This window comes from Wolbachia endosymbiont (group A) of Epistrophe grossularia, from assembly GCF_947251435.1.
Lineage (GTDB): Bacteria > Pseudomonadota > Alphaproteobacteria > Rickettsiales > Anaplasmataceae > Wolbachia > Wolbachia pipientis.
On sequence record NZ_OX366363.1, the window covers coordinates 1 to 57,671 of the forward strand.

Here is a 57,671-nt window from a genome sequence, read left to right on the forward strand (position 1 = left end):
ATCGGAAGTAGTATCAGAAATGGGTTACGATGTTGAAGAAATTGACCAAGAAATAGCAGAAGATCAAAGGCGTGCAAGCGAACTGGGCTTAAGTTTTGATTCTGAGGTTACTGCAAATCAAGAGGTGATATGAAACAACAATGGCTAAACAGATGTGTAATGGTAGAACCAAGGAGTTTTGAGTTACTGTCACTACAAACAGGAAAGCAGCCTATCTTTAAAAATATAAAACATGCAGTAAGAAATAGTGAAAGAGGAATAATACCGATACATGGCATTTTAACTAAAAAACCTGGTGCATTTGATGAAATGCACGGAATGACATCATATGAGCAAATAGAAGAACAAATTACACAAGCATTAGCAGATAGTAGCATAGAGACAATTATACTGGAAATAGATAGCCCCGGAGGAGAGGTAAACGGTATATTTGACCTAGCTGACTTTATTTATGAATCAAGAGCAAAAAAGAGGATAATAGCGATAGCAAATGATGATGCATATTCTGCTGCGTACGCTATAGCCTCTAGCGCTGAAAAGGTATTTGTGAGCAGAACCTCAGGAGTAGGAAGCATAGGGGTAATTGCAAGTCATATAGATCAAAGTGGATTTAATGAAAAATGTGGAATAAAATATACCACAGTATTTGCAGGAAGTAGAAAAAATGATTTAAATCCACATGAGCCAATGACGTCTGAAAGTCTGGAAAGCTTACAAAAAGAAGTAGACCGACTATATGAAATGTTTGTGCAGCTAATAGCGAGGAACAGAGGTCTTTCAATTGAAAAGATTCGATCAACGGAGGCAGGGCTATATTTTGGCGAGAGAGCAATAGAAATAGGTCTTGCAGATGGAATTACAATTCTTTCATCTATTAATAAAAACAGGAGTATTACTATGAATGAACAAACTACAACTGACCTAGAAACTGATAATTTAACCAAGTATCGTACTGAAGTTCTTGAATTAATACGTTTATGTAATTTATCGAAGATGCCAGAAAAGATAGGAGAATTTATTGAGCAAAGCGTAAGTGTTGAGCAAGCCAGGGAAGTTTTAATGGAACTGCTAGCAGAGCGAACGAAGAAGACAGAAATACTGAGTGCAATACCACAGAATTCAGGAGAAGATTTAATGATACAGGTAGCAAGAAGTCGTAGGAGTTAAAGTATTTTTATAACCGCCGTATATAGCATTGATAAAAGCGGCGGTAAGTAGTTAAGGAGAGAAATTTATGAGTAGTATAATCGAACAAAATAATCTAGGTGACTTATTAAAGTATGAGGCATCAAGTCTATATTCAAGAGACCAAATAACGGTAGCTAAAGGTCAAAATATCAAACTTGGTGCAGTAGTTGCCAAAAAGACGGACGATGGTTTTATTAGGGTACTTAATCCAGCTGGAACAGATGGCACACAAATAGCGATAGGTGTGATAACAAGCGATGTAAATAACAAAGATGGAGATACTAAAGCAATAATAATTACTCGTATTGCCCTTCTTGCGGATCATGCAGTTGTATGGCCAGCAAATATCACTGAAGAACAGAAAGCTGAAGCAATAAAGCAACTTGAAGGACGAGGAATCATTATCCGTAAAGCGGCCTAAAGCTATATTAAACAATAAAAAACACAAAGGGGGAAAAGAAAAAATGCAAAATCCATTTACAAATCCAGCATTTAGCATGACGGCACTAACAAATGCGATAAATATATTGCCGATAAATTATGGACGTGTTGAAAATTTAAATTTATTTCCAAGTAGGTCAGTAAGATTTAGACATATTACCATAGAAGAACACAACGGAGTTTTAAGTCTATTGCCAACACAAGTTCCAGGAGCACCAGCAACAGTAGGAAAAAGAGGAAAAAGAAAGGTAAGAACATTTACAATTCCACATATTCCACATGATTATGTAGTGTTACCAGAGGAAGTACAGGGAATAAGGGCATTTGGGTCAGAAAGCGAACTTACAGCACTGGCGAGTGTAGTAACAGATCATCTGGAATTGATGAGAAACAAGCACGCAATAACGTTAGAACATTTGCGAATGGGAGCATTGAAAGGGATTATTCTGGACGCAGATGGCAGTGAGTTATTAAATCTGTACAACGAATTTGAAATTACACCGAAAGTAGTAAATTTTGCGCTAGGAACTGCAACAACAGATGTAAAACGCAAGTGTCTGGAAGTATTGCGGCACATAGAAGATAATCTAAGTGGTGAATATATGACCGGGATTCATGCCTTGGTAAGTCCTGAGTTTTTTGATGCACTCACTTCTCATGCTAAAGTAAAAGAAGCATATGAAAGATGGCAAGAAGGAGCAGCGCTAAGGAATGATATGAGATCAGGATTTACGTTTTGTGGAATCACGTTTGAGGAATATAGAGGGCAAGCAACTGATCCTGAAGGAACCGTAAGAAGGTTTATAGAAAGAGATACAGGGCACTGTTTTCCAGTAGGAACAGCGAGCACATTTACAACATATTTTGCACCAGCAGATTTTAATGAAACGGTAAACACACTAGGACAACCGCTTTATGCAAAACAAGAGCCAAGAAGATTTGATAGAGGGACCGATTTACATACGCAGTCAAATCCTCTGCCAATGTGCCATCGTCCGGCCGTTTTAGCGAAAATAGTAACAACATAGTAGGGTCCCCACATAGAAAACTCTATTTATGACCTTAAAAATATACCATAAAAATATAAGATATGCAATATGTTTAAAATAATATGTAAAGACTTTTAGAAAAAATGGTATGCAGAAAAATATAAAGAGATTATTTAAAGATTGTTTTGCCCATTTAGGAGAGTTAGCTTTGTATGAGTCGAAAAATAAGGCGTACATGGTACAAGTATTAAAGCAAGAGCCAGATAAATTATACGAGATTGGTGAAGGGCAATTTGTAGGAGAAACTTTAGTGTTGGAAGTAAGTGCGTTTGATGTACTGCAGCCAATGGTGGGAGATATTTTTGTTATTGATGATCGTAAATATAAAGTACATTCTCCACCGCTGCAAGACAATTCAGGAATGGTATGGAAAATTCAAGCGTCGGGGGTGTGAATGCGTATCAACGTTGAGGTTAGCGGTAGCATTGAGAAGGTTATGCAAAGTATAGATGCTGAAAGGAAAAAAGTGGAAAAAGCGACGGAGAGGGCATTAAACAAAACAGCACTATGGTTAAAAGCAAAAGCAGCTAAGGAAATTAGTAAGGAAAAGAAGATAAAATTAAGTTTGATAAGAAAGAGATTAAGAATTTTTAAGGCGAAAACTAGCAGATTAGACGTGTTAATTAGAGCAAATCTCTATGACATTAGAGCATCGACAATTGGCAAAATACAAAAAACAAGAAGAGGATCGAAAGTAGGAAAGCACCAATTTATAGGAGGATTTGCGGCAGTTATGCCAAAAGGAAATAGCGGTATTTTTAAGCGTGAAGGAAGAAAAGCTTTGCCAATACAAGAGGTAAAATTAGGACTGGAGCCAAAAGCATCAAAAATAATAAAGGGGCTAGTTAATTATGAAACAGAAGGGATATTTGAGAAATATTTTGAGCGTGAATTAGAACTAAAAGTATGATTTTAACTGAGTTGCAGAAAGCAATTTGCAGGATATTGAAGAAAGAAATATCAGCAATTCAAACTTGCGAAGTATACCCGACGATAAGAAAAGAACAGTTAGCACCAGCGGTATTTGTGGAACTTAGTGGCTTTGAAAAAGGACACGATCCAGGAACAGAAGAATTAGCGCTAAGAGCAAGATTTGAAGCAAGAATTGTAGTTGATGGAACAGTCGAGGATTCCTCGGTAGTTGTGAGAGAATTAGCAGCAGAAGTAGCAAGAGTAGTAAATAAAAATACTTGGAACGTGGAAAATATTTCTCCGGCTGAATTTCTCTCTGCGGAAATTGAAGGATTTAGGCCAGAATTAGATGCATATCTCGTGTGGATGGTTGAATGGGTGCATGAGGTACATTTAGGAAAATCAATATGGTCAGGAACTGGTATCATACCACATACAATAAGTGTTGGCGAAAATGTTAGACCATAGTTTCGCGATTTCAGAATTACAGAGGAAATTGGCCAACATTGTTCGTATAGGAGTTGTAAAAGAAATAGATTATGAAAAAGCAAAAGTAAGAGTGAAAATAGGAGAATTTTTAACAGATTGGTTGCCGTGGATAACGAGTAAAGCAGGAAAAGATAGAGATTGGTCTCCACCAGATATCGATGAACAAGTTATGGTATTTTCTCCTCTTGGTGAACTATCATTAGGAGTGGTATTAGGAGGAATTTATCAGGAAAGATACCCTGCACCAGAGAATAAAAAAGAAATAAATAGTATAAAAATTCAAGATGGGACAAGATTACTATATGATAAAGAGAAGCATCATTTAGAGATTGAAGTAGTAGACAAAATAACACTGAAGGCTGGGAAATCGAGCATAGAAATGACAAAAAAGGGAATAAAACTCAAAGGAAAAAGAATCGACTTAAACTGATATATGGGTAAAGCTGTTGTTTGTGGAGGAGATTATTGCAGTGGAATACCGGTTCATATTTGTATGAGCGGGAGCGAAGATGTGTTTGTAAATAGTAGATCTGTGTGTCGTAGGGGTGATATCTTGACTATAGGGGAGACACTAACGCAAGGGTCAAACAGCGTATTTGTGAATGGTATTGGTGTAGCGAGAACAGGTGATGTGGCATCTTGTAGTTTTCAAATAGTAAGTAAAAATCAAAGTGTGTTTTCAAAATAAAAAAATTAAAATAGTCGAAAAATGAGAGGAATGGATGCTAAAACAGGAAAAACGTTAGAAGGAATAGAGCACTTAAAGCAATCGATAATTGATATACTGACCACACCGATAGGATCGCGAATTATGATGAGGGATTATGGGTCTAGGCTATTTGAATTAGTAGATAAGCCAATCAGTAGGGATTTAACACTAGAAATTTACGCAGCGACAGCAGAGGCACTGGAAAAATGGGAAAAGAGGTTTAAATTGGAAAAAGTAAAGATTGCTGAAGTTAAAGAAGGAAAAATGACTCTTGTACTCGAAGGTCTTTATCTTCCAGAAGGCAAATTCATAGGTATTAGTGGAGTAGTTGTTTAAAAATGCAGCAGCCTGAACCACTGAACTTCGAAGAGATTTTTGCTCGGATGAAAGAAGAATTAATAAGTCGAGATAAAAGTTTTACAGCACTAATTGAAAGTGACCCAGCGATGAAGGTATTAGAAGTAGCAGCATGGAGGGAATTGTTACTAAGACAAAGAATAAATGAATCAGTAAAGAGCAATTTACTAAAATTTGCAATGGGAGAAGATCTTGATAATTTAGCTGAGTTTTATGGAGCAGAGAGGCAAGATGGAGAAGAAGATGAACGCTTCAGAAAAAGAATCAAGGCAAGAATAGTTGGCTCAAGCACAGGAGGGAGTAAAGAGCATTATCGGTTTCAAGCACTCTCAGCAGATAGTAGAGTAAAGGATGCGCTGGTTGAATCAAAAGTGCCAGGAAGTGTAGAGATCTCGATTTTATCCACGGAGTTATCCACAAATGGCATAGCGTCTGAAGAACTACTTGATATTGTAAGAAAGCGAGTCACCAGGGATGATATAAGGGTGTTAACAGATACGATAACAGTAATTGGTTGCAATATTACGGAAATAGATATTCACAGCAGAATGAGCATAAGTTCTGTAATATCAAAGGAGGAAATTAAGGAACAGTTCATTAAGAAGTTTGAAGCAAGTAGAAGGCTGGGATGGAATGTTACAAGATCTTGGATAATAGCAAATTTGTTTGTAGAGGGTGTAGAAAACGTAGAATTAATCGAGCCAAGAGAGGATGTTGTGGTTCTGGGGAATGAGTGTGCAGTGCTTAGCTACGTCAAGTTAGATAGGATTTAAAACGTATTTTTTTGTTTTGTGGAATCGTACTAGTGAGGGGATTGCGTGCAATAAGTGGTTTAAGGTTTACTGGATAAAAATGACCAATGTTAGGGAGAGGAAAGTATTGATTTTCTTCCAGAAGTTGTAATTTGTTTTTTAAAGTATGGATAATATGGTCAAATATTATGGAAAGTGTTTTCGATATTAAGAACATCTTTATTTTTGATCAGTTCTGAAATGATCTCTTGCTTACTCATAAGCTACCTAAATAAAGGAAATTAAAGCAACTTGAAAGAAAAGACAAATGAAAAGTTTATTACCGCCAAACGCAACAAAGCAAGAGCAAGCACTGGTTAATGCAATAGATTATAAGGTTGATCCAAGCTGTATCAGAGGGTTTAAGTTCAGCCTGAAAGAAGAAACATTACCATGGATAATAGAAGAATATGGTTTAGAAGAGATATTGCGCTGGGTAAAAGATAAAAGAAGGGCGATAGTAGAAGGAGTAAAATTTCAAAGACTGCGAGAAACACCTGAATCACTTAAAATGGCACTAAAGTGGGCAAATATAGAAGATATTACAATCATTGAGGAGCCACCTGGAAAACATTTTTTTGAACTGCAGATAGGGATAAGGGATGTTCCAAATAACTTTTTTGTGGATGCAGTAGTAGAACTTGCAAAACTATCGTTACCAGCAAGATCGCGGCTAATGAGGATTTTTAACGATCACTACAATATTGGCAGGTTCATATTGGATGAGAGTTTTTTTGGCAGTTTGTTATCGGATTATTCAGGGGTAAAAATAGAAAAAGATGGACCAGTGTTATCGTTTGGAAGAGTAAATTTTTTCAGGTCTCATGGTCCAGTTATTAGGATTGTAGAAAACTATCTACGCGATCATTATGAACGAGCTTTAAGCAATGATATATATCGCCTAGATGTAGCAATCCTTGGAGAAACAGAGACTCACACAAGGGATTATAAAGGCATTTATGAAAGAAATCATCAGTGGTACAATTTAAAAGCACTATATCCACTACCACAGAGTTTATTACCATCGATTAAATTTGCAAAAGCGCAGATAGTATTATCAGATAGTTGGGATTTAGGAGGCATAAATACGTGCTTTCCAGTTAGTAGCGTAGAAGAAAGAGGAAATAAATTTGTATTGGGAAGCGATAAACTTTCAGGGCAATATTGGAATTTAAAACACAAGCCAATTTTAGAAAGATTTAGCGTTACTCACAACTATAAAGTAGAAAATTATACAGATCAGAAGGTCAGAAAATATGTTTTAGCAGAACACAACGTTTACTATAAAAATGACTCAGATTCAGAGCAAAAAGACTCAATACACGAGTTAGAAAAGCACATTTTAGTATTTTACCCGGGAGTACTGAAGTGGCACGAACATCGACATTTGCACAGAAGTTGGAAAAATAGTCAAGCAATATGTGTAATAAGTTAAATACTTATATTTAGATCCTCATATATTATATTAATAATAGGTTAAAATATATGAAATAAAAAGAAAAGGACTTGCTTTCTTATGCTAAAAAGGACATGACTTGAATAGCAGCAGGTAAACATAAGAAATTTATCTGGCGCTAGAAAAGCTAATTTTGTGAGGTATGAAATGAGTTTTAGCAAGAGTAAGTTTTTTAAAGAAGTATCAAGTAACAGGTTTAAAAACATTAATAAAAGAAATGAAGAAGGAGAGACGATCTTGCATCAAGCAGCAGAAATCTCCGATTGCAAAACAGTGAAGTTATTAATAACAAAAGGAGCGGACATCAATGCAAGAGATAAAAAGGGTTATACACCACTGTACTGCGCAGTATTTGCGAGAAGTTTAGAAAATGTAAAAGTGCTGATAAGGGGAGGAGGAGAAATAAATGCCACTAAATATATCAACGGATGTACGCCACTGCACTCTGCATGTAGGCTAGGGGCAGGTATTGCAATAATAAAAGAGCTAGTAAAAGCGGGAGCTGCAGTTAATCAACTGGATAAATATGGTGCAACACCAATGTATTATATATGGGAGAGTGAAAGGTATGGCCTATGGGATAATGGAGAGAATGAAAAGGCGAGGAAATTTCTGGGAAAGCAAGGTGGAATAACAAAAAGTAGAAAACTGACGTGCTATGGAATAGAGGGTCTAGTGGGAGAAATAGCAGATATGTTGGATAGGAGCTATTTACCTGAGTTAAAAATAATAGAGATAGAAGAAATAAGAAAGAGAGATAAGGGGCTAATAAGGGAAGAGTGTAAAAATTTAGCGAGCAAGATAATGAGCCAAGTGAATGAAATGATAGATGAGGTGGTGAGAAGGAAGGCTTAAAATTTAAAGAAAAGGTGAGGTAAATTATGAGTAAAAAAGAGAAAGAGAAGTCAGCAAAAGAATTATTAGAGAACTCATATAAAAATATTTATGCAAGAGACGAGAATGGAAGAACAGTTCTACATTATGCAGTAGACGCAAAAACAGTGAGGTTATTAGTTGAAAAAGGAGTAGATGTGAATGCAGCAGATGTAGGAGGACATACAGCACTGCACCTAGCAGTAACGGAGAAACGCCTAGAAACCATGAGAGAATTGATAAAATCAGGAGCGAATGTAAATGCGGAAGAATATGGAAATAAATGCACGCCGCTGCACCTTGCATGTATGGTAGGTAAAAAAGAAATAGTGGAGGAGTTAGTAAAAGCAGGGGCTGAAATAGAGCAAGAAGATAAATTTGGAATGACAGCGATGGATTATAGCAAAGAGATAACCAAGATATTGAAGAAAGAAACAGACAGAATTGAAAAGCTATTTATGAGAGGCTAAAGATATGGAGAAAGAAATAGAAAAGAAAGTGATGAATTTAGAGAGAAAACCTTTGGATGAGCTGAGAAAAATATGGAAGAAGGTATATGGAGAAGAGGCACCTAAACATTCAAAGAAATATCTGATACCGAGATTAGCTTATAGAATGCAGGAGGAAGCTTATGGAGAAATGTCAAGAAAGGGGACAAAAAGACTAGAGTATCTGGCAGATCGGCTAGAGAAGGGAAAAAGAATAAGTAGCGATAAATTACCAGTAGAAGGGACAGAATTAATACTAGAGAGAGGGGAAGAGACTCATGCAGTGATGGTAACAGATAAGGGTTTAATCTACAAAGAAGAGTTTTATACATCATTGTCAGCAGTGGCAGGAAAAATAATGGGAATGAGTTACAACGGACCTTTATTATTCGGGATGCGTGATAAAAGTGGAAATTGAGGAGAGAGAATGCTAAAAGAGGTGAGATGTGCAATATATACGAGAAAATCAAATGAAGACGGTCTAGAGCAAAAGTTTAATAGCCTTGATGCGCAACGAGTAGCATGTGAAAAATACATAAAGAGCAGAGAGGGCTGGGTAACACTGGCCAAAAGGTACGATGATGGTGGATATTCAGGAAAAAATTTAGAAAGACCAGCGATAAAGGAATTATTTGAAGATGTAAAGACAGGAGAAGTGGACTGTGTGGTAGTATATACGCTAGACAGGTTATCAAGGGAAACAAAAGACAGCATCGAAGTAACGTCATTTTTTAGAAGGCATAGAGTAAATTTTATAGCAGTAACGCAGATATTTGACAATAATACGCCAATGGGGAAGTTTGTACAAACAGTGTTATCAGGAGCAGCACAACTAGAAAGAGAAATGATAGTAGAAAGGGTAAAAAATAAAATAGCAACATCAAAAGAACAAGGTCTATGGATGGGTGGAACTTTGCCACTTGGGTATGATGTAAAAGATAAGGAATTAATAATCAATGAGAAAGAAGCAAAGACAGTGAAGCACATATTTCAAAGATATTTGGAGCTGAAGTCAATGGTAGAGTTGGCAAGAGAACTAAATAGTCAAGGTTACAGAACAAAATCAGATATCTTTAAAAAAGCGACGGTGAGAAGAATAATAACAAATCCAATATATATGGGGAAAATTAGGCATTATGAGAAAGAGTATGAAGGAAAGCATGAAGCAATAATAGAGGAAGAAAAATGGCAAAAAGCACAAGAATTAATAAGGAATCAGCCATATAGAAAAGCAAAATATGAGGAAGCGTTGCTAAAGGGAATAATTAAGTGCAAGAGCTGCGGTGTAAATATGACACTGACATATGCAAAAAAGGAGAATAAGAGATATCGATACTATGTATGTAACAATCATCTAGGAGGGAAAAATTGTGAATCGGTAAATCGAACTATAGTAGCAGGAGAAATAGAAAAAGAAGTAATGAAAAAAGCAGAGCAGCTATATGAAAAATGGGAAGAAAAAGCGGAAGAGTGGAGTTTTGGAAAGCAGAAAGAAATAGTGAAAAAGTTAATAAAGGGAGTGATGGTAATAGGAGAGGGGATAGAGGTGAATTTGGAGGATAAGGTGGAATTTATACCAATAAAAAAGAAAGGAAAGAAATGCACAGTAATAGAGCCAGAAGCAAAAACAAACAATGCGTTACTGAAAGCAGTGGTAAGAGCTCATCTGTGGAAACGGCAACTAGAAGAGGGAAAATATGGAAGTGTGAAGGAGTTAAGTGCCAAAATTAATATAGGTACAAGACGAATACAACAAATTTTAAGGCTGAATTATTTAGCACCAAAGATTAAAGAAGATATAGTAAATGGAGGGCAGCCAAGGGGTTTGAAGCTAGCTGACTTGAGGGAGATACCGATGCTGTGGAGTGAGCAATTTGAAAGATTTTATAAATTAGCGCCTTAAAAATTGTACAATTAATACTTTCCTAACATAACTGATTTATAAAGACAACAGTAGGAGTATAATAGTATGAGAATAATAAAAAACGCTAATAGAGCAGATATAACTTATGAGTTGACAAATAATGATGACAAGTTAACAAATCAAGATAAAGAAAAGCTTTTTAAGCTATTAAAAAAGATAGAAGAGGGTAAAAGTATTAGTGAAAAATTGAAGAAATCTGATTACAACACAAAAAAGATTCTGCTGACAAGAGTAGTTTACAAATATGAAGGTAGAAAAGACGTATTTACACTACTACATTATGCTAAATTTTGTAAGAACAACCAAGCTGTAAAGAATCTTTTAGAAGAAGCCAAAGAAAATAGTCTTTTTGAGGAAGTTAATGATAAGAAAATAATCTCAGAATATCTAGGGAGTAATGGAGAACCAATACGTACCCATAGTGCTGTTGAAGATGGTGTAGTAAGAGTAAAAGATCTTTATGATAAAAATAATAAGAAAGTGCTGAATCAAAATATAACAATTCAAGTTGGTGCTAATGCAGAGATATCAACCGATACCAGATCATGTGGAAGTAACGAAGAAGGCAAAAATGCTTCAACAGACAATACTATGGAAGAATCGATGGCTTGTAGTGTATCAAGGAAGGTTAAAGAAGTGATGGATAAGTGTTTTGATATAGAAGGGCAAGAGGAGATAATAAATTTTTATAAAGCTAAAGAAACTGACACTGAGTCATATAAGGATATTAATAAAGATAAAGAAGATTTTCAACTGACATTTGAAAATAATGAGAGAGCTGAAACCGAGGTTCCTCTTCCTAAAGAAAAAATGGTGTCAACACAAAGACTAATACTATTAGATCTGGTATTATTAGACGACGAACGTATAGGTAATTTTAATCCAACAACGATAGAGCGTGCTAAAGAAAAAGCGATGTCAGCAAAAAGGTTGATACCATTAGATCCAGTATTATTAGACAATGAAGATAACGAAAATTTTCACCTGACATTTGAAAACAGCAAAAAAGTCCAAAACTTCTCAATAGAAAATGCTGTGCAAGAGCGCAATATTTCTGATATCTTTCCTTTTCGAAAATGTTTTAATAGTGATGCTGCAGGCAAAGAAGAAAATCCATCAACAAAAACAATACAGCAAAAACGAGTAATCCTGGCTAGTAGTGCTGGGATAGTGTTATTGGTGGGTAGTGTTCTATCCTATATTATGAAAATACATGTAATAGCCGTAATTGGAGGGATTGTTGGATTAGCGTGTATAGGTTTCGCACTGTATAATTCGTTCAAGCTAAATACCAAACTGGAGAAAGTGGAAGATCTAGCACAGCCTGTCATTGTTCATTCTTATTTGAATACAACATAAAAATGTTATGCTTAAAAACAAATAAGCATCAGGTAAACCTTTAAATAAGATGATTTATTGAGAAAATTACTCAAAATGTTAACTTAATATTACCATGACTTTCCATTGTAAAATTATGTAACTGACCATCTTACCTTTTGTATACTTTCTTGTATAGGAGAAGATAAAGATACATCACCTAATGAGGAGTTGACGCTAAGCGTTTCAGAAGGTTGACTAAGCTTTACAGATCTGAAAAAATATCCTTGTTCTATTGCCTTATTGACTGATAACCCCCCTAGCAAGCAATTCCTTCCTAGTTCTTCTTTACAGTTCTTTAAACTTTCCAGCAGACCTTGATCTTTTATTTCTACCTTTATTTGTTCTTTATTTTGCTCATCAGGGTATAACCTAACTTCTAACTCCCCTTGGCTAGTGTAAAAAGTTAATGCTATGTCACTATCTTCTGCAAGATCTGTATAATTTCTTATTCTTCCTTGAGTTATAATTTCTACCTCACTTTTACCGATCTTGATTATATCTCTTCCCCATTCTATTTCTCCTTGAGTGAGTCCTAAATCCCTTGCTCCATCTGTAATCTTTGCAACATATATTGTGCTATCTTCCGAATATTCTAAGTAAAAAGTGGAATTATCTATCCTTGCATCATTCAATTCACCATTAGTAGCATTTTCCGCGATTGTAAAAAATTCTTTAGCATAATTAATATAATTGTTGTATGCTCTGATCATATTCGCTTTATGACCCTTAAAGCCTGACTCTATTTTATTAATGACTTCAAAACTGCTCAAATTCTTTAACTTTCCTCCTTTCGAAATTAATGCACATATTATATCACTAGCAACTTCAGGGCTTTTTTCTAGCTGTCTAATTCTTTTTATTACATGATCTGTGGAATAATTCTTTTGATCTTTAGCAAAATTCAGTCTTATTCCAGATATGATAGCTTCATTCACAACTTTTTGTAATTTAGCTAGGCTTTCAGCTTTTGATACTTGCATCAAAAACCAATCTATCTTGGCTATTTGATCAGTTGGAACAATGTCTGATAAAAGGCTATCCCATCTTTCTACTAAATTCTTCCTTATCCCTTCAAAATTATCTTGCTCACCTTTCGTTAAACTAGGTACTCCTGCACCTAAAAGCAATTTTTTTACTTTATCAAATGTATAATTTTGAATAAGTGCCGAAATACCAGAATTAACTTTAACCTTTAAAACTGTCTTGAAATCTTCGTCATCTTTATTATCCCGCAAAAAATTACTTAGATTTTGAAGTTGTTCGGGATTAGGTGAGTCCCAATCTGAATCAAGCGATTCAATATTAACCAGCTTTAATAGCTTGTTATACAACTTTTTTTGATTGTCAGTTAATAGACACTCTATAATATTATTGTTATCACTTGCGATTTGCAGGGGGGTTTTGCCATCATTATCCTTTATACTCAGATCAGCCCCATTTTTTACAAGTAAATCCATGATTTCCCTACTTTTACTAGTACAATAAGCAGCATAGTAGTGCAGTGGTGTTTTACCTTCTCTATCCTGTATATTAGGATTAGCGTGTAGACCCAATAGACAATCGACATCTTCATATCGACAATCATACAGGGCAGTATCATGCAAAGGTGTTTTACCTTTGTTATCCTTTATGTTTGGGTCAGCTCCTGCTTCCAGAAGATCATGCATATTCTCTTGTCCTACAAAGATATGTAGTAGTGTTGTTCCTAACCTGCTTCTTTTAAGGTTCAAAACAGTCTTTAGGTCTTCACTATTCTTGTTGTCTACCAAATACTGCTTAAGATTTGAAAAGTGATCATAGTCGTACTGAATTAAATCTTTTATAATACTATCTAGTAACTCTTTGTTTAACTTTTTTTGACTAGCTATTAACTCTAAGTTGGGTGTATCAATAAACCATTCGTATACTAGAGACTCTAAGTATTTTCTATCGTCTACCAAGGTATTTAAATAAGTTAAGCCTAGCTTGATGAAATTATAGTAATCATCTTGACTGTCCTGTAGTAGTAAATCAGTTGTTTTCGAAGCATGATGCTCAGAGCTTAATTCAAGTTCTGAGTTTTTCTCAACAAATTGATTAGAAACCATACTGTACCTCCTAGTCTAAATTAATACACTATGTTGAATATTTAGTATAAAGTCAAGCTAACTTAAGAATAATTCTTTCACTAAGATACTCTACATATTACATGGAGAATGTATATTTTCTTTTCTTCTACACCCCCTCCTCTTAACTTAAGCTTATGGGTCACACCTTTGAACTTGCTAAAAGCTGAACGGGTACAAATTTAAGACTCTAAACACTATTTTGAGAAACTATACATTCAGGATCTTTTAAGACTTGATCAACTTCAACATTTTTAAGTGCTGTATTTGCTTTATATGAATAGTAACATCCTGTTGCAAGGGAAATAAATGCAGCTACGGCAAGTGGTATACATATTGCTAAGTAAGGTATTGTTAAACCCGCACCAACAGCACATATTCCAGACAATATAAAAAAAGTAAATTTATAATTTAAATTTCCACGTTCTGCAAGGTGAGCCTTTTTGCTTTTGGTTGCCTGAGTTCTTTTATTTAATTCTTTCTTTGTACTAATGGGGTTCTGTTCTAACTGAGAAGTTTCGTGAATCGCATTATCGAGTTTTTTAGTGCTTAAAGGGGATTTTTCTTCTTGTTCTAACTTGTCTAATGTGCTTGTATTGTTTATTTCAACAGTGCTGCTTTCTTCTGTATTACCAAAGTCTACTAAAGTATCTGTTGAACCCTCTTCACTACCGCTATGTTGATTATGAAAGCAAATAACCTGTTGATTGTGAGATAACTTGGTATTATCCTCACTCAAATAACTTTGATCTTTAGCAGTAACAAAACTTTCCTCACCTATAGAAGAGTATTCTTCAGTATTTGGTGAAACTGAACTTCCTCTTGAAATTTTCTGAACAAAACTACCAATTTTTTCGTGTTCTTGAACACATATACCACTAGTTAATTCATTATTTAAACGATCATCATTTTCTTCTTCCCGAATAGTATTATCAAAATTACCAAAATTGTTATTATCCAATATTATTGAACTATTACGACCGACTTCAGGAGATGTAACACTATTAGTAGGAGAAATGTCCACAGTAATATTAGCCTCAGGTGTACTGGCTGAAATATTAAAATCCTTAATACTATTAGGTGTATTACTAGAATTGTGACTACTAGACGTATGATTCAACATCGTAGAGCTATTTTTACTGCTGTCCCTCTTACCTTTACCGTTTGATAAATTGGAAGGTCTTTTTTCCTGTTTTGTTTCATATAAACCACTCAGATACAAATTTTCCTTGTTGTAAACTGTAACTTGGTGTAATGTTTTCATCAATTAAAATGAACGAAGTAACTTATATAAGTAACATTATCTATTTCTCTTTGCAAGAAAAAACGACAGTAAAATCCTTGTTTGGTAGATAATCAAGTAAACCTTCGTTCTACAAGGACATCTGTATACCCTACACGAGTAAAAGATAAAAAGTACTACGACCGTCTGCAGGATAGTAGTGATGATGAAGGCCAGGGAGAAAAATCGTTAGTAAAAGCAACGCAACAAAGACAAGCAACATACTGTAATTGCGATTGAATGATGGAGAGACATACTCCATTATTTTAGCACGAAGTAACAAATTCAATGAATTGGTTCTTCAAAAATAATTTAAACTTTTACAGTAGGAGTAGTCTCATGAAATATTATAGCGGGTTAGATATCTCACTCAAAGAAACTTTTATTAGTATCATTGATGAGAAAGGAAAATTGTTAAAGAAGAAGTTGTTGCAAGTGAGAGCAGTGCAATAGCTGAGTTTCTGCTTAGTCAAAGCAGAGAATACGAATCCATAGGAATAGAAAGTGGGCAATTGTCAATATCGATGTGCAAAGAGTTAAGGAGCTTTGGATTACCAGTAATTTGTGTAGATGCGAGGCATATGGCAGCAGCATTGTCTGCGAGAATCAATAAAAACGATAAAAATGATGCAAGGGGTATAGCACAAATGATGAGAGCTGGGCTGTATAAAGAGGTATTAGTAAAATCAGATGAGTCTTGTCAAGTTAAGGTAGCGCTCGGAAGTAGAAGGCAGTTAATGTATTGCAGAGAGCAAATTATGGGAACAATAAGAGGGCTATTGAAGATATACGGAATAAAGCTTGGCAAGAAGTCAAAGATTGTAATCTTTTCTTTAAAAGTGCAAGAAGCAATAAAAGATCTAGATAAAGTCAGTAAGGATTCAATTGAAGCATTAGTTTGTAGTTTGGAAATAATAGAAGAATCAATAAAAAAGCTTGATAAAATATTATCAGAGAAAGGCAAGAAAGACAAAGATTGCAAATTATTAACTACTGTTCCAGGAGTTGGTATTATAGTAGCAATGACGTATAAGGCTACAATTGATAATCCACATAGGTTTGAAACATCTGATACAGTCGGAGCCTATATGGGATTGACGCCAAGACAGTACGCTTCTGGAGAAGTTAATCGTCATGGTAGCATATCAAAGATGGGACCGGTAGAATGTAGAAATATGTTGTATGAAGCTGCGCATACAATACTGACAGTTAGCAAGAAAAAATTCAAATTAAAAAGCTGGGGTTGCAAAAAAGAAGGGTGTAAAGAAAGCAGTAGTTGCATTAGCAAGAAAACTAGCTGTAATTATGCATAGAATGTTGGTTGATAAAACAGAATTTTATTATCAATAAACACTAAAGGAGTATAGGACAATAATTTTATTGAAAGTAAAGATAGTAATGCCGATGGAAGGGATAAGCAAGAGCTATGGTTGAAGCGTAGACTTCGTAAACAACATGTTGCCATACACTTCCGCCCTAACAAGTATAGTGCGGCTTGGCTAAAATTAAACTAGCCATATCAGACCGAGGAGAGAACCATGGAAGCATGCTATTTTTAATTTATATCAAGGATTATGGAGGAAATATGCTATTTTGATCTATGTGAAAATTATTGTTGACTTGTACGCAATTAGAGAACCCTAGCTAGTAGTGCTCAGTGATGTATATTATAAGCGACGTTGCATCATACATCATGAAAATGCATATCATAGTAGTACTTAGTGAAGTTATTGGATTAGCGTATATAGTGCTTGCACTCTACAATCTTCGCTAAGTAAGGAATTTGAGTAAGCAGAAGACATAGAACATTCCATAATTGCTTATCTTCCTTTAAATCAAAAACAATAGATATACTTTAAAAGTCATCAACTCTAATAAAGAGAATTTATTCAGCAAAGGCTTTAAATAGTTAACCTATGTTTTATCTACCTGAACCCTACTAACTTTCTCCTTGATTTAAACTTATGGTTAATAAGATGCTATTTTTCTCATTCATAGTTAGCTTTAATATGATACTGACTTATTTCCTATATAGACATTTATACGTTATTATTTAAAGCTTTAAACTTTTGATTCCATCCTCTATATTGACATCTTGTAAATTCTGATCTGGTTTTTTCAACATTTCTAACAATTTACTCGCAATATTCTTATGTTTATTAGCTATAGCAACTTGCAATAACGTATTTCCTTGATTATTACGAGCATTTGTTGCAGCTACAAACTCATCAGGTTTTACTGCTTTTAGTTTACTAATGATTTCAACATTACCTTTCTTTGCGTCTTCAAATAACTCTTCAATCAGTTTCAGCAAGTCAATAACACCCTGATCTTTGGAAAAATTAATAGGCGTCTTATCTTTCTTATTTTCAATGTTATAGGTTGCACCATTTTTTAATAAAGATTTTACGATCTCCAAGAAACCATTTTTAGCTGCAACATGTAGCGATGTGGTACCACCGGAAGTGGTTTTAGCATTAATAAAGTCATTTAATTTATCACGGCCTACATGTTGTAACAAAACTTTAATAATTTCCCTATGACCTTTGGAAGTAGCAATGTGTAATGGTGTGTTACCTTTATTAGTAACTTGAGTAGGATCAGCTCCATTTTCTAAAAGCAGTTTTACAATACTACTGTCACCATTATGAGCAGCCCAATGTAAAGGATTACTACCATCATTATCTTTAATATTAACTTTAGCTCCATTTTGAATCAAAGATTTAACCTTATTTAAGTTACCCTCTCTTGTTGCTAAGTGTAACAGCATCTGGTGTTTATTCTGAATAACCTTTTCCTTAACTAGAACTTGAGCTATATCCATATTATTCTTAGTAGCAAGAACTTCTGGATGATTTGATCCTAATACTTCCTTCTGCTTAGGATAGATCTCCTGATAAACGTTCAAAGCCTCTTGATACTTACATTGTTTGAGTAATACTTGAGCTATAAGATTTTGAGTTATCAAAGTATATAGATTACTTGGACCTAATACCTCTTTTCTCTTATAATAAACGCCCTCTAAAACGTTTAAAGCTTCTTGATCGTCACCTTTTTCACAAAGCACTCTCCCTATATTATTCTGAGTGGTTAAGGTCTCTGGATGATCTTTTCCTAATATTTTTTTTCTCTTTTCAAAAACATCTTTAAAAATTTTTAAAGCTTCTTGATGTTTTTTTTGTCTAGACAATACCGCAGCCATATTATGTTGAAGAGTTAAGATGTTTGGGTGATCTGTCTCTAATATTTCTTTCTCCCTATTGAAAACTTCCTGATAAATGTTAACAGAGCTCTCATATCTACCTTGCCTATCTAACGTTCTAGCTATATTGGACTGAGTAGCTAATGTATTGGGATGATTTGGTCCAAATGTTTCTTTTTGTTTTTGAAATGTATTATTGAACATGCTTAAAGCCTCCTGATATCTACCAAGCTCTAGCAAGGTTAGAGCCATATTATTCTGAAGAGCTAAGGTGTTGAGGTGATCAGAGCCTAATATTTCTTTACTCTCCTGATGCACTTGTTGATAAATTTCCATAGCCTCTTGATACCTACCACTTGTACTTAACACAACAGCCACTTTACCATAAGCAGATAGAGTATTTAAATGTTTTAACCCTATTGCTTTTTTTAATAAGCCTACAGCTTGTCTTCCAAAGGAAATAGCCTCTTCGTATTTCACATCATCCTTTAGTCTATCAATAATTTGACTGGGTAGCCAACTAAACTCCTTTAGCAATGCTTGATTTGTACTTACATTCTTCCACAAACAGATAAGTTTATCTACAACATCGCTCGAACTTCTAGTAATATCATGTAATTTAGCCATCTCTATAATACTCTTAGTAGCTAAGGTACTTGGGTGATCAGACCCTAATATTTCTCTCTGTTTATGATAGGCAGTATTAGAGATATCTAGACTATCTTGATCTTTACCTTTTATCAGAAGTACCATTGCTATTTCACTACTTACTTTTAAAGCCTCTGGATGGTCTTGTCCTAAAGACTTATTAAATTTTTAAGGGTTTCTTGAAGAACTTTTAGGCACTCATCATATTTATTTTGTCTAAAAAGTACTTGTGCTATCTGACTTGAGGTTATTAAGGTAGTAAGATGATCTGAACCAAACACTCTTCTTCTCTTGTCAAAAACTTCATTAAGAACATCCAAAGATTTTTGATATTTACCTAGCTCTAGCAGCATTGTTCCCATGTTGTGTTGAGTAGTGAGGGTACTTGGATCATTTGGACCTAGTATTTCTTTCTGTTTTTTATAAACTTCTTTCAAGATATCTAAAGCATCATTGTACTTACTTTCTTGTTTAGCAAGAATGACTGACATGTCTCCTTGAGTAAGCAAAGTATATGGGTGTTTTATTCCTAATATTTCCTTTCTCTTTTCAAAAACATCCTTATAGACAAGAAGAGCTTCTTTATTTCTTCCTAAATTAGAAAGGGCGAATGCAATATTGTGTCGGATAGCTAAAATATATTTATCGTCGGGTTTTTCTATCTACTTAAGTTTTTTATATACTTCTTGGAAGATATCAAGAGATTCCTGATATTTACCACAATTTGATAGCATTAAAGCCATATTATTTCTCATCTTTAAGGTATCGATATGATCTACCCCTAGAGAATATTTAAGTAAATCGCATTGTCTTTTTGCAAATAGATAGGATTCTCTATGTCTGCCAACATTATCTAGAGTACTCACTATAGTATTTGGTAAATCACTAAATTCTTGAACTAATTCTCCTCGATATTCACTCACATGATCCCAGGTAGATATAGCATGATCCAGGTTACTTGAGTTTATACTATCCTTACACAACAACATTAGAGCTTTTTTCAATACCTCTCCTTCTTTTTTCTGTTTTTCTAGGCTTTTTCTTATTATTTTTTGAACTAAGCTGTTAACATTCAGTGAAGTTTCCTTTCCACTTGAATTAACTACTGAATACTCCTTTAATAATTTGATAGCAGCTCCTAATTTTCTTTCATTAGATACTAAACTTAAAAACATCTCTGTATGTATATTTTTAGGCGCAAGATAAGATATGACATTTAGAATCTCTAAAGCTTTATTACCATACTCCTTTGTGCTTATTATGTCCAATGCTTGCTTGATTCCTTCTTCCGTTATATTAGAATTAGATTGTTGTAAAGTTTGAAACATATGAAACCCCAATTGCAGTAAATATCACGATTAACATGTATGTTAGCTTATATATCTCAAATCTTTTTTCATGCAACAAAAATTTTTTTTAAGATTTGGAAAAATAGTATCACTGTTTTGCATAGAGTAATAACAAAAATGTACTTCTCCTCACTTTTAAGTGGTTTATTGTTAATCAAAAAATGGTAAATATGATCCATAAGAAGTTATAGGATAGAGATATATACTATGCAAAGATTGAATTTTAGCAAAAATCAGAGACCTTGTATAAGGTTTAGAGCACAAGCTTGGAGTTTATTAATCTTATCATTTTCGATACTAATTGGTAGTATCTCATATGCTGATAGAACAATAGTATCTTCATGTGATGAAATACCTTCGGGTTATAAGGGCAAAATTTTTAAAATTAAGACTGATTATCCTGCTGAACCAAGTAATAAAGAAAGGCCGTGGGAATACATATCATTTAAAGATGAACCACAGGAATAAGCCTATACAATCTTAAAGTATATATATGATGGGAATATCGATTGTGATTTTGATTTACATTGTAATAAGATTGCTAATTGGCATCATGCACCATGGATGCATTATGGAGTAAATGGTAGAGAATTTATTAATGGTTTAACGAGAGAAAGATCCTTTAAGCCCGGTGAATTACATAGCAATCAAAAATCCATGATACAAAATTGGGCAATTTCTATTATTAATGAGCAAGGAGCATATACATATGGACAGGTATGGAAAGATATAAACAATCCTGATATTACCAAAGGGAAATTCTTAGATGGTACAGTAAGCACAAAATTAGTATTTACAGAAACAACGGATGAGAATATTCCAACTCTTAAAAATAGCATTACTTGGGCCGGGTATATTAATCAATCTGAAAAAGGAACTCCAAAAGTATTTAAGGAACTGAGGTTATTTCAAATTGATTTTTTAGTTAAAGATAAGAGGTCAGAAGAAACAGGATGGGTTGCAGGTACGTTTATTTATGATTATAAGATGAACAATAAGAATCCATGGTTTAATATGAAATTATTAGGAGTTGCATGGGGTAATGATTCTAATTATTTTACATCAGATTACATAATTGGGAAAAGGTTATTGGAGTGTTGGATAAATCCTGATGTAATAAAAGGTTCTTTAGGATATTTAGGTAGGCTTAATGGTCCAATAGATAATAAAAAATCTTCGTGTTTGTCATGCCATAGTACAGCACAGTATCCAGAAAAATCTACATCAGTACCACACGAACAAGCAACAGAAGCAGAAATAAAGTACTGGTTTAGAAATATAAAGGAAGAATCATTTGATGAAGGAGCATTTAATTTTGATTATTTCAAGCAGTTAAGCCATGGGATTAGAAACTACTATAGTGCTAAAGAAGAGAATGATTCAATTGGATGTAATAATTTTAACTATAAAGATATCGCTAAAATTCGAATCAACCAATAGGGTATGAGTCTTATGCTTATTTGTATAGTCTTTTAAAGATATGAGGTAGATGGAAAACACAAGAATAGAATATCTTCTGTGAATAAAATAAGTTGAGAAGAAATACCTGATTTTAGAGTCATAAAAGATTTAATTGTTTACTCTTTTCAAAATTGTAAAAATAGTACGTATATTTATGAGAGCTTTTTACGTAAAAGGGGTGTTTCAAAAATAAAAAAGCAAAATTGTTCCAACAAAGTTAGGCAAATTAGTTCATATATAAATGTGACCAAAGTAGGCTAAAGTAGCTGCTTTTACGATATAGCAAAATTACTATATAGAAAAGTTCGAACGGTACGTGTGGTAGACCATGCCATCCCAAGAAAAACACTTCTCACCGCCCTTGGTTTTGAGTGGTAGAAATGGTTATATTATTTAATTCATTAGCAATATATAATATTAAATTAATAGTAATTCATTTGACAATAAGTATTAAGATAAACTTATAAAAAACAGAATTTAAAATAAACAAAACGTCATGTATCTCTCATATTAAGAGGCTTTTGTTGAGAGTTATTCAAGTCTAAAAAAAATTTTCAAATTGAGGATTGACAAAACCTAAAAACGTGATATCTTGCTTGAAATGGCATCAAGTTACTATAGTGTATGTTAGACGTAACAGTTTCCATTTTTTTCCATTCATAAAGAGGTGATCATGCTACGTTCAGATATTCCAAAAGTTTTATTTTCGTCTATTAAAGAGGATGATCCTTATAGAGCATCTAAGCTTTTTCAAATTGAACGCTGGTGCTATGCAAATTGGCATCTGCACCAAAAAAGTGGCAAAAAAGGACGTAATTTTCTTGCACAGGTATTGTCTAGTGAGGATTGTTGGAAAAAAGTAGACAATTTACATGGAGTTAAGCTTGATAGGCAAGTCGTAGGCAAAAAGTTAATTGCGCCAGATTCAGGTAATCTCTTTGATAAGTATGCCATTGCCTGTCGTTGCTGTCTAGAAGAAGATATTATTGCTTTGTTTGAGGAAAGAAAAGAGGAATTATCAGCTCAAGGTAAGAGTAGTCTATTGGAGTATGAGCACTTAGTTAGGTGTTGCGGATCTGGTCTTTTAGCGCAGTTTTGGTCACATTTTGTTAGTGGTTACATCTCTAAACTAAATTTAGATGGCTGTCATCCATATGAGTACGGGCTTAAATGTGCTGTGAGTCTTAAGCAAGAGCAGGCAGTGGAATTCTTCTGGAATAAAATAAAATCATTACCTGAAAGTGAGATGAGCGAACAGAAAAAGGATGAAATCTTGATGAAGACAGCAGTATATGTAGCAGGGAACCGTTGTAATAGTTATCCTGAAATATTCGAGTTTTGTTTTAGTCAAATAAGTCCTGATAAATATCCAGAACTTCTAAAAAGAGACTTAGCTGAAAATGGTTATTATGGTAGTCTAAACACGCTACAGGGTGCACTTCGCTTTGATCAATTTCAAGCATTGTTTGACTATTTGAAACCAAGTAATGTTTCAGAAGATAAATATCTTGTCTGGCTACACTATATAAAAACAGAAAACAGCTCATATTATGCTGGTGAAGGTGCAAAGCTTTTTATGCATATGTGGAGAAAGGAGGGATTTGATAGCCATCGTACTTATGTGCTGAAGGAAGAAGTTTGTAATAGATCTTGCTTTCTTGTTACAAGTTTATTAGTACCTTGGGTAAATCAAAATTACATGGAACCGGTATGGGCAATATTAGATAAGGCTAATTCTGATCAAATTAAAGAATTTATGGATTCTAGGCAAGCGGAGTATATACGATCTGTGTTAGAGCAAAGAGATATTGATTCATTAAATAAATTTTTATCATACGGTAAGTCTACAGCTGAAGGGTTTACTAGCTTAACTGAGGTTAAATTAAGCAAAGCATGTGAGCAATTAGGGTTGGGCAATTAAGGTATTATAAGGCAATTCTATAAAATAGGTGATGGTTTCTCTTGTTACTACTTTAGCTTCTGTCAAAAAGGCGTTGCATTATAATACAAATGTTATATATCCAAGTTAGTATGCGGGTAAAAATAGCTTGTATTGTTGATATCTCTGATAATAAATAGTGGGTTTGGTATAATGTAATGAAGGGGGCTTTATGTTTAAGACACAATATCTAACAGATCACCTAAAAAAAGAAGGCGTTAATTCAAAGATTACCGAATTATCGGATCAAATACAATATATAGAGCAAGCTAAAGAATTTTATCAACTTAAGCGTTATCGTAGATCTGATGTTGATTCCGAAAGTGGAAGTCAGGTTAAGAGAATCGATGTTCCAGGAGACGGTAGTTGCTTATTTTGGTCTGTTACTATGGCTTACTTAATACCCGTCAGAAACGACGATGCTTTATTTCGACAAAGGTATGAAGTACTATTTGGAAATGATGGAACTGTAACCCAAAATTTAGATCATATTAGAGGTTTGGTTCGGAATTTAGGTGCTGCGAATTATGATGATACATTTGCAAATTTAGTAAGAAACGTATTTCGTAATCGAGTAGTTGATCACATAAGTTCTTATAGAAATGAGTTCAGAGATTTTGTTGAAGGTGATTTTGAGCGTTACTTGGAAAACATGAGGAACCCTGATACTTGGGGAGGTGAACCTGAAATAAGAGCAATGAGTGGAATGCTTAGCGCAACGATTAGTGTTTCTGGTGAGGTTGAAACTCAATATGGTAATGGAAATACTCAAATACAGTTATTTCATGTTGGTGCACCAGGTAAACGAAACCATTATAATTTTGGTCTTGAAAGGAATATTATTGATAATGATAAAGAGCTTGCAAAAGGCTTAAAAAGAGTCATGGGTAAAGTAAGACCACAAGACTTTGAGTTAATACAGTTATTGATAGAGGAAGCAAGTAAAGAAGTTGGTATAAGCCGGCAAGATGAGGATTTTAAATCTTTTGAACCGAGATTTCAGTCATTTGTGGATCAGATTCCATCTTATTTACACTCTGTAGAAAAAGCAGGATTTTTTACACACTTCTTCCTAGGGAGCTTTTCTACTTTGCTAGATACAAAAATTGCAGAAAAGTTAAATATTAAAAAGATTTATTTTAGTTTTGATACTTCAAAAACTTTAAAAGTAGCTATTGTTAAAAATGGTCAAATTGGAAATGCTGAAGATGCTATTAATAATATAGATTTATTTTCCATTTCAGAAGGTAAGCGTGGCCATCAGTTTACCGTTAATGAGTTGGAGAACATATTAAGAAAGAATATAGATAGGAGTAAGATTAGAGATCGGGATGTTGAGAATGAGATCCTAAATATTAAGAATGAAATTCAAGATAGAATAAAATCTAGATTAGTACAGATCTATAAAGGAAAGGGTGATATTTTTGTTAATATGGAAGCTAAAGAGATACTTGATTCTGCTACTAGCAAGGAATTTCATGAAATAGAAAAAGGAATATGGAATAATCCGGAAGGTGATATAGCGAAGCTATCTGATTCTGATGCGCAAACAGTTAGCAGGTCTTTAAAAAAAGTTCTTGAAAAAATTAATAACGTTCATTCTGAGTATGTAGGATCAGTAGTCTATGATAATAGTGCCCGTGAAGCATCACATCATGGATTTATGGTAGGCGTTTTCATGAATTTCCACTATAGGTATAATCTTAGAGTTTACCCAGAGCAATTTGCAGGAAGGGGTTATGCAGATATTATCTTGCTGGCTCGTGGTCCTGATCGTGCATTGGATTCTATTCCCATTATTATTGAATTAAAAGCGGGAGCAGGTTCTAATGCTACTCCAGATAAGGCTTTGCAGCAAGCAGAAAAGTATGCACAAGGCTTTCAACCAAATATTCAGCGAGTTCTAACCACTGCAGATGACATTTTATGTGTTGGTGTCAATCTTGATAATCCATCTCCTATCTCTGACGTTAGGGTATCGAATCGTAGGGAAAGAATAATTCCTCTTTTTCAAGATATGCTAAAATCTGCTGATGACTGGGATACGCAAAGGATTGGAACAATAGAATTAAAGGGACAGGTGAAAGATAATCTAGAACGTATTTATCATACGTTTCCTGGTACACCGGAGAAGGGAGATAATCATTATTTTAGCAGGTTTTTACTGGGGCAATCACTATTGCTAAATAGAGTTGAAGATTTAAAAACTGGTTTTAAAAAATACATTTTTATCTATGGAGATAATATACCTACTGAAGTGCATCCTGATCTTCGTGAGCTTGGACGTCCAGCAGCTAAAAGAGCCAGAGAAAGACTGTCAGCTAACCTTGATGCAAGCCATGCAGTTGTAACAATGGTGCTCATCCCAGAAAATACAGAGAAGTTGGTTTATGTGATGAATATTGTTGAAGCTAACAGAAAAGATGTTTTGAACGGGCTGAATGAAGTTCTTCCTCTTGATAGATTAAATAGAGAAATAGGGAATAGGGAAATAATCGAATTAAGTCTTAATTTTGATACTAGATACAAGTCAGATTTTAAAAGATATCTTACTATTTGGGCTGAAAAATACAATTCTTTACAAGAGTACAACAACGGAGATAATAGATTTCAAGGTACTTTTAAAGAAGTTACTTATCCTAATGAGTTAAAAGAAACATTTGATAAAGCACTAGATGTCCAATCCTTATCAATAAGAGGATATAGTAGATTATTAGAAAAAATTGGAGAAGGAATCTTTCCTTTTAAGAGTCTCGTTAATAAAGAAGCTCATTTCCAAGGAATATTGAATGGAGTGTTTAGTTATTATAGCGACCTAAAATTACAAGAATCACCAGAAACTAGAGCGTTAGTTTTAACTGAGTTTCAAACTGGTAGAGGAGAACGTATTGACATGCTAGTTCATGGTATTAAGTTTGTGGCTCAAGGTGGAAATGCTGAGGAGTACATACCAGTAGGGTTGGAACTTAAGACATCAAGGCAGGGCAAAGGAGCTCAAGCTTTATTGAGGGAAGCAAATGATCAAATAAATGAAGAATACAAAGAAGGTGTTACCTATAAAACACTTACAGATGGTGATGAGGTAAAATTTATCGGTGTTGTTTTTGATAAAGGATCTAATAATCCGAATAAACTTATTTTAACAAGTAGGACAACCAAGGAAGGATTTATTCCTGTTGAAGTAGTTCATAGTTCAGTTCATATGCTGCCTACTGGTGAAGCAACACAATCTTTGAATAAGTTAAATCTTAATGGCTGTGCAAAGCAAAGCAATAGAAAGAAGAGAAGTATTAAATGTTTATTTTCAAAGGATGATGTGGAAAAGTTTAGTAAAGGAAGGGTAGATAAAAATAATGTAGGTAAGGTTATAATTGATAGTGAAAAGTTCCTAACTTATGTTAAAAGTAGTCAAGATGAAGGGAAAAATGCTCAGCTAATAGAGTTTATTGGAAACAAAAATATTGAGGGTGACTATAAATATTTAGTTGATAAGGTGATTGGAGACCAAGGGTATGAGCGCTATATTCAGAATGAGCGTATCAAGGATTTATATGGTGACGTTTTACAGCAAAACAGTGATTTAACAAAAAACCCGAAATTAAAAAGCAGATTAATGAATGCTGCAGGTGGAATACAATTAATAAGAGGAATTCATGGTGCTATTGTATCTTGCAAGGATGGAACAGCAACAGATTGTGGATTAAATTTAGGCGGAATAGGATGGTCTTTTGTATCTCAACCAATTGAGAATGTGATGGTTAAAACTGCTCCAAAAGTTGTAACATCAGCTGGAAGGGTTGTAGGAAGAATTATACCAGGTACTTTAGGTAGGCAGACAAAATTTGCTGTTCAAGTTGCAGGAGTAAAATTTGGAAGTACAGTAGCAAAAGGTGTGGCAGGGGCTGCAGCTGGTGTATTTGATATTATTGATATAGGCATATCAGCAAATAATCTTATTGATTGTAAAAAAAGGGAGAATAGTGATAATCCATGTGGAGAGAAAGAAATAAGGGATAATATAGCTTCTATAGCCTTTTCTGGTGTGTCATTTGTTTCTGGTGTTACTCTTACAGCAGCTAGTCTGCCTGGAGTTGGTATTGGAGTTGGATTTGGACTCATGGTAACTCATGGAGTTTATAGTGGTATTAGCAATATTATAGAGTATGAAAAGAAGTATGATACAACTCATGGTGAGAATTTCGATATCTTTTTGCATACGCTTTTACTTTCATCTATGCCATATGATCTGGAACACCTTGCAGCCAGAAATAATATGGTTAATAGTCAAGCTAAAAGAGCCTGGAAAGCTTTAAGTGATAGCCCTAATGATGTAGTTGCCTATGGAGTTGGTTTTGGGGTGGATAGCGACACGCCATCTCTTCATGCAGGGTATGGAAAGATTCTAATGAATAGAACAGATGCTGATACAACAAACCTTTCACGTGTTATACCTGACCCAATTCAAAATGCTACGATGATTTGCTTACCACAAGTCACTAGCGAAATTTATGAAAAAGGTATTAAAAAATCAGTTCCAACAGCTGTGCATCACTGTGAAAATACAATGGTTATTGCTGATAGAAGAAGAATGCAAAATGGTACAATAATTCTTTATAATTTAGAAAGCATAGATGAAGGTACCATTGTTGGAAGTAATACATTAAATAACTACTTCTTGATTTTTAGAGGAAACACAGGAATAACTGGTGGTAATAATACTGTTAACAAATTTATTCTTGTGAAACCTGGAGGTTTTTCGGGTAAAATTATTGGTGGAAGTAATGCTACTAATATACTTGACCTAAGTCAATCAACAGAATACGACTTTGTACAAGCAAAAATTGACTATCGTTTTAGACCTAACGCTCCCGGTCTTTTAAGGTTAACAACAAATCTTCATCGATTGATCAATGATTATGTTGATAGCAATGTCGATGCTTTCAGGTATAGCTATATTGGAAGGCAAAATAAGACAGATAATGTTTTATGTACATATAATTCTAGGCGCCTTACTAGAAACGATAATCGTGACGTCTTTATAAATAGTGGTGGAGGTTTGAGCAAAAATGAGAAGGATACAGTTGATAATTGTAAAAAAGTAGCTATTGCGCCATACACTAAAGTTACAGGTGCAGAAAATGATTATACCTTTTATATAAAAACCACAGATTACGAGGCTAAAGATTTATATTCAGAAATTGATGTAAAAGGAACGGGAACTGTAATCTTTCCGGAAACTAATCTGCTAGATGATTGTGATGAAATATCTTATTTCTCGACTAATAATACTTTATCTTTAAAAATAGGGCTGGGTCAAGGTAATCAATATACCCTTGATATTAAAAATTATATTAAGCAAGGCAGTAATCAACCTAATTTTATGCTGATAGATAAAAATGGTAGTAATATTATTCCTAAAATTGAGAAACTAGAATCATCCATTACAAAAATTAACTCGTTCGAGTTACATACAGAACATTCTCTTGATAGCTTTGATGCTGCAGAAAATCATTACAAGGAAATACTCATTAATAATAAGGACTATAAAGTCTTTGGTGTTGTTAGAGCAAAACTACAAAGCAATAGCGCATTCCAACATATGGTATTTGGTTCTTCAGGAGAAGATATAATAAATTTTGACCAAAGGAGTATGTTTGCTAGAGGTGGAAATGGAAGTGATATGTATGTTATTGATAGCAACACAGAGAAAAGAGAGATTATTATTGATAATAACTCAGATGATAAAAAATTAGATATGTTGGTTATGCCAGAAGTTCCTGAGGAGTTTTCAATTCAACAGTGTAACTTGCATTTAAACTATAGTAATACTCATGTTCAAGTAAGAAATTATCTTAAGGGTAACAGCTATAGGCACCTTATGGTTATGAACAGTAAAGGAGAAACCTTTATTCCTTATGTACAATCAATGTCATGTGCTGGCTCTTCCGTAGAAAGTGGCAAATTATCTCCCTTTTTCCATGCCACACAGACTCAGAATATGTTTTTGTTGCCTAAGGATTTTGAAGGTGATCATGTAGTGATTGATTCTAATCTTGAAGATATCGAGAAATATAAAGATGAAGATGATCTCTTATTAACAAGAGAAGGTGAGATTCCTTTTATTATTAGAGTAGAAGATTTTTATAATGACCAAAGTAAATGGAGAGATGTTAATTTTCTTCTGTGGAACAATGGTAATTTTTTTTCATATTTAGGTTTACAGCAAGAGGTTGATGGAATAATGGACTATCAAGATAAACTTAAGAATGATTATGAAAAAATTATAAAAGAATATGTTATAGATTTCACTAAGTCTATCAGTATCACACATAATCAAGATGGCACTTTAACTTCGGTGGGGCAAGATGAAGAACGCATAGGAGTAGTGATATTAAAAGATATTACTCCAGATCAGATTAGGGTTTCCAGTAGTAATACAGATTTGGTGTTTTCCGACGAAGTATCTAACCATGTAATCAATGTAAAAAATTGGAATAATTCTGAGTCTTATAGGATTTCTACATTGGAATTCGATTTAGGGTTAGAACCAATAATAATCCGGAGATTAGACAGGTTTAGTTTGTCTGATATAGCAGAAATACAAGGTCTGATTAATAAAGCTTCAGAGATTTGCCAAAAGAAGGCTGGGTGCGAAGCTAACATTGAAGCTAAAAATAACGATGGCCAAACACTTTTTCATGTTGCTGCTCAAGAAGGCAAATTGCGTTCTATTAGGTTTCTTATAGGTAAAATTGAAAGTATGAATTTTGAAGATAATTTGTATTCAGAACCTGATGAACTAGTAAAAGCAGTTCGCCAAAGAGAAAGATTAAAGTCTCTCATAAATGAAAAAGATAAGTTCGGTTATACACCGCTGCAATATGCTGCTAAAAATGGCAAGTGGGATATAGTTAATCTTTTCCTTGATAAAACTGCTGAAAGAAATCAAGATGACGTTGCAGATAAAGATAAATTCTCAACAAGCTGGACTACCGTGCACTATGCCGTTTACAATGGTAATATGAGTCTATTTAATGATATATTTCAATTTCTTTCAGATAAAGAAACTATCGTTAATACTAAAGACAGTAGTGATTGGACACCTCTGCACTATGCTGTATATTACAATGCTTTAGATGTGGTAAAATTTCTTGTGAACAAAGGAGCTGATATCAGTGTTAAAGATAAGGATAGTAAAACACCTTTAGACTTAGCTGCTCAAGAGAATAACACAAGTGTAGCAGAGTTTCTAAAGCAAACGGAATTAGATAAAAAATTGTTAGTTGCAGTGCAAGATACAGGTCTTAATGAAGTTAAAGATCTTATTAATCAGAAGGCTAATATTAATGCTAAAGACATGTACGGTTGGACGCCTTTACACTTTGCTGCTTCTCGTAATAAACTTAGTGTAGTTGAGTTTCTCTTCAATAACAATGCTAATATTAATGCTAAAGATGTGTATGGTAATACACCATTACATGTAGCTGCCCAGTACAGTAGTAATCTTGAAATAGTTAAGTTTCTTTTAGACAAGGATATTAGCGGTATTAATAATATAACCAATAATGGTTGGACACCATTGCATGTAGCTATACAAGGAAACAAATTAAATACAGTCGAACTCCTTCTTGGCAGAGGTGCTGACATTGAAGTTAGAGATATTTATAACCAAACATCTTTAGATTTGGCTACTCGAAAAGGTTACCTAGATATAGCAGGAATTTTGAAGCAAGTACAATTAGATAGAAAATTGTTGACTATTGTGGAAAGCGGTGGTTTTAATGAAGCTAAAGGTCTTATTGCTCAGGGTGCTAACATTGATACCAATGACAAGAACGGTAATACACTACTGTATTCAGCTGCTGAAATCGGTGATTTAAACCTAGTTAAACTCCTTCTTGATAACGGTGCTAATATTGAAGCTAAAAACGGAGAATATCAAGCAACTCCATTGCATGGAGCGGTTGAAAACTACAGGATAGATGTAGTCAAATTACTTCTTAATCGTGGTGCAAATGTTAACGCTGAAGACAAAGACAATTGGACACCTTTACATTATGGTGCTGATACCAACAGTCCTGATATAGTAAAAGTTCTTGTCGATGCTCATGCTAATCTTGGTGCTAAAGGTAATTACGGTAAAACACTGCTAGATATTGCGAAAGACAAGGGGCACAATAATATTGTGGAATACTTAGAAAAAAAGCTCAGGGGAGGAAGAGGAGAACGCAAACGCCGTCATCACCATGGAGATCACAATTCTCATAACTTATCACGCAAACCCCTTGCTATAGACCAACCTCAGATAGCAACAAGCAGTGGCGCAAAACCATCTTCATGGATAAATGATTTATTTAGTCGGGTGAAAAGCTCTGTAGGTAGATTATTGAGTTCTAAATCTGAGGGGACTGCAAGTTCATTATCACAAGTTGATGGGCAATTTGCCAAAGCGTCGATAAGTAATAGTAGTTTCACAGGTACCACACTACCATCTGATGGTACAGATAAAAGACAAGAAAATGGAGGTTTCTTTCGAGACAACGTCGATTATGTAAATGCAAATCTAAAACGAATGTGTGAAAGGCAAGCACCTGTTAAATTTAAGCCTAAGGATAGAAATACAATATTAGAAATGGGAGATCACTATCTATCACAGGTTGACTTTAATGGTACAATAACTTTATTTGACTTATTGATTAGAAGGGTTACAGGTCAAAAGTATATTTCTACAATAGATCAGTCTATATCTCCACTAGAGGCACAGGAATATACACTCAATATTACAAAGGGATTTGAGAAAGTAGTAGAGCAAGCTGGATTAAAAAGTGGTGTGTCAATGCATCGATTAAATATTGATTTTGTGGAAATACAGAAAGAAGTTACAGGAAAAATCATGAGTGGTAAATTTGATGAGATTTCGGGGATTTTCAACTCATATGTAGAGAAAGCATGTTCTGGTAAAGAAGCTGGTAAATTAAGTCCGAAGAAATTTGAAAAGTTTATAGCTCAATTTAATAAGGGTCTGCTAAATCAATCAATAGAGCAGATATTACACAACAGAGGTGGTAGATTAGAAGTTGATGGTACAAAAAAACAGCAGATAAGTTTAGAGCCTCAAAGTTATTTAAGTAATGCTTCAGTTCACAGCCATTCAGAAGTATCAACTTGTCTTTCTGAGATAGGAGTAACCAAGCTTGGAGGTAATATCAATAGGTAGGTTATAATATAAGAGGTGCAGCTATAAAATGCCAAGTAGTGGAAAATTTAAAGTGAAGGTAGCCAAAATAATTAGGGATACCAGACCAAGTTTGATGGTCCTAATACTAAAATGGATGAAGTAGACATTAAATGCTAAGTGGTTAATGTGTTTTCCATATTGAACTTATAGCACATAGCTTTGATATAGAAGTTTGGGTAACGTTATGATAGTAATTTATATAATTCTATGTGCAATCTTTATAGCTGTTTTAGACAGTTCATTAGACTCTTAATTATAGGATATGTTTAACTGAGGAAAGATTTTCATAAATGTTGAAGTGAATAAGTTGTAGTATTTATGTTTTTTCCCTGAGAGCATGTCTTGAAAAGGAATGAGGAAAAGAATATGATAGTGTAAGTAAAAATAGGAGGGAAAATTGTATCCAAGTGATATAAGTGATAAGGAATGGGAAATTTTGGAGCCACATGTTGCACAAGGAAAGATAGGGAGACCAAGAAAGCACAATATCAGAACAATTATTAATGCAATAAGGTATATAATGAGAGGTGGTTGTCAATGGAGAATGCTGCCGAAAGATTTTCCTCCATGGAAGACGGTGTATGACTATTTTCTCAGGTGGCGTAGTAATGGCAAATTGGAAAAAATACATAATATGCTAGTAAAAGAGGTAAGAAAAATGTTTGGTAAAAATGAAACACCTTCAGTAGGAATAATTGACAGTCAATCAGTAAAAACCACTCAAAAAGGGGATCCAGAGGATATGATGCTGGCAAAAAAATAAAGGGTAGAAAACGTCATATTGTTGTAGATACAGTGGGCCTAATTATTGCGGCTGATGTTCATAGTGCAAGTGTTCAAGATCGTGATGGTGCTCTAAATCTTTTCACTCAAGCTAAATACAAGGCTCCAACTTTACGTAAGTTTTTTGCTGATCAAGGATACATAGCAAAACCGCTGTTTATTGGAGACAGGATGTTTATTAACGATTACCAAAAAAGCTGTTGATGTTACAGGATTCCAGGTTATTCCTAAACGTTGGATCGTAGAAAGGACATTTGCCTGGCTCTCCAATTTTAGGCGTATGAGCAAAGATTATGAGCATTCTCCTCTTACTTCAAAAACCAATATTTTCTTTAATATGATTACTTCTATGCTTACTAAATTAGCTACTTAAGTCCTTTCAAGACAGGCTCTTATAAAGAAAGGGGCTAAAGTTAATCTCAAAGACCGCAATGGTTATGCACCTCTATACTGGGCTACTTTTAATGGTTACTCAAAGATAGTAGAATATCTTGTAGAGAAAGGGGCTAAAGTTGACTTCAAAGACCGCAATGGTTATGCACCTCTATACTGGGCTACTTTTAATGGTTACTCAAAGATAGTAGAATATCTTGTAGAGAAAGGGGCTAAAGTTGACTTCAAAGACCGCAATGGTTATGCACCTCTACACTGTGCTGCTTTTAATGATCACTTAAAGATAGTAGAATATCTTGTAGAGAAAGGGGCTGAAGTTAATCTCAAAGACCGCAATGGTTATACACCTCTACACTGGGCTGCTTCAAATGATCACTTAAAGATAGTAGAATATCTTGTAGAGAAAGGGGCTGAAGTTGACTTCAAAGACCGCAATGGTTATACACCTCTACACTTAGCTACTTCTAATGGTTACTCAGATGTAGTAGAATATCTTGTAGAGAAAGGGGCTGAAGTTGACTTCAAAGACCGCAATGGTTATGCACCTCTACACTGGGCTGCTTTTAATGGTTACTCAGATGTAGTAGAATATCTTGTAGAGAAAGGGGCTAAAGTTAACCTCACAGACCGCAATGGTTATACACCTCTACACTGGGCTGCTTTTAATGGTTACTCAGATGTAGTAGAATATCTTGTAGAGAAAGGGGCTGAAGTTAACCTCACAGACCACAATGGTTATGCACCTCTACACTTAGCTGCTTTTAATGGTTACTCAGATGTAGTAGAATATCTTGTAGAGAAAGGGGCTGAAGTTAACCTCACAGACCACAATGGTTATGCACCTCTACACTTAGCTGCTTTTAATGGTTACTCAGATGTAGTAGAATATCTTGTAGAGAAAGGGGCTAAAGTTAACCTCACAGACCGCAATGGTTATACACCTCTACACTGGGCTGCTTTTAATGGTTACTCAGATGTAGTAGAATATCTTGTAGAGAAAGGGGCTGAAGTTAACCTCACAGACCACAATGGTTGTATACCTCTACACTTAGCTGCTTTTAATGGTTACTCAGATGTAGTAGAATATCTTATAAAGAAAGGAGCTAAAGTTAACCTCACAGACCACAATGGTTATACACCTCTACACTGGGCTGCTTTTAATGGTTACTCAGATGTAGTAGAACATCTTGTAGAGAAAGGGGCTGAAGTTATAGCTCTTCTCATAATAGTCAGAACAAATCATAAAAAAGCAGAATCAACAGCTTGACGGAAAGACTGAAAAATAGGGATATTTTTTCTAGCTCTGTTCTTTATAGCAAACCAATGATGCTCAATTTCGTTAAAGTCTGGAGAATATGGAGGAAGATAAAGAATTTCAGCACCTACTCCTTTAGCAAGATCATCGATTTTTTTAGATTTATGGAAAGCAGCGTTATCAAGAATTACAGTTTGGCCAGACCTTAAAATTGGAGTCAAAAACTGCTCAAACCAAGCCTCAAAAACATCCTTGTTGCAGTATCCCTCAAAGGTCAATGGAGCAATGATTTTCTTTTTATTTAGAGCTGCAATCATACTGACACGCTGAGTTTTTTTACCTGATTTTAGTGAATGAAACCTCTCTCCTTTTCTGCAATATCCGTATGGGTAGTCTTCTGTATTGTCTATCCCAGATTCGTCAATATATACAAGATTTTCAGGATATTTTGTTGCTATAACCTTTGCAAATTGAGCTCGCTTTTCTTCATTTCTTTCTTTATATCCGTAGGTCTTTTTTTCTTGTAAAGCCAATATTTTTAAGTGCGCGGTGAATCGTTTGTCGACTGATATTGCCCCAGAGTTTAGCCATCTCTGACTGAGTTTTGCCGCCATGGTTTTTTGCAAATTCGGTGAAGACATTCCAGTCGGTAATTTTATGGTTATATCCTACGCTTCCAGGCTTTTTTGACTGAAAATCTCCTGTTTCCTCACGCCTTTTCTGCCACTCATATAAAGTCGTTTTTCCAATTTTAAATCTCTTGGCAACAGTTGCTCTACTTTCTCCCTCATCCAATGCTTCCATTGCTTTTTTCCTTAAGTCATAACTATACGCTGCTGGCATACAAACCCCACTACCATAAATCCATATCTTACCTTATTTGGATTATTATGAGAAGAGCTATAAGTAGCTAATTTAGTAAGCATAGAAATCATGTTAAAGAAGATATTGGTTTTTGAAGTAAGAGGAGAAAGCTCATAATCTTTGCTCATATGTCTAAATTGGAGAGCCAAGCAAAAGTTTGTTCCACAATAGAGATGTTCAAAAAAGTGTGTCAAATCAAAAAGAAAGTAATAAATTGATATAAAAAGGTGAAATAGAAAACCACTTATTGGCTGAAAGTGAAGAAAATAATAGAAAAAATGGGAGAAATGCAAAGGCTTTACGTACAAGTGCAGATTTATTTGAACTTTTAACACCAAGAGATAGAGAAGGAACCCCAAATAGTCAAAAAAAGGCAAACAAACTTACATCCAGGGCTTGAAACGAAGATTTTAAGCACATTTGCAATACCAATCGATTTCCAAAAAAATCTTCTCATGCTAGCTAGTTTTTATTGCTGAAAGTGGTTGTATTATTTAGGTTCTTAGTAATATTTAATATTAAATTAATAGTAATTCATTAAAAATTTTCATCAAAAATTATTTCAAAAAAATTTTAAATTAGGGGTTGACAAGTTTTAAAAGTGGAGTACTATTCCTGAAATACATTAGATTACTAATTTTTTATGGTATGTAAGTGTGTGATGGCTAAGGTAATTTTACGTTTGTGAGTGGGCTATGTTATGTGAAGGCATTCCAGAATTCTTGTTTGAGGGAAGATGGTCCTTTCTGTGTTGCTTGAGGAAAGAAAAAAGCTCAGGGTAAGAGTGGCTTGTTATAGTGTGATTGCTTAGTTAAGTTAGGTAAGTTTTTATAAATGTGGAGGGACAAATGACTTTAAACAATGATGATTTATTAGTTAGTGCTGCAAGAGTAGGACGCCTTAGTGACGTTAGAGAACTTCTTGAGAAAGGGGCTAATATTGAAGCTAGAGATAGTGATGGTTACACATCTTTGCATAGGGCTGCTGAAGGAGGTCATTTAGAGATAATTAGATTTCTTATAGATAAGGGGGCCAACATTGGAGCTAAAAATAAGGATGGTAAAAACCCTTTAGATGTAGCAAATGACCTTGGTAAAACAGAAGTAGTAAACTTTTTAGGACCAAAGCAAAGTGAGTATGATAGACTTTTATTTGCTGCTGTAGAAAGTGGGAATGTTAGTGAAGTTACAAATCTTCTCAATATTGGAGCTAACATCGAAGCTAGAGGTGCAAAAAATGAAACGCCTTTATGTGCAGCTTCTCGTATAAACAAATTGGATGTACTTGAACTTCTCCTCAGTAGAAATGCTAATGTTAACGTTCAAGACGATGATCGAAGAACACCTTTACATCACGCTGCTTACCTTGGTAAGGGAGTTGAACTCATCCTTGATAAAGGTGCTAATATTGAAGCCAAGGACATAAACGATTGGACGCCTTTGCACTATGCTGCTTGGGGAGGTCAATCAGATACAGTTAAAACGCTTGTAAATAAGTGGGCTAACATTGGAGCTAAAAATAAGGATGGTGGAAAACCTTTAGATGTAGCAAATACCTCTCGTCAGTCAGAAGTAGTAAACTTTTTAGGACCAAAGCAAAGTGAGTATGATAGACTTTTATTTGCTGCTGTAGAAAGTGGGAATGTTAGTGAAGTTACAAATCTTCTCAATATTGGAGCTAGTATTGAAGTTAAAGGTGTAGAAAATGCGGAGTTTAGGTTAGCCCGTTATGTAAAAAGAATTATGGAGATGAGTAATTACCATAATGTTCATTCGGAAAAAAATCTGAGCTTGAAAGGATAAAAGGAGAATTACCAGAGTCAGTAAAGAATGCAGTATTTTCATCGGAGGTATGTATTAAAAGTGTTTACTATAGTAATGAGTATTTATATCCTGCTAGTGATTATCTTAGCCATGATAGGGATAGAAGGAGAGTATTTACTTGGAGGCCAGGGGGCAAAGATAGTTCATGTCAATGGAAATTTGAACCTGAAGGTAACAACATATATATAAAAAGCACTTATTTTAATGAGTATTTATATCCTGCTAGTGATTATCTTAGCCATGATAGGGATAGAAGGAGAGTATTTACTTGGAGGCCAGGGGCAAAGATAGTCCATGTCAATGGAAAATTGAGGATTGTGGATCTACTCGCAAGAAGCGTGATGTACAATATAGTATTACAAAAGAAGCTAAGTGTGATCTATCTTATGATAATGCATCAGACAATTCATCGCAAAGTGACGAAATAGGCTATAACAAAATAGGAGCTACAAGCGGAGCAAGTAAGCCGTCTTCATGGATAGATGCTGTTAAAGGTGTTTTTCAGTTTATCTCTTCCCCTTTAAGGGCTGCGTTGCCTTCATTTTCAGAAAATAGCTCTAGCCGTTCTGGTACAGCAGGAAGTAGCTCCAATCATTCTGATACAGTAAGAAACCCAAATATCCAATATACTAGCCAATTTAGTCGTGAAGTTTGTGCGAGTAATAATGCTAGCTTGATGTTTTTCTTGTTACAAGCTTTTCTAGATAAAAAGTGTCCTCTTCCTAAGTTTTCTGATGTTAATCCTGTAAAGGCTCTTTTTTACACATCGGATATTATAAAGTCGTTCAAGGAAGTATTAGAGAAGCAAGCTGAATCGAAAGGTGGTATAAAAATGCACCGCTTAGATATTAATTTTGAGAAATTATTTGAGAAGATTAATGAAAAAATTAGGAGTGGTGAATTTAATGAAATTTCAGGGATTTTAAAATCATACGCAGAGGAAGCATTGCCTGGTAGAGAACCCGGAGATCCCGGTAGATTAAGTCCGAAAAAGTTTGATAAGTTTATGGCTGAATTTAATAGAAGAATAGACCCAGTAATAAATCAATTAATGCAACAAATGTTAAGCAGATTAGAAGTGAGTGACGTAAAAGAACAACAAATAAGCTTGGAGCCTAAAAGTTATCTAAATAATACTTCTGTTCAATGTCATTTAACTCAAGCTAGAGGTCAAGGTAAAGTATTAATTCCTTAATTTTTGAATTTCATCTGTCGAAAGGCCGGTAATTTGAGCGATAACATCAATAGAGACACCGGCCTTAAGTGAGTTCTTTGCCACTTCGATTTTCTCTGCTTTTCTGCCTTTTTCATGTCCGATTTGGATGCCTTCTTCTCTACCTTCTTCTCTACCTTTTGCAGTAGCATCATCAAGTTTTTGAGCGAGGACAGCCTGTTCATCAAGAATACGTTTTATTTCCTGTTCATAGGCAATAAATTCTTTTTCTGACCAGTTGAATCTATTTAGCTCTTCATAGGCCTTTTTAATTATTACATCACTACCTATTATTTTTTCCAGCTCTTCTTCACTAGTCTCATCTGCATATCGAAAAAAATAAACCCATTTTTCAACTATATTTTCCAACTGATCTTCCTTATTCTTTGGAAATTTTGGCAACTCAATAAATATAAAATAGAAATCTTTTAGATCATGCTCATTAGTGTCTTCATCTCGAATAGTATGCTTTGATTTGTACTCAGATTTATTAGGAAACAGTACACAATCTGCTATAGCAATGAAGATAATTTCCTTAAGGTTATGATACTGGTCACCTTTATCAGCTTGCCTTGAGTAAGCTTTAGCAGCATAGTATTGGGCACGTTTTTCAAAGCCTTTAGTTTTAGCGACCTGCATCTCGCAAATGTATTGAGCACCTGTAGAATCTCTACAGAGAACATCAACAATACTTTGCTTTTTAGCGGCGATATCGGGGTCTTGAATAGTACTTAAAAACTCTATATCCTTTATTTCATTTTTACCAGTAAAGCCAAGAATATCATTGAGGAAGTGAATAAGGATATCTCTATTTTTTTCAGTACCGAAGATACGCTTAAACGATACATCATTTTTGGGATCAAGAAACTTAGAAAAAGTCATAAGAAAGAACCTTAAAAAGCATTAATAATTATACACAATTCTGAAGAAATGTTCAAGTTTTTTATTTTTTTAAGTTTTGAATGCGTTGATGAAAAAAATGTCTCCCATAGATGGCTTTAGAATGCTACTACGCACCTTAGACGTCCTTTTTACATCTTTTATCAACCCTTCTATAAAGCGCCTTAAAAGGCCGGCAAATGGATGCTATGAGTTTGGAGCTGTAGGAGACATCAAAGATACCCTTTTTGGTGTATAAAAATACGAATCTACGACAACATCGTTTAAAGAAATTAGCAGCTATTAATATCTTCTACCTTTTCATAAAAAAATAAACAAAAAAAAATTGAAAATTTGATTTGACTTCACCCAAAAGCTATGGCTTTATGCCAATACTGCTAAGAAAATAACAGTAAACATTTAAGAATAATTTATTATTAGTGAAGGGTATATTATATGAACAATAAGAATAAAAGTAAAGATCGTAAAAAAGAAATAGTGACCTTACCCAGAAAAAGTGGAGAGAAAGAAAAGAGTTTTTTTGGGTAAAATAAAATTTTGGAGGATTAGAAATGGTAAGAGAATATACAGCAGAATTCAAATTGGAAGCTGTTAAGCTGGCAAATGAACAAAGAAAGGTAGGTCAACCAGTTGCAAAAGTAGCAAGAGATCTAGGAATAAGGGATAGTGTATTAGGAAAATGGATGAAGAAATATAACGAAAAAAAGTCGGCAGCAGATGCATTTCCAGGTAGAGGTAACATGGCTCCTTACGACAAAGAGAGGTTTGATTTACAAAGCAAGAGTAACAAGGGAAAGAGACATTTAAAAAAAAGCCCTGGCCAGTCAAAAAGAGTAAAATATTTTTTTATATAGTAACTGCTATAAAGTACAGGAATTATGTAGGATTTTCTGCTAGTGGCTACTATAAGTGGACCACAAGAAAAATAAGCAGTAGAGAATCAGCAAATAAAGAGCTACTCGAAGCTATTCAAAAAATATATCAAGTTTCTAAATGTAGATATGGAGCTCCTAAAATTCATGCTGAATTGAAGGCTTTGGGTAAAAGTTGCAATTTGAAAACGGTGCAAAGTATTATGCAGAAAAATGACATCAGGGCTATACTGAGAAGAAAGTTTAAAATTAAAAAACAACAAACAGATAATAGAGCTGTAGCTCCCAATATACTAGATCAAAACTTTATTGTTGATCAACCAAATAAAGTATGGGATTACTTACATCAAAACCAAGGAGGGATGGCTATATTTGGCAGCAATAATTCTCACGTATGGTAGTTAATGAGTAGTGCAATAAATAAACAATTGGTTATGAACTCTTTATTAATGGCCATTAATAGGCGTAAACCTGTTAAAAATCTACTGCTGCACAGTGACCAAGGTTCACAATATACTTTGCAAGGTTATCAATATCTCTTATCCATAAAAAACATAGATGAATCATAAAGGTTGTTGTTACGACAATTCTGTTGTGGAAAGCTTCTTCAGTTCTCTAAAAAGGGAGTTACCAATAGACACCTCTCGGCACTCTAAACAGCATATCAAAACTGCTATATTTGAATATATAGAAATTTTTTATAACAAACAACGTCACTATTAACTATTGCATTCCTGAGCATTTTGATTCATCATTCTCTTTGTGAAAAACATTCCAAACTTTCTCTCCACTTTTTCTGGGTAAGGTCAAAAAAAACGCCGATATTTTAGTACATAGTAAATAGCCAACCACCACGGGGCTTCTTTTGCCTTTTTTTTTATTTGGTAGATTTCTTAATGTTTATGGCTAAACGACAATCGTCATCCCGCTACGTGTTAGCGGGATCTAGAGATACCGCGAATGAATCGCGGTATGACGGTTTGTGGCGGCATGACGATAAGGTTTATACCTTGTCATCCCAGTGCTTGACACTGGGATGACAGCTAGCCTGACAATCGTCATCCCGCTACGTGTTAGCGGGATCTATGCTTTGAGATACTGCGAATGAATCGCGGTATGACGGTTAAGTAAGGGATCTATGCTAAGAGATGCCAAAGACCTTCATGAAACTTTGCCCATTTGGCTTCTCTAAAGATTTCGTTTACAGAATCTAGTAACTCAGCTATGCAGAATGAAAAAAGTTTGTATGGTATATAAATAGTGTGTTTTTTTTGTAATTATTTTCTATAATACGCAAACCTTTGGTTCAGTAGATGCTACCATAGGCATTAAAAGTTAATTAACAAACTGCAATGTATAATGAAATAAAGACACTTGCAAGATTTTGATCTTGCAAATCATAAACTTATCATAAAGTTTAATAGTGTCTGTTACTGCTTTTAGGTGTGAGGCTAGAGGGTTATTAGCAGTAACAGACACTATTAAACTTATTATAGAATTTACTTAAAGTAAATACTTAATTTAAAATATTATAATATTTTTACTTACAATAGATTTATGTAAATGCTTTTTTCCTCAATTAGTATTGTACTATTATACTTGTTGAATGCTAAAAAATTATTAACCATCACTAATCTCTATTTGCATAGTAAGTTTATATATACTATTATACAGTATATCACTTAGTTTTATAGCAAACAAACAAAAGATATGGTGAAGTTATTTGCACTATTGATAATATTTTACTCAAATATATCTGTTGCCTCTGCTCCTACTTCCTGGCAATTTGGATTTCCTGCTCCTGCAACTGAAGTAATGGAGGCTGTAGTTAGGTCACATTCGTTTGTGATGCTTGTGATGGTTACAATAATGCTTTTTGTGTGGGCGCTGCTTGCTTATATAGCGTTTCGCTTTCGTAAAAGCAAAGTAACAAACATAAGTAAAACTACCCATAGTGTTCCTTTAGAAATTATTTGGTTTGTTATACCAACTATCATTGTTGGAATATTAGCCTTTGAAAACGCTAAATTACTGAAGCTACAGGAAGAAATACCGAAAGCTGACATAACACTAAAAGTTATTGGCCATCAATGGTATTGGAGCTACCAATATCCAGAATATCAAGGTGTGTCATTTGATAGTTATATTAAGGGAAAAGAAGACTTTATCGAAGGAGATTTAAAGCTATTCTCTGTTGATAACAACATCATTTTACCCGTTAATGCTAACGTTCGTTTACAAGTTACAGCAGGAGATGTGATACACAGCTGGGGAGTACCGGCTTTTGGTGTAAAAATTGATGCGATACCAGGTAGGCTGAATGAGGCGTGGTTTAATATCAAAAAGCCTGGTGTTTATTACGGGCAGTGCTACGAATTGTGTGGTCAAGGCCATGGATTTATGCCAATTGTTGTTGAAGCAGTAAGCAAAGAAGATTTTAATAAGTGGATTGAAAATAGAAAATTAGTGAGTTAAATTTGGAGTATAGATATGAGTGACGCACCAAAGGGCATAAAGCGTTGGTTGTTTTCCACCAACCATAAAGACATAGGGACACTGTACATTATTTTTTCCATATTAGCTGGAATTATTGGTGGATTATTATCGGTGATTATTCGCACTCAGCTAATGCACATTAATATACTTAACAATAACTATCAATTATATAACGTAATGGTTACAGGGCATGCGTTGATAATGGTGTTTTTTATGATAATGCCAGCCCTCATGGGAGGATTTGGTAACTGGTTTGTACCTCTCATGATTGGCGCACCAGATATGGCATTTCCTCGTATGAATAATTTAAGTTTTTGGTTGTTAGTGTCATCTTTTATTTTGCTCATTCTCTCAGTGTTTATTGGTGAAGGTCCAGGTACAGGTTGGACTTTATATCCACCTTTATCACAGGTAATGTCCCATCCAAGTGCAGGAGTTGACCTTGCTATACTTGCACTCCACGTTGCTGGTATGTCGTCAATTGTTGGGGCGATCAACTTTATAGTTACTATATTTAACATGCGCACAAAAGGAATGTCATTAACTAAGATGCCACTGTTTGTTTGGTCTGTCTTGCTAACAGCATTTATGTTGATTGTTGCCTTACCAGTGCTTGCCGGTGCTATAACTATGCTTCTTACTGATCGCAATGTTGGTACTTCCTTTTTTGATCCTGCAGGTGGTGGTGACCCTGTGTTATTTCAACATTTATTTTGATTTTTTGGTCATCCAGAAGTTTACGTAATTATTTTTCCTGCATTTGGCATCATAAGTCAGGTTGTATCAACTTTTTCTCACAGACCTGTATTTGGTTACATAGGGATGGTTTATGCAATGATAGGTATAGCAGTATTTGGCTTTATGGTTTGGGCTCATCATATGTTCACTGTTGGGCTTAGTGCTGACGCTGCTGCATTTTTTAGCACTACCACAATTTTTATCGGTGTTATAACTGGTGTAAAAGTCTTTAGCTGGATTGCAACTATGTGGGGTGGAGCAATTGAGTTTAAGACCCCTATGCTATTTGCACTAGGTTTTATTTTTATGTTTGTTGGCGGTGGCATAACGGGAATAATTCTTTCTCATGGTGGAATAGATAAGCTCTTGCACGACACCTATTATGTTGTTGCTCACTTCCATTATGTCATGTCACTTGCTGTATTATTTGGAGCTTTTGCTGGCTTTTATTATTGGATTGGTAAAATGTCGGGTAAACAATATAATGAGCGCTTAGGTCAAATCCACTTTTGGCTTACTTTTATTAGCACCAATATCACTTTTTTACCTCAACATTTCTTAGGATTAGCTGGTATGCCAAGGCGTATACCTGATTATCCTGATGCGTTTATCCCTTGGAATTATATATCCTCAATTGGTTCGTATATGTCCTTTGTTTCAGTTATGTTTTTTGTGTTTATAGTTATACATCTCTTTAAATGGGGCAAGAAAGCTGGAGATAATCCTTGGGAAGGTGACACCTTGGAATGGACGGTATCTTCACCACCGCCTTTTCATACTTTCGAAAAGCCACCAGTGGTAAAATAGAATGTACACAAGTGTTTTGCTAAATGTTGAATCAACAATACTGGATTTTTGGCGTTTGCTGAAGCCAAGGATAATGTATCTTGTGGTATTTACTGCAGTTGCTGGTATGGTTACTGCACCAGGTAGTATGCACCCTTTTCTAGCACTAATATCTCTTATATGTGTTGCTCTTGGCTCAGGATCTGCAGGTGCTATAAATATGTGGTATGACAGAGACATAGATCTGCTCATGGAAAGGACAAAAAACCGCCCTATACCCTCAGGTAGAGTTTCTGCAGAAAGTGCGCTTGAATTTGGTATAACTCTTGGAATATTGTCAGTATTTATCATGGCAATAGCAGTAAACTATATTTCTGCTGCTTTGCTTGCTGTTAGCATATTATTTTACGTTTTCATATATACAATTTGGCTAAAAAGGCGTACTCCGCAGAATATCGTTATCGGTGGTGCAGCAGGTGCTTTCCCTCCAATGATTGGCTGGGCAGCTGTGACTAATTCTGTAAATTGGGAAAGTTTCATTTTATTTTTAGTAATTTTTATGTGGACTCCACCACACTTTTGGGCCCTATCTTTAAATAAGTCTGAAGACTATGCAAAGGCATCGATTCCAATGTTCAATATTGTTTATGGTCCGGAAAAAACAAGAAAATATATATTAATTTATAGTGTCTTGCTGGTGCTAACTAGCTTGCTTCCAGCTCTATTCTTGAAAAAGGCTTTACTTTATCTAAGCATGGCAATTTTTGCAGGTTGCATCTTTATTTGGTACGCTATATCAATTCTCAGATTCAAGAACCACAACTCACAGAAACAAATGTTTTCTTACTCAATTTCTTATCTATTTTCCCTATTCGCCAGTATTATTTTTTGTTCTATTGATTTATTTTAGTTATGAAAGAACGGCAGAAACATAAAAACTATTTTTTCCTTTTCCTTTTGGTAATGCTCGTTGTCACACTTTTTTTTGTTTCTATAATAAAATTTAAAGGTGCAGCTTAAACTACCTTTAGAAATTGTGCTTTCATAAAAGCAACTATATACTTTGTTAACCGATATAAACAAAGATGAGTAAAAAAGAAGTGACAATATATACGGATGGGGCGTGTTCTGGTAATCCTGGAGCGGGAGGATGGGCAGCTATCATATTATTTCAAGATTACAGAAAAGACATTTATGGTAGAGAAGAAAATACCACAAACAATAAAATGGAGTTAACAGCGGTGATCAATGGGCTGAAAGTATTGAAATTTTCTTGTAATATTAATTTATATACGGATAGTCTTTATGTTAAATATGGCATAACAGAGTGGATAAATAAGTGGAAAATGAATGGCTGGAAAACAAGTAATAAAAAATCAGTAAAAAATATGGAATTGTGGAAAGAGCTAGACAACGTTGCTTCACAACACGAAATTGATTGGAAGTGGGTTAAAGCACACAGTGGCGATAAGTATAATGAGGAGGCTGATAGTTTAGCGAGAAAAGCAATAATCGATGCTTAAAAAAATTACTATATTATTTTCCGTAGTTTTATTGTTCATATTGTGCTTCTTTATTTTTTTAAAGCCTTTAGAAATCAATATTAATTATATTAATTTTTATGTTAAACATAAAATATCAAAAATATTTGTTGGCTCAAGCGTTAATATGGAGAATACCTCAGTTGTTTGGCAGAAAGGTAGCAAAGATCCGTATTTAGTCATTACAGATTTGGCAATAGCAAACCCTAATTTTACTATAAAAGTTCCTGAGCTTTTTGTACATTTTAAGTTAAGTTCCTTATTTAAAGCTAGCACAAATCTCTCTCAGGTTTCAGCTGATAATGTGCATGTATGTATCAATCAGAAAGAAGCTGACTTTAAAGCAGTAAATTTTAATCTGCAAAACTCAGTAAAAACAATAAGGGAATTTTTTTTTGACTTAAGTGCGGATTCAAAAATTGAATTTACTAACATCGCTATTGATAAAAGCACAGAAGATGAATTTTTTATTGATAAATTATATATAGGGAAGGGGGAAGATTTTAATGTTTTAGATATTCATGTGAATAAAAAAGATGGAAAGGGATTTTTGGATGATTTATCAATTACGATAAAAAATCGCAACAATTTGCTAAATGTGTACGGGACATTTTATGATCTAAAATTGGGACTATTGAGCAAGTTTTCTACATTAGTTAAAAGCTACAATTTGGACAAAAATATAGGATTCAAAGGAAGCTTCTCAGTGAAAATTAATAAAAAGGATGAAATTGTAGATGGAAATATATACGTATTAAATACAGAAAATTATTTGAACAAAAATTTGGCCTTAACTAATGTAAATATAAATTTAACATATAGTAATGGAATTATTAGTGTAAAAAACTTCCATTTTAAGTTAAATGACACGTATCTCTCTTTAATAGGCAAAATGAACTTTAGTACAAGTCATGCTTTGCTTAGAATTAATATTAGTAAGTTTGCTGCAAAAGATTTATGTACTTATGTACCAGATGGTGTAGTGAATAATAAATTTAAAAGCTGGTATTGTGATAATATTGATGGGGATGTTTTAAATACCATTGTAAGTTTCAATGGCAAAATTAACAATTTGGTTGATGACGATCTGTCAGACATTGTAATTGTTGCTGATATAGAAAACGGTAGCGTAAAATTTGATGAAGATTTTGAGCAAGTAAAGGAATTAAAGGGTGATTTGATCATCAAGAATAACGATCTTGAAATTACTGTAAATAGCGCTAAGTTTCAGAATTTCACTGTTAATGGTGGTGATATTGCAATGAAATCTCTCAATAAGGAAAATTCAGTTCTAACCATTAATGGCCAAGCTGTAAGTGATGCTTATGGTTTATATGAGCCTATAAAATTTAAGCTGGATGATGTGGTGAAGGTTGAAAGGGATAAAGTAAGTGGAATGGCAAAATCCGTATTTAATTTTCGCATTTTTAATCTAAATGCTGATGACAAAAAAGTAGATTTTTCGGCCAATTTTCATTCCGAAATTGACAATTTGGCCGTCTATAATGCAAGTCTTGGTAAATATGATATTAAGCTTAGTTTTGGCAGTGACTTTATAGATTTAAATGGTAGTGGTATGGTGAATAACACACAGCTATTATTTGACCTGAAAAGTAGCAATAGGAATGAAAGTTTCGCCTGGAATTTGACCGGAGATTTACCTGCTCAAATATTTAATTTTGATAGTGGCTATGTCAGTGCAAATTTAGAGTCAGTGATAAATCAAGATAAGACGGGGTATGTTAATGGTGATATAGATTTATCAGAATTTGAATCACATTCAAGCTACTTAGGGTGGAAAAATCGCTTTGAAGATCACAATAAAATTTTGTTTTCTACAAGGTTAAAAGGAGCAGGTGAATTGTTAGTAGATAAATTAGACATTGTAGGAAATGACCTAGATATAAAATTCAGCGGAAGAGTAGAAAATGGAAATTTATATTTAAATTCTAGTAGCTTTAAATTGCCTGATAATGATTTTAGTATAGAAATTGAATCAGGTAAGGAGAAAAATGCCATAACTATTTATGGTGAGGAAATTAACTTAAGTGATATTTTAGGCTTGCTTGGCAAAAACAGTAATGGATTAAATAAAGATATAGAGATTAGTATGAATGTTGACAATGTAATTATGAAAGAAGGCATCGTTATCAAAAATGCTAAGCTGAATGTAACCTGTACTAAAGGTAATTGCAATGGAAGTCAATTTACAGGGCAGTTTCTGGAAGATAGCAGCAACATACTAGCAGAATACAGTGGAATAGGGCTCGAAATATATGCGGATAATTCAGGTATGCTTTTGCGTTCCTTAGGCATTAGTAAATCAATTAAAAACGGCAAATTGTCTTTTTATCTCTCTCCTCAGAGAGAAAGTGGAGAACATTATGGTACGTTATCCATTAGCAATTTCTACATCAAAGATGCTCCACTACTTACTACTTTATTGTCGATGTCTTCATTGCCTGGCATTGTAAATGCCATAAAAAATGAAGGTGTATACTTTTACAAATGTAATGCACCTTTTTCATACAAAGATGGCACTATTGAAATTGAAGAATCTTGGCTTGAAGGGGCGGAGTTAGGTATTAGCACTGGTGGTAAGCTCGATATTAGAAATTATAAATTCCAGGTTGCAGGACAAGTAATACCAGCATATTCAATTAATAAATCTTTGTTAAAAATTCCTATAATTGGAAAACTTCTTACTGGTGGGAAAAGTAGGGGAATCGTTTCAATAGACTATAAAGCAAGTGGTGATGACAAAAACAATAACGTATCTGTTGATCTTATCTCTTCGCTAACTCCAAACCTATTAAAGAGGTTATTGGGAGTGTTTGACCGCATTATGACAAAAACTAACGAAAGTGGCTTAAAAGGTGGTGTGAAAAAGAAATTTGGTTCGATATGACCAAAAGGGAAGTTATTTAACAAAATTATGGACAAAAATGCAAGAATTTCAGAATGATCTACCTGGTTTTTTATTTAGTTGTTTAAGTAATACCACTCCCTTTAACCTCTCTATATTTGCTGAACAACTAAAAAGGGTAGGGGGGAGGTTGTAAATTGTATCTGTTCAGCAGAGTGGCAAAATAAGGTAGACGAGAAAAGACAACTATAGGAACAAATGGGTGTCATGCCAGTGCGTGACACTGGTTTCCATCCAAAAGGGTGTCATTCCAGTGTCAGCTACTTTCATGACATCGTTTACTATGTGCCATATTGTAATGTTCGTACAGTTGTGGAATGAATCGCGGTATGACGTGTTGCTTGGGTCAGCTATAGTATAAATATACTAGGGGTTATAGTTTTCTTATGCTGCCTTTTTGTTATTAGACAACCACAATATAAAGGAGTGAAACGGATGCAAACAGTAGTGCATTTCTGCACCAAACGTATTACCTTTAACGAATAGTAAAATGTGAGATTTTTTGGAACTACCGTGGAGCAATTGCTCCACGGTTTCATTCTACTTAGAATCCACCCATGCCACTCATTTCTCCTGCACCCATAGGAGATGAAGCATTTTCTTTGCTTGGTACATCAACTATCATAGATTCAGTAGTTATCAGCACACTCGCAACAGATACCGCTGTTTCAAAAGCAATACGCACCACTTTTGCTGGATCAATCACACCAGCTGTAAACGCATTAGCATAATTCATAGCCTCAACGTTGTATATAAGCTCTTTATCATTCTGCTTAATCAAATAGTCAATTATAACAGCAGATTCAAGACCAGCATTTTTGACTAACCTTCTAATTGGAGCACTGAGAACTTTCTTGATAATGTTTATGCCTATTTGTTCCTCGTCACTTGCACCTTTTAATTTGTCGAGAACAGATGAAGCATAAAGAAGCGCAACTCCACCACCTGGAACTATACCTTCTTCAATTGCAGCTCTTGTTGCATGCAGCGCATCTTCGACTCTATCTCTACGTTCTTTAACTTCCACTTCAGTTGCTCCACCAACTTTGAGCACAGCAACGCCACCTGATAATTTCGCTAAACGTTCTCTTAGCTTTTCTTTATCATAATCAGAAGTTGAAGTTTCAATTTGAGATTTAATCTGCTCGATTCTAGCTTTCACACTGTCAGAATCGCTATTTTCGCTGACAACTGTGGTATTATCTTTAGTAATTTTAACATTTTTAGCCGTACCAAGATCATCAAGCGTGAGATCTTCCATCTTGATTCCAAGTTCATCTTTTATGACGTACTTAGCACCAGTTAAAGTTGCTATGTCTTCGAGCATCTCCTTTCTTCTGTCACCAAAACCTGGAGCTTTTACTGCAGCAACTTTTAAACCACCACGCAATTTATTGATAACTAAAGTGCTTAATGCTTCACCTTCGATATCCTCTGCAATAATAACCAAAGGTTTACCAGATTTAACAATAGCTTCAAGAATAGGAAGTAAAGGTTGAATAATATTTAATTTTTTCTCTGTAATTAATAGATAAGGATTATCAAGCTCCACGATCATTTTTTCATTATTTGTAATAAAATACGGAGAGAGATAACCGCGATCAAATTGCATGCCAGTAGTCAGCTCAACTTCTAACTCTTTTGAACCTTTACTCTCTTCAACAGTTATTACACCCTCTTTTCCAACTTTTTTCACGGAATCAGCGATACTATTACCTATATCCTTATCACCATTTGCAGAGATTATTGCAACTTGTGCCACTTCGTCTATTTTCTCTAGAGAAATTGTACGAGACATTGACGCAATTTCCTTTAATATTACATCTTTTGCCTTCTGTATTCCGTTTTTAATACCAACACGATCGTTTCCAGCAGCAATTGATTTTGAAGCTTCCATTATCATGTTGCTAGTTAGTATTGAGCACGTTGTTGTACCATCACCAACTTTATCGTTACATTGAGAACAACTTTGTGCAAAGATGCTTGCTATTACAGCGTTTAATGGTTTTTCAGGCTTGATACCCTTCATCACCTTATAACCATCTTTTGTAATTTCTGGTGCTCCATAGGGCTTATTAATCCCTACTGTTTTTCCTCTAGGTCCCGCAGTTATTGCTACCGTTGAATCCACTATTGCTGCGACTTCACGAAAGGCTTCTTGCAACTGCTCACCTGATACTACTACATTAGTCATTTTTATCACCTCTTGTTAATAAAAAATTTAGAAAACTATAATAAAACCATTTACAATGCGCTATGTTGCGCTTTGTTTCAGTTTAGTAAAATAAAGACTGCTACTTAATGACAGCAAGTATATCGGATTCCTTCATCACGATAAGCTTCTCATTATTATGTTCTATTTCTGTACCAGCCCATTGGCGATAGAACACTTTATCACCAGCTTTCACAGTTAAAGTTACGCGTTCGCCACTTGAATTGCGTGAACCTTCACCAATTGCTATAACTTCACCTTTAGTAGGTTTCTTTTCAGCACTTGATGGAAGCACAATTCCACCTTGCTTTTCTTCGCTAATAGGCTTGATCAGCACGCTATCATCTAATACATTTAAACTTATACTTGACATTTGTTTTTCCTCATCAACAAATTAACTTATAAGTTTATATATATATACTCGTAAGTTAGATTTCAAGGGCTGGAGCTTGTAAAATATGCACGCCATTATAAAATATGCACGCCAAAAGCAGTTTCTAAAAGAGCCTAATGTTATATAATAAAATTTAGATTTATTTATAGAGATTTCATGAGTTATATACCATTTTTAAGTCGTGGTGTGATAGTGCTATATGGGCCTGACACTAGAGATTTTCTGCAGGGTATTATAACCAATGATATTAATAAGTTGGATAGCCAAAAAGCCATTTACTCTTTATTGCTTAGCCCTCAGGGAAAATATCTATATGATTTTTTTCTTATTGAATATGGTAAATACACCCTCTTGGAGTGCGAAAACATGCACTTGCAGCAAATAATCGAGAAACTAGATTTACTTAAAACTTATTTGAGGGTAAAGATTAAAGACGTTAGTGCACTATATAAGGTTGGAGTTTTGTTTAATACTAAGTTGGCGGAGTGTAGTAGTAAGTCACAAGTTATTTTTCAAGATCCAAGGCACAAGCTGCTAGGAATGAGGATCATACATAAAGATGAAATGAAAGAGCCGGTTGGGGATTTTACTCAGTATGAAAAAGTCAGAATTCAAAATCTCGTTCCAGATGGAGCGAAAGATATGGTGCAGAATTCATCGTTTCCGCTGCAATTTTTAATCGATAAAGTAAACGGTATAAGCTTTAATAAGGGGTGTTATATAGGTCAGGAAGTTGTAAATCGAATGAGCAGACAAGAAATATTCAGAAGAAAACTTTACCTTGTTGAGGGGGATAACGCACTTCCAGATATTGGCACTAAAGTGACAAATGAAAACAATGAGGAAATAGGGGAACTGCGCTCTAGTGTAGACAACGTTGGATTTGCATTGCTTAATACTGGAAAGAGCCATGCAAATTTATATGCAGATGGAGTTAGGTGCGTTAAGACGTTGAAGTCTTAAGGTAGCGCATATAGAAACGAAAAACTTGCTTGACAAACTCCGCCAGCCCCCTTATCATGGTATTGAAGGTATTCAGTTATCTTCATCTGTGCAGATTAAACAGCAAGAAAACAACGTAGTTGGCGTCTTATTTTTAATTTTTTGCACTATGTGCACCTTATGTCTTCACAACATTTCTGGGTTTTTACCTATATAAGCTGAAACGCGCTTATAAGTCGTTTAAGACAGTATAGTACGCCAATTTGCAGGATTAGAGAGTGACAACTAGCTAACACGGGGTTTCTTTTGCCTTTTTTTCTGCTTAGTAAATTTCTTAAACATTTGCAGCGTAGGTTAGTTGCATTCAAAAGCAGCTAAATTGCAGTGTTTAAGACTTAAAAACGCCAATACTGAAAATAGACAATGACTAGGGTTTCTTTTGCCTTTTTTTTCATTTGGTAAATTTTTTAATGTTTATGGCTAAACGACAACCGTCATCCCGCTGCTTGTTAGCGGGATCTCTTGTTAGCGCCGCGGCGGTATGACGGTTCGTGGCGGCGTGACGATAAGCTCGTCATCCCACTGCTTGTTAGCGGGATCTAGAGATACCGCGAATGAATCGCGGTATGACGGTTCGCGGCGGTATGACGGTTCGCAGTGGCATGACGATAAGCTCGTCATCCCGCTACTTGTTAGCGGCTAAGAGATACCGCGAATGAATCGCGGTATGACGGTTAAGTAGGGTGTCATCCCAGTGTCACGCACTGGGATGACATTATAGGAGCACTGGGATGACACCCTCTTGGATGGAAATCAGTGTCAGATAATTTCATGACACCAGTTGTTGTAAACTCACTTTTTCTCGATTTTTTGGTTTATCTTGTCTACCTATTTTGCCACTCTGCTGAACAGATACACTCAACTAATGGTCAATACATCTTCTATTAAAAATTGTACAAATTCATTGCCATTCCAGTAATTCATAGAGATTTTACCCAAAATAGCTTTAACATTACCCTGCATGATAGCAGAGCCAAGATGAGTATTTGCAGAACGAAATGCAATAGCTCTTACCATAACATTATCATCAGCAATAAAACATTTTATATGGTCAACTCCTATAACTTCAGGCTTTCTTATCTTTGCTCCTTGGATAATAAACCTTGGTTCAGGATTTCCAACTCCAAATGGTCCCAAGCGTTGCAATTGATTCCATAAAGACAAATTTATTGCTTTAGCAGTTACTATACTATCAGCTTTTAAAGTTTTCTCATTTATAGAGTTTGAAAATCTTTCAGTAAAAAAATCATGCAAATCATTTATTTTGTCTTCTTTAATTGAAAATCCTGCCGCCATACTATGGCCACCACCTTCAATAATCAAATTTATAAACTTTGCGGAAAGGACTGCAGCACCGATATCAACTCCCAAAATTGATCTACAGCTTGCTTTTCCTATTCCATTATTTAAAGATATCATTACTGTTGGCAAGTGAAACTGCTCCTTTAGCCTTGATGCAATTATACCAATTATTCCCTGGTGCCAATTGCCACTTATCATTATAAAATTCGCACCTGATTGGGCAGACTTTTCCGCTTGTGCTGTAGCTTCCAAGAGAGCCTCATTTTCTAACACTTTTCTTGCATTATTCAAATCTATTAATTTTAGCGCGATTGAATGTGCCTCTTCATCATCATCGGTGGAAAGCAACCTTGCACCAAGCGATGCTTCTCCAATTCTTCCTCCAGCATTTATGCATGGCCCAATACTAAACCCTAATCGAGAAACACTTGGTTTTTCAAGGATTCCCAAAGCATCAAATAAAACACGCAAGCCAACGTTTTTTCTTGTTGACATAACTTTTAATCCTTGTGAGACAAGTGCTCTATTGAGGCCTGTGATCTGCATAACATCACAGACAGTTCCCAGGGCAACCAAATCCAACAGATCAAATAAATCTGGTTCTTTTTTGTTGGTAAAAAATCCTTGCTCACGTAGGCTTTTATTAAGAGCAACAATTAGCAGAAATGACACTCCAACTGCTGCTAGGTTATTATAAGGAGAGCTCTCATCAAGGCGGTTTGGATTCACAACTGCTACGGCGCTTGGTAATTTTTCCGTACCAAGGTGATGGTCAACAACTATAATATCAAGACCAAAAGCCTTTGCATCTTCTATTGGTTGATATGCAAGCGTACCACAATCAACGGAAATACATAAATCAATTCCATTCTTTTTAAGTTGTAATAAAGCATCTGTGTTTAATCCATAGCCCTCATCAACACGATCTGGAATGTAGATTATAGAGTGTATATCGATTGCTCTCAGGTACCTGTTAATCAATGCTGACGACGTTGCACCATCAACATCATAGTCACCAAATATTGCAAGGTTTTCATCATTTTTTATTGCCCGTATTATACGAGAAACAGCTTTATCCATATCAAGAAGGTGAAAGGGATCTGGTAATAGCGATCTGATTAGTGGATATAAGAAGTCGCTTGCATTTTCTATGTTAACACCACGAGTAACCAATATTCTTGCTAATATTTCTGGTAACTCAAATCTCTGTGTAAGAGTTAAGATTTGCCTTTGATCTGCTTCTTGCAACTTCCACAATGCATTTGTTATGCTGCGCTTTTCAATTTCAAGTAGCATATTCTTTCTTTGTAAATAAAACTACTTTACCAGAATTTTTAAGCTTGTTCTATAATTGTATTAGACTTCTGCATAACCTAAACTAAGTAGAAAAAAGGTATCATCTAAGTAGCTGACACTGGTCTCCATCCAAGAGGGCAGTAGCCCCTTCGGTGTCATTCCAGCGCGTGACCAGGTCTTTTTAGCTATCATAGGATGACAGAAGCAGACACTCCACTTTGTCGTTCCAGTGCCTTGACTATTTGGATCCAGGAAAAAGAATGGTGTCATCCCAGTGCCCCTATGATGTCATCCAAGTAGCCTCCCTCTCCTGTCATCCCAGTGCTCCTTTTTTTGTCATCCGAGTAGCTGACACTGGGATGGCTTTGTTGCATCGCTAGCTATGATGGATTAAAGATAAAAAAGATAGGGAATATCAGTAGCTTATTATTCTGGTATTTATAACAAGAACGGTCAATGAATACCTAAATTTGAGTAAAAGAAATTTCACTACCATTTACCAATCCGGCTAAAATTCAAGAATTTCAATGCTTTAGCTATTTTCAATAGAATTAAATTTATTAATATAAATAACAAATTACTATTCTTAAATTTGATCAGATTGATTGCAAAAAAACAAGATTTTCAATAGGTTGCTTATAATCCTAACTATAGTTAGCCTTTCATAAGTAGCGATGCAACAAAGCCCACTGGGATCCAGGAATTTTATTAAGTTGGTAAGCATAAAAGTGTTATGTAAAATACAACGTTCTTGATGGGATTGCGTGAAATGCTGGATCCCAGTGTCTGGGCACTGGGATGACAAAGGAGGACAGTGTCAGCTACTCGGATGACAAAAAAAGGAGCACTGGGATGACATCATCCTTTTTTTGGGGTTCCAGCGTCACGCGCTACCTTCCGTATAAATATTAAAAAATTTACCAAATGAAAAAAAAGGCAAAAGAAGCCCCGTGGTTGGCTAATTACTTACATTATACTTTCAAGTATGGCGTTTTTTTATTCTAAACGCTTAATAACCGCGATTTAGTTGCTTTTAAGCCGCAACTAATCTAAATTATAAACATTAAGAAATTTACTAAACAGAAAAAAAGGCAAAAGAAACCCTAGGGTAGCTAGTTATTCACTATCCATTTTTTAAATCGGCGTTTTTTGATGTTTTAAATGCTTTATAAGCGCATTTCAGCTTATATTAGGTAAAAACCTAGAAATTTTATAAAGACATAAGGTGCACATAGTGCAAAAAATTAAACATGGGACGCCAGATACGTGAGTTTTTTTGTCATTTAATCTGTACAGAGAAGATAAATAAATAGCTTCAGTTTCATGATAAGGGCGCTGGGGGAATTTGTCAAGGAAGTTTTTTTTGTTTCTATGGGTCAGTTGGTACGCGCTTTGCCTTTTAACAGATGTAAAAGCACAATTATTACGAACAACATTCCACCAACAACTGATATAGCGCCACCTATAATGAAGCACGTGCGTGCTAACATTGATGAAATACTTGGCAGATCTGCAACCTTCCTTAAAGCACCATACCCACCAAGCCAAACAAGGCCAGTAATATGGAGAAAATGCCCTACACTGTAGGCATAAA

At 34.8% G+C, this 57,671-nt stretch carries 43 protein-coding genes and 4 pseudogenes (1 of these 47 running past the window's edge); 35 read left to right on the plus strand and 12 right to left on the minus strand.

Translation table 11 applies throughout. From position 1 onward, the window contains the following. The first annotated feature begins 129 nt into the window (after nt 1–129). The 16 genes from OPR28_RS00005 to OPR28_RS00080 all read left to right on the plus strand — a co-directional run bounded on the left by OPR28_RS00005 (nt 130) and on the right by OPR28_RS00080 (nt 12,036). Nucleotides 130–1,167 (plus strand): S49 family peptidase, encoded by a 1,038-nt coding sequence (locus OPR28_RS00005; protein ID WP_265023212.1) that lies wholly within the window; start codon nt 130–132, stop codon nt 1,165–1,167. 67 nt (nt 1,168–1,234) lie between these two features. Next, a complete protein-coding gene (locus OPR28_RS00010) occupies nt 1,235–1,609 on the plus strand; it encodes a head decoration protein (RefSeq protein ID WP_265023213.1) in 375 nt (124 codons plus the stop codon). Nucleotides 1,610–1,652: 43 nt separating this feature from the next. Continuing rightward, nucleotides 1,653–2,657 (plus strand): major capsid protein, encoded by a 1,005-nt coding sequence (locus OPR28_RS00015; protein ID WP_265023214.1) that lies wholly within the window; start codon nt 1,653–1,655, stop codon nt 2,655–2,657. A gap of 109 nt (nt 2,658–2,766) precedes the next feature. After that, on the plus strand, nt 2,767–3,072 hold the full coding sequence (locus OPR28_RS00020) for a head-tail joining protein (protein WP_265023215.1): 306 nt from the start codon (nt 2,767–2,769) through the stop codon (nt 3,070–3,072). After that, nucleotides 3,073–3,588, plus strand: a complete 516-nt coding sequence (locus tag OPR28_RS00025) for a phage tail protein (protein WP_265023216.1) — start codon at nt 3,073–3,075, stop codon at nt 3,586–3,588. Continuing rightward, nucleotides 3,585–4,058 carry a hypothetical protein gene (locus tag OPR28_RS00030; protein WP_265023217.1) on the plus strand — a complete coding sequence of 158 codons (474 nt, stop codon included), beginning with the start codon at nt 3,585–3,587 and terminating at the stop codon, nt 4,056–4,058. Before OPR28_RS00025 ends, OPR28_RS00030 begins: the two co-directional genes overlap by 4 nt. Then, nucleotides 4,045–4,509 carry a phage baseplate assembly protein V gene (locus tag OPR28_RS00035; RefSeq protein WP_265023218.1) on the plus strand — a complete coding sequence of 155 codons (465 nt, stop codon included), beginning with the start codon at nt 4,045–4,047 and terminating at the stop codon, nt 4,507–4,509. The genes OPR28_RS00030 and OPR28_RS00035 overlap by 14 nt, the downstream gene beginning before the upstream one ends. Before the next feature lie 3 nt (nt 4,510–4,512). Continuing rightward, nucleotides 4,513–4,767, plus strand: coding sequence for a PAAR domain-containing protein (locus tag OPR28_RS00040; RefSeq protein ID WP_265023219.1), 255 nt, complete (start codon nt 4,513–4,515; stop codon nt 4,765–4,767). Between the two features lie 21 nt (nt 4,768–4,788). Further along, a complete protein-coding gene (locus OPR28_RS00045) occupies nt 4,789–5,124 on the plus strand; it encodes a GPW/gp25 family protein (protein WP_265023220.1) in 336 nt (111 codons plus the stop codon). A gap of 2 nt (nt 5,125–5,126) precedes the next feature. Continuing rightward, a complete protein-coding gene (locus OPR28_RS00050) occupies nt 5,127–5,918 on the plus strand; it encodes a baseplate assembly protein (RefSeq protein WP_265023221.1) in 792 nt (263 codons plus the stop codon). A 286-nt stretch (nt 5,919–6,204) separates the two neighbouring features. After that, nucleotides 6,205–7,371 carry a phage tail protein gene (locus tag OPR28_RS00055; RefSeq protein WP_265023222.1) on the plus strand — a complete coding sequence of 389 codons (1,167 nt, stop codon included), beginning with the start codon at nt 6,205–6,207 and terminating at the stop codon, nt 7,369–7,371. 168 nt (nt 7,372–7,539) lie between these two features. Beyond that, entirely contained in the window at nt 7,540–8,247 is a 708-nt protein-coding gene (locus tag OPR28_RS00060; RefSeq protein WP_265023223.1) for an ankyrin repeat domain-containing protein, read from the plus strand. Nucleotides 8,248–8,273: 26 nt separating this feature from the next. Beyond that, nucleotides 8,274–8,735: an ankyrin repeat domain-containing protein gene (locus OPR28_RS00065; protein WP_265023224.1), complete on the plus strand. Its 462-nt coding sequence runs from the start codon at nt 8,274–8,276 to the stop codon at nt 8,733–8,735. Nucleotides 8,736–8,739: 4 nt separating this feature from the next. Next, nucleotides 8,740–9,171 (plus strand): DUF2924 domain-containing protein, encoded by a 432-nt coding sequence (locus OPR28_RS00070; protein ID WP_265023225.1) that lies wholly within the window; start codon nt 8,740–8,742, stop codon nt 9,169–9,171. Nucleotides 9,172–9,180: 9 nt separating this feature from the next. Further along, nucleotides 9,181–10,656, plus strand: coding sequence for a recombinase family protein (locus tag OPR28_RS00075; protein WP_265023226.1), 1,476 nt, complete (start codon nt 9,181–9,183; stop codon nt 10,654–10,656). A gap of 66 nt (nt 10,657–10,722) precedes the next feature. Further along, nucleotides 10,723–12,036, plus strand: coding sequence for a hypothetical protein (locus OPR28_RS00080; RefSeq protein WP_265023227.1), 1,314 nt, complete (start codon nt 10,723–10,725; stop codon nt 12,034–12,036). A gap of 113 nt (nt 12,037–12,149) precedes the next feature. Here OPR28_RS00080 and OPR28_RS00085 read toward each other — a convergent pair whose 3' ends face one another. Beyond that, nucleotides 12,150–14,144 (minus strand): ankyrin repeat domain-containing protein, encoded by a 1,995-nt coding sequence (locus OPR28_RS00085; RefSeq protein ID WP_265023228.1) that lies wholly within the window; start codon nt 14,142–14,144, stop codon nt 12,150–12,152. A gap of 208 nt (nt 14,145–14,352) precedes the next feature. After that, the gene (locus OPR28_RS00090) at nt 14,353–15,384 is read right to left on the minus strand and encodes a TomO hydrophobic C-terminal domain-containing protein (RefSeq protein WP_265023229.1); all 1,032 of its coding nucleotides are present in this window, start codon (nt 15,382–15,384) and stop codon (nt 14,353–14,355) included. A gap of 123 nt (nt 15,385–15,507) precedes the next feature. Between OPR28_RS00090 and OPR28_RS00095 the strand changes: the two genes are divergently transcribed. After that, nucleotides 15,508–15,684 carry a hypothetical protein gene (locus tag OPR28_RS00095; RefSeq protein ID WP_265023230.1) on the plus strand — a complete coding sequence of 59 codons (177 nt, stop codon included), beginning with the start codon at nt 15,508–15,510 and terminating at the stop codon, nt 15,682–15,684. Nucleotides 15,685–15,941: 257 nt separating this feature from the next. Continuing rightward, nucleotides 15,942–16,757, plus strand: coding sequence for an IS110 family RNA-guided transposase (locus OPR28_RS00100; protein WP_265023741.1), 816 nt, complete (start codon nt 15,942–15,944; stop codon nt 16,755–16,757). Nucleotides 16,758–17,497: 740 nt separating this feature from the next. On the opposite strand, the gene OPR28_RS00105 is transcribed toward OPR28_RS00100, so the two are convergent. Genes OPR28_RS00105 through OPR28_RS00115 form a run of 3 tightly spaced genes read right to left on the minus strand, consistent with a single transcriptional unit; the run spans nt 17,498 to nt 20,622 of the window. Next, the gene (locus tag OPR28_RS00105) at nt 17,498–19,399 is read right to left on the minus strand and encodes a tetratricopeptide repeat protein (protein WP_265023231.1); all 1,902 of its coding nucleotides are present in this window, start codon (nt 19,397–19,399) and stop codon (nt 17,498–17,500) included. 44 nt (nt 19,400–19,443) lie between these two features. After that, nucleotides 19,444–19,956 (minus strand): tetratricopeptide repeat protein, encoded by a 513-nt coding sequence (locus OPR28_RS00110; RefSeq protein ID WP_320157047.1) that lies wholly within the window; start codon nt 19,954–19,956, stop codon nt 19,444–19,446. After that, entirely contained in the window at nt 19,957–20,622 is a 666-nt protein-coding gene (locus tag OPR28_RS00115) for a tetratricopeptide repeat protein (RefSeq protein WP_265023232.1), read from the minus strand. Nucleotides 20,623–20,850: 228 nt separating this feature from the next. On the opposite strand from OPR28_RS00115, the gene OPR28_RS00120 reads away from it, so the two are divergent. From OPR28_RS00120 to OPR28_RS06910, 6 genes and pseudogenes are all read left to right on the plus strand, one after another. Beyond that, the gene (locus OPR28_RS00120) at nt 20,851–21,111 is read left to right on the plus strand and encodes a hypothetical protein (RefSeq protein WP_265023233.1); all 261 of its coding nucleotides are present in this window, start codon (nt 20,851–20,853) and stop codon (nt 21,109–21,111) included. Between the two features lie 96 nt (nt 21,112–21,207). After that, entirely contained in the window at nt 21,208–22,083 is an 876-nt protein-coding gene (locus OPR28_RS00125; RefSeq protein ID WP_265023234.1) for a hypothetical protein, read from the plus strand. 694 nt (nt 22,084–22,777) lie between these two features. Then, entirely contained in the window at nt 22,778–24,025 is a 1,248-nt protein-coding gene (locus OPR28_RS00130) for a hypothetical protein (protein ID WP_265023235.1), read from the plus strand. Nucleotides 24,026–24,215: 190 nt separating this feature from the next. Further along, nucleotides 24,216–33,260, plus strand: coding sequence for an ankyrin repeat domain-containing protein (locus tag OPR28_RS00135; RefSeq protein ID WP_265023236.1), 9,045 nt, complete (start codon nt 24,216–24,218; stop codon nt 33,258–33,260). Between the two features lie 418 nt (nt 33,261–33,678). After that, nucleotides 33,679–34,437, plus strand: a pseudogene (locus tag OPR28_RS00140) (IS5 family transposase). Between the two features lie 21 nt (nt 34,438–34,458). Next, nucleotides 34,459–35,724, plus strand: a complete 1,266-nt coding sequence (locus OPR28_RS06910) for an ankyrin repeat domain-containing protein (RefSeq protein WP_406829241.1) — start codon at nt 34,459–34,461, stop codon at nt 35,722–35,724. On the opposite strand, the gene OPR28_RS00145 is transcribed toward OPR28_RS06910, so the two are convergent. Further along, nucleotides 35,697–36,555, minus strand: a protein-coding gene (locus OPR28_RS00145; RefSeq protein ID WP_265023237.1) for an IS630 family transposase whose coding sequence is annotated in 2 segments (ribosomal slippage) — nt 35,697–36,231 and nt 36,230–36,555 — 861 coding nt in all. Because the reading frame shifts where the segments join, the coding sequence is not laid out codon by codon here. The genes OPR28_RS06910 and OPR28_RS00145 overlap by 28 nt on opposite strands. A 244-nt stretch (nt 36,556–36,799) precedes the next feature. Between OPR28_RS00145 and OPR28_RS00150 the strand changes: the two are divergent. The 3 genes and pseudogenes from OPR28_RS00150 to OPR28_RS00160 all read left to right on the plus strand — a co-directional run. Further along, a pseudogene (locus OPR28_RS00150) lies at nt 36,800–37,001 on the plus strand (IS256 family transposase); the annotation flags it as partial. 423 nt (nt 37,002–37,424) lie between these two features. Next, nucleotides 37,425–38,378, plus strand: coding sequence for an ankyrin repeat domain-containing protein (locus OPR28_RS00155; RefSeq protein ID WP_265023238.1), 954 nt, complete (start codon nt 37,425–37,427; stop codon nt 38,376–38,378). A gap of 289 nt (nt 38,379–38,667) precedes the next feature. Beyond that, a complete protein-coding gene (locus tag OPR28_RS00160; RefSeq protein WP_015589129.1) occupies nt 38,668–39,594 on the plus strand; it encodes a hypothetical protein in 927 nt (308 codons plus the stop codon). Here OPR28_RS00160 and OPR28_RS00165 read toward each other — a convergent pair. Continuing rightward, entirely contained in the window at nt 39,583–40,494 is a 912-nt protein-coding gene (locus OPR28_RS00165) for an Rpn family recombination-promoting nuclease/putative transposase (RefSeq protein WP_265023239.1), read from the minus strand. The two genes, OPR28_RS00160 and OPR28_RS00165, sit on opposite strands and share 12 nt — an antisense overlap. Nucleotides 40,495–41,063: 569 nt before the next feature. On the opposite strand from OPR28_RS00165, the pseudogene OPR28_RS07050 reads away from it, so the two are divergent. The 7 genes and pseudogenes from OPR28_RS07050 (at nt 41,064) to OPR28_RS00215 (ending at nt 50,192) form a co-directional block, all read left to right on the plus strand. After that, a pseudogene (locus OPR28_RS07050) lies at nt 41,064–42,150 on the plus strand (IS3 family transposase). Nucleotides 42,151–43,094: 944 nt separating this feature from the next. Continuing rightward, nucleotides 43,095–43,859 (plus strand): cytochrome c oxidase subunit II, encoded by a 765-nt coding sequence (coxB, locus tag OPR28_RS00190; RefSeq protein WP_182320018.1) that lies wholly within the window; start codon nt 43,095–43,097, stop codon nt 43,857–43,859. 15 nt (nt 43,860–43,874) lie between these two features. Continuing rightward, nucleotides 43,875–45,425, plus strand: a pseudogene (gene ctaD / locus OPR28_RS00195) (cytochrome c oxidase subunit I). A 1-nt stretch (nt 45,426) separates the two neighbouring features. Continuing rightward, nucleotides 45,427–46,314 carry a heme o synthase gene (locus tag OPR28_RS00200; protein WP_174515960.1) on the plus strand — a complete coding sequence of 296 codons (888 nt, stop codon included), beginning with the start codon at nt 45,427–45,429 and terminating at the stop codon, nt 46,312–46,314. 175 nt (nt 46,315–46,489) lie between these two features. Beyond that, complete coding sequence (gene rnhA / locus OPR28_RS00205; protein ID WP_265023240.1) at nt 46,490–46,927, plus strand: ribonuclease HI; 438 nt, start codon at nt 46,490–46,492, stop codon at nt 46,925–46,927. Then, nucleotides 46,920–49,853 carry a DUF3971 domain-containing protein gene (locus OPR28_RS00210; RefSeq protein WP_265023241.1) on the plus strand — a complete coding sequence of 978 codons (2,934 nt, stop codon included), beginning with the start codon at nt 46,920–46,922 and terminating at the stop codon, nt 49,851–49,853. Before rnhA ends, OPR28_RS00210 begins: the two co-directional genes overlap by 8 nt. A 216-nt stretch (nt 49,854–50,069) precedes the next feature. Continuing rightward, nucleotides 50,070–50,192 carry a hypothetical protein gene (locus tag OPR28_RS00215; RefSeq protein WP_255703183.1) on the plus strand — a complete coding sequence of 41 codons (123 nt, stop codon included), beginning with the start codon at nt 50,070–50,072 and terminating at the stop codon, nt 50,190–50,192. A 223-nt stretch (nt 50,193–50,415) separates the two neighbouring features. Here OPR28_RS00215 and groL read toward each other — a convergent pair whose 3' ends face one another. Further along, on the minus strand, nt 50,416–52,065 hold the full coding sequence (gene groL, locus OPR28_RS00220) for a chaperonin GroEL (RefSeq protein WP_155968879.1): 1,650 nt from the start codon (nt 52,063–52,065) through the stop codon (nt 50,416–50,418). A 100-nt stretch (nt 52,066–52,165) separates the two neighbouring features. After that, entirely contained in the window at nt 52,166–52,447 is a 282-nt protein-coding gene (locus OPR28_RS00225) for a co-chaperone GroES (RefSeq protein ID WP_173862895.1), read from the minus strand. 186 nt (nt 52,448–52,633) lie between these two features. On the opposite strand from OPR28_RS00225, the gene ygfZ reads away from it, so the two are divergent. Further along, nucleotides 52,634–53,440, plus strand: coding sequence for a CAF17-like 4Fe-4S cluster assembly/insertion protein YgfZ (gene ygfZ / locus OPR28_RS00230; protein ID WP_265023242.1), 807 nt, complete (start codon nt 52,634–52,636; stop codon nt 53,438–53,440). Between the two features lie 897 nt (nt 53,441–54,337). Here ygfZ and recJ read toward each other — a convergent pair. From recJ to OPR28_RS00245, 3 genes are all read right to left on the minus strand, one after another. Further along, the gene (gene recJ, locus OPR28_RS00235; RefSeq protein WP_265023243.1) at nt 54,338–56,077 is read right to left on the minus strand and encodes a single-stranded-DNA-specific exonuclease RecJ; all 1,740 of its coding nucleotides are present in this window, start codon (nt 56,075–56,077) and stop codon (nt 54,338–54,340) included. A gap of 60 nt (nt 56,078–56,137) precedes the next feature. Next, nucleotides 56,138–56,347: a hypothetical protein gene (locus OPR28_RS00240; protein ID WP_265023244.1), complete on the minus strand. Its 210-nt coding sequence runs from the start codon at nt 56,345–56,347 to the stop codon at nt 56,138–56,140. Between the two features lie 1,106 nt (nt 56,348–57,453). Then, nucleotides 57,454–57,671: the 3' end of a cbb3-type cytochrome c oxidase subunit I gene (locus OPR28_RS00245; protein ID WP_265023743.1), read on the minus strand. It continues 1,042 nt past the right edge of the window; only the last 218 of its 1,260 coding nucleotides appear in the window; its start codon lies off the right edge, out of view; its stop codon occupies nt 57,454–57,456.

Bases quoted from the DNA above. Each gene is read 5' to 3' on its own strand.
- OPR28_RS00005 (WP_265023212.1), top strand. From the start codon at position 130: ATGAAACAACAATGGCTAAACAGATGTGTAATGGTAGAACCAAGGAGT.
- OPR28_RS00010 (WP_265023213.1), top strand. From the start codon at position 1,235: ATGAGTAGTATAATCGAACAAAATAATCTAGGTGACTTATTAAAGTAT.
- OPR28_RS00015 (WP_265023214.1), top strand. From the start codon at position 1,653: ATGCAAAATCCATTTACAAATCCAGCATTTAGCATGACGGCACTAACA.
- OPR28_RS00020 (WP_265023215.1), top strand. From the start codon at position 2,767: ATGCAGAAAAATATAAAGAGATTATTTAAAGATTGTTTTGCCCATTTA.
- OPR28_RS00025 (WP_265023216.1), top strand. From the start codon at position 3,073: ATGCGTATCAACGTTGAGGTTAGCGGTAGCATTGAGAAGGTTATGCAA.
- OPR28_RS00030 (WP_265023217.1), top strand. From the start codon at position 3,585: ATGATTTTAACTGAGTTGCAGAAAGCAATTTGCAGGATATTGAAGAAA.
- OPR28_RS00035 (WP_265023218.1), top strand. From the start codon at position 4,045: ATGTTAGACCATAGTTTCGCGATTTCAGAATTACAGAGGAAATTGGCC.
- OPR28_RS00040 (WP_265023219.1), top strand. From the start codon at position 4,513: ATGGGTAAAGCTGTTGTTTGTGGAGGAGATTATTGCAGTGGAATACCG.
- OPR28_RS00045 (WP_265023220.1), top strand. From the start codon at position 4,789: ATGAGAGGAATGGATGCTAAAACAGGAAAAACGTTAGAAGGAATAGAG.
- OPR28_RS00050 (WP_265023221.1), top strand. From the start codon at position 5,127: ATGCAGCAGCCTGAACCACTGAACTTCGAAGAGATTTTTGCTCGGATG.
- OPR28_RS00055 (WP_265023222.1), top strand. From the start codon at position 6,205: ATGAAAAGTTTATTACCGCCAAACGCAACAAAGCAAGAGCAAGCACTG.
- OPR28_RS00060 (WP_265023223.1), top strand. From the start codon at position 7,540: ATGAGTTTTAGCAAGAGTAAGTTTTTTAAAGAAGTATCAAGTAACAGG.
- OPR28_RS00065 (WP_265023224.1), top strand. From the start codon at position 8,274: ATGAGTAAAAAAGAGAAAGAGAAGTCAGCAAAAGAATTATTAGAGAAC.
- OPR28_RS00070 (WP_265023225.1), top strand. From the start codon at position 8,740: ATGGAGAAAGAAATAGAAAAGAAAGTGATGAATTTAGAGAGAAAACCT.
- OPR28_RS00075 (WP_265023226.1), top strand. From the start codon at position 9,181: ATGCTAAAAGAGGTGAGATGTGCAATATATACGAGAAAATCAAATGAA.
- OPR28_RS00080 (WP_265023227.1), top strand. From the start codon at position 10,723: ATGAGAATAATAAAAAACGCTAATAGAGCAGATATAACTTATGAGTTG.
- OPR28_RS00085 (WP_265023228.1), bottom strand. From the start codon at position 14,144: ATGGTTTCTAATCAATTTGTTGAGAAAAACTCAGAACTTGAATTAAGC.
- OPR28_RS00105 (WP_265023231.1), bottom strand. From the start codon at position 19,399: ATGGTACTTCTGATAAAAGGTAAAGATCAAGATAGTCTAGATATCTCT.
- OPR28_RS00115 (WP_265023232.1), bottom strand. From the start codon at position 20,622: ATGTTTCAAACTTTACAACAATCTAATTCTAATATAACGGAAGAAGGA.
- OPR28_RS00120 (WP_265023233.1), top strand. From the start codon at position 20,851: ATGCAAAGATTGAATTTTAGCAAAAATCAGAGACCTTGTATAAGGTTT.
- OPR28_RS00125 (WP_265023234.1), top strand. From the start codon at position 21,208: ATGCATTATGGAGTAAATGGTAGAGAATTTATTAATGGTTTAACGAGA.
- OPR28_RS00130 (WP_265023235.1), top strand. From the start codon at position 22,778: ATGCTACGTTCAGATATTCCAAAAGTTTTATTTTCGTCTATTAAAGAG.
- OPR28_RS00135 (WP_265023236.1), top strand. From the start codon at position 24,216: ATGTTTAAGACACAATATCTAACAGATCACCTAAAAAAAGAAGGCGTT.
- OPR28_RS00155 (WP_265023238.1), top strand. From the start codon at position 37,425: ATGACTTTAAACAATGATGATTTATTAGTTAGTGCTGCAAGAGTAGGA.
- OPR28_RS00165 (WP_265023239.1), bottom strand. From the start codon at position 40,494: ATGACTTTTTCTAAGTTTCTTGATCCCAAAAATGATGTATCGTTTAAG.
- coxB (WP_182320018.1), top strand. From the start codon at position 43,095: ATGGTGAAGTTATTTGCACTATTGATAATATTTTACTCAAATATATCT.
- OPR28_RS00200 (WP_174515960.1), top strand. From the start codon at position 45,427: ATGTACACAAGTGTTTTGCTAAATGTTGAATCAACAATACTGGATTTT.
- rnhA (WP_265023240.1), top strand. From the start codon at position 46,490: ATGAGTAAAAAAGAAGTGACAATATATACGGATGGGGCGTGTTCTGGT.
- OPR28_RS00210 (WP_265023241.1), top strand. From the start codon at position 46,920: ATGCTTAAAAAAATTACTATATTATTTTCCGTAGTTTTATTGTTCATA.
- OPR28_RS00215 (WP_255703183.1), top strand. From the start codon at position 50,070: ATGGGTGTCATGCCAGTGCGTGACACTGGTTTCCATCCAAAAGGGTGT.
- groL (WP_155968879.1), bottom strand. From the start codon at position 52,065: ATGACTAATGTAGTAGTATCAGGTGAGCAGTTGCAAGAAGCCTTTCGT.
- ygfZ (WP_265023242.1), top strand. From the start codon at position 52,634: ATGAGTTATATACCATTTTTAAGTCGTGGTGTGATAGTGCTATATGGG.
- recJ (WP_265023243.1), bottom strand. From the start codon at position 56,077: ATGCTACTTGAAATTGAAAAGCGCAGCATAACAAATGCATTGTGGAAG.
- OPR28_RS00240 (WP_265023244.1), bottom strand. From the start codon at position 56,347: ATGACACCATTCTTTTTCCTGGATCCAAATAGTCAAGGCACTGGAACG.